General features: G+C 69.0%; 51 protein-coding genes and 1 pseudogene (2 of these 52 only partly in view). 23 read left to right on the top strand and 29 right to left on the bottom strand.

The genetic code is table 11. The features are described from left to right. Positions 1-1,280, top strand: the 3' portion of a protein-coding gene (locus tag WG898_RS21545; RefSeq protein WP_339604838.1) for a cation-translocating P-type ATPase. It extends 1,183 nt beyond the left edge of the window; 1,280 of the gene's 2,463 nt are visible here — the last part of the coding sequence; its start codon lies off the left edge, out of view; its stop codon occupies positions 1,278-1,280. A 43-nt stretch (positions 1,281-1,323) separates the two neighbouring features. Here WG898_RS21545 and WG898_RS21540 read toward each other — a convergent pair whose 3' ends face one another. Continuing rightward, on the bottom strand, positions 1,324-2,304 hold the full coding sequence (locus WG898_RS21540; RefSeq protein ID WP_339604837.1) for a DMT family transporter: 981 nt from the start codon (positions 2,302-2,304) through the stop codon (positions 1,324-1,326). A 27-nt stretch (positions 2,305-2,331) separates the two neighbouring features. Here WG898_RS21540 and WG898_RS21535 point away from each other — a divergent pair, with 27 nt between their 5' ends. Together WG898_RS21535 and WG898_RS21530 are read left to right on the top strand one after the other, a co-directional pair. Then, positions 2,332-2,937: a nucleotidyltransferase family protein gene (locus tag WG898_RS21535; protein WP_339604836.1), complete on the top strand. Its 606-nt coding sequence runs from the start codon at positions 2,332-2,334 to the stop codon at positions 2,935-2,937. Between the two features lie 5 nt (positions 2,938-2,942). Beyond that, positions 2,943-3,446 carry a 2-thiouracil desulfurase family protein gene (locus WG898_RS21530; RefSeq protein ID WP_339604835.1) on the top strand — a complete coding sequence of 168 codons (504 nt, stop codon included), beginning with the start codon at positions 2,943-2,945 and terminating at the stop codon, positions 3,444-3,446. On the opposite strand, the gene pstS is transcribed toward WG898_RS21530, so the two are convergent. After that, entirely contained in the window at positions 3,431-4,450 is a 1,020-nt protein-coding gene (gene pstS, locus WG898_RS21525; RefSeq protein ID WP_339604834.1) for a phosphate ABC transporter substrate-binding protein PstS, read from the bottom strand. The genes WG898_RS21530 and pstS overlap by 16 nt on opposite strands. A 104-nt stretch (positions 4,451-4,554) precedes the next feature. Further along, positions 4,555-5,844 carry a DUF4397 domain-containing protein gene (locus WG898_RS21520; RefSeq protein WP_339604833.1) on the bottom strand — a complete coding sequence of 430 codons (1,290 nt, stop codon included), beginning with the start codon at positions 5,842-5,844 and terminating at the stop codon, positions 4,555-4,557. A 203-nt stretch (positions 5,845-6,047) separates the two neighbouring features. On the opposite strand from WG898_RS21520, the gene WG898_RS21515 reads away from it, so the two are divergent. The 3 genes from WG898_RS21515 (at position 6,048) to WG898_RS21505 (ending at position 11,215) form a co-directional block, all read left to right on the top strand. Beyond that, positions 6,048-8,111: an oxidoreductase gene (locus WG898_RS21515; protein ID WP_339604898.1), complete on the top strand. Its 2,064-nt coding sequence runs from the start codon at positions 6,048-6,050 to the stop codon at positions 8,109-8,111. A 128-nt stretch (positions 8,112-8,239) separates the two neighbouring features. Continuing rightward, complete coding sequence (locus tag WG898_RS21510) at positions 8,240-10,522, top strand: sensor domain-containing protein (protein ID WP_339604832.1); 2,283 nt, start codon at positions 8,240-8,242, stop codon at positions 10,520-10,522. 54 nt (positions 10,523-10,576) lie between these two features. After that, positions 10,577-11,215 (top strand): phosphatase PAP2 family protein, encoded by a 639-nt coding sequence (locus WG898_RS21505; protein WP_339604831.1) that lies wholly within the window; start codon positions 10,577-10,579, stop codon positions 11,213-11,215. On the opposite strand, the gene WG898_RS21500 is transcribed toward WG898_RS21505, so the two are convergent. Beyond that, the gene (locus WG898_RS21500; RefSeq protein ID WP_339604830.1) at positions 11,187-11,357 is read right to left on the bottom strand and encodes a hypothetical protein; all 171 of its coding nucleotides are present in this window, start codon (positions 11,355-11,357) and stop codon (positions 11,187-11,189) included. The genes WG898_RS21505 and WG898_RS21500 overlap by 29 nt on opposite strands. Positions 11,358-11,482: 125 nt before the next feature. Next, a complete protein-coding gene (locus tag WG898_RS21495; protein WP_339604829.1) occupies positions 11,483-11,959 on the bottom strand; it encodes an Lrp/AsnC ligand binding domain-containing protein in 477 nt (158 codons plus the stop codon). 104 nt (positions 11,960-12,063) lie between these two features. Here WG898_RS21495 and WG898_RS21490 point away from each other — a divergent pair, with 104 nt between their 5' ends. The 3 genes from WG898_RS21490 to WG898_RS21480 all read left to right on the top strand — a co-directional run bounded on the left by WG898_RS21490 (position 12,064) and on the right by WG898_RS21480 (position 17,132). After that, the gene (locus WG898_RS21490; protein WP_444718983.1) at positions 12,064-15,666 is read left to right on the top strand and encodes an L-glutamate gamma-semialdehyde dehydrogenase; all 3,603 of its coding nucleotides are present in this window, start codon (positions 12,064-12,066) and stop codon (positions 15,664-15,666) included. Positions 15,667-15,740: 74 nt separating this feature from the next. Next, positions 15,741-16,565, top strand: a complete 825-nt coding sequence (gene proC / locus WG898_RS21485; protein WP_339604828.1) for a pyrroline-5-carboxylate reductase — start codon at positions 15,741-15,743, stop codon at positions 16,563-16,565. 6 nt (positions 16,566-16,571) lie between these two features. Further along, positions 16,572-17,132, top strand: a complete 561-nt coding sequence (locus tag WG898_RS21480; protein WP_339604827.1) for a chorismate--pyruvate lyase family protein — start codon at positions 16,572-16,574, stop codon at positions 17,130-17,132. A 3-nt stretch (positions 17,133-17,135) separates the two neighbouring features. Here WG898_RS21480 and WG898_RS21475 read toward each other — a convergent pair whose 3' ends face one another. Beyond that, positions 17,136-18,140 carry an NAD-dependent epimerase/dehydratase family protein gene (locus WG898_RS21475; protein WP_339604826.1) on the bottom strand — a complete coding sequence of 335 codons (1,005 nt, stop codon included), beginning with the start codon at positions 18,138-18,140 and terminating at the stop codon, positions 17,136-17,138. A gap of 52 nt (positions 18,141-18,192) precedes the next feature. Next, the gene (locus tag WG898_RS21470) at positions 18,193-18,960 is read right to left on the bottom strand and encodes a lysyl oxidase family protein (protein ID WP_339604825.1); all 768 of its coding nucleotides are present in this window, start codon (positions 18,958-18,960) and stop codon (positions 18,193-18,195) included. A gap of 289 nt (positions 18,961-19,249) precedes the next feature. Between WG898_RS21470 and WG898_RS21465 the strand changes: the two genes are divergently transcribed. Then, on the top strand, positions 19,250-20,674 hold the full coding sequence (locus tag WG898_RS21465; protein ID WP_339604824.1) for an FAD-binding oxidoreductase: 1,425 nt from the start codon (positions 19,250-19,252) through the stop codon (positions 20,672-20,674). Between the two features lie 102 nt (positions 20,675-20,776). Here the strand turns inward: WG898_RS21465 and WG898_RS25330 are convergent. Continuing rightward, positions 20,777-21,139 (bottom strand): annotated as a pseudogene (locus tag WG898_RS25330) (P-loop nucleotide/nucleoside kinase family protein); the annotation flags it as partial. Between WG898_RS25330 and WG898_RS21455 the strand changes: the two are divergent. Then, positions 21,130-22,089, top strand: coding sequence for a M14 family metallopeptidase (locus WG898_RS21455; RefSeq protein WP_339604822.1), 960 nt, complete (start codon positions 21,130-21,132; stop codon positions 22,087-22,089). The pseudogene WG898_RS25330 and the gene WG898_RS21455 sit on opposite strands and share 10 nt — an antisense overlap. 181 nt (positions 22,090-22,270) lie before the next feature. Further along, complete coding sequence (locus WG898_RS21450; RefSeq protein WP_339604821.1) at positions 22,271-22,477, top strand: hypothetical protein; 207 nt, start codon at positions 22,271-22,273, stop codon at positions 22,475-22,477. A 19-nt stretch (positions 22,478-22,496) separates the two neighbouring features. Here WG898_RS21450 and katG read toward each other — a convergent pair whose 3' ends face one another. After that, a complete protein-coding gene (katG, locus tag WG898_RS21445) occupies positions 22,497-24,701 on the bottom strand; it encodes a catalase/peroxidase HPI (protein WP_339604820.1) in 2,205 nt (734 codons plus the stop codon). 127 nt (positions 24,702-24,828) lie between these two features. On the opposite strand from katG, the gene WG898_RS21440 reads away from it, so the two are divergent. Beyond that, positions 24,829-25,335 (top strand): nuclear transport factor 2 family protein, encoded by a 507-nt coding sequence (locus WG898_RS21440; protein WP_339604819.1) that lies wholly within the window; start codon positions 24,829-24,831, stop codon positions 25,333-25,335. A 19-nt stretch (positions 25,336-25,354) separates the two neighbouring features. Here the strand turns inward: WG898_RS21440 and WG898_RS21435 are convergent, their stop codons facing one another. Together WG898_RS21435 and WG898_RS21430 are read right to left on the bottom strand one after the other, a co-directional pair. Further along, complete coding sequence (locus WG898_RS21435; RefSeq protein WP_339604818.1) at positions 25,355-28,012, bottom strand: serine/threonine-protein kinase; 2,658 nt, start codon at positions 28,010-28,012, stop codon at positions 25,355-25,357. 94 nt (positions 28,013-28,106) lie between these two features. Then, on the bottom strand, positions 28,107-28,826 hold the full coding sequence (locus WG898_RS21430; RefSeq protein WP_339604817.1) for a hypothetical protein: 720 nt from the start codon (positions 28,824-28,826) through the stop codon (positions 28,107-28,109). A gap of 68 nt (positions 28,827-28,894) precedes the next feature. Here WG898_RS21430 and WG898_RS21425 point away from each other — a divergent pair, with 68 nt between their 5' ends. Together WG898_RS21425 and WG898_RS21420 are read left to right on the top strand one after the other, a co-directional pair. After that, a complete protein-coding gene (locus tag WG898_RS21425; protein WP_339604816.1) occupies positions 28,895-29,239 on the top strand; it encodes a hypothetical protein in 345 nt (114 codons plus the stop codon). 17 nt (positions 29,240-29,256) lie between these two features. Then, the gene (locus WG898_RS21420; RefSeq protein WP_339604815.1) at positions 29,257-29,853 is read left to right on the top strand and encodes an ECF-type sigma factor; all 597 of its coding nucleotides are present in this window, start codon (positions 29,257-29,259) and stop codon (positions 29,851-29,853) included. Here WG898_RS21420 and ubiA read toward each other — a convergent pair. Further along, positions 29,840-30,754 (bottom strand): 4-hydroxybenzoate octaprenyltransferase, encoded by a 915-nt coding sequence (gene ubiA / locus WG898_RS21415; RefSeq protein WP_339604814.1) that lies wholly within the window; start codon positions 30,752-30,754, stop codon positions 29,840-29,842. The two genes, WG898_RS21420 and ubiA, sit on opposite strands and share 14 nt — an antisense overlap. Positions 30,755-30,903: 149 nt before the next feature. Between ubiA and WG898_RS21410 the strand changes: the two genes are divergently transcribed. From WG898_RS21410 to WG898_RS21400, 3 genes are read left to right on the top strand one after another with little or no spacing between them, the layout of a single operon-like run. Next, entirely contained in the window at positions 30,904-31,521 is a 618-nt protein-coding gene (locus tag WG898_RS21410) for a LysE family translocator (RefSeq protein ID WP_339604813.1), read from the top strand. Between the two features lie 57 nt (positions 31,522-31,578). Continuing rightward, a complete protein-coding gene (locus tag WG898_RS21405; RefSeq protein WP_339604812.1) occupies positions 31,579-32,301 on the top strand; it encodes a YebC/PmpR family DNA-binding transcriptional regulator in 723 nt (240 codons plus the stop codon). 37 nt (positions 32,302-32,338) lie between these two features. Further along, a complete protein-coding gene (locus WG898_RS21400; protein WP_339604811.1) occupies positions 32,339-33,142 on the top strand; it encodes a type IV pili methyl-accepting chemotaxis transducer N-terminal domain-containing protein in 804 nt (267 codons plus the stop codon). A gap of 28 nt (positions 33,143-33,170) precedes the next feature. Here the strand turns inward: WG898_RS21400 and WG898_RS21395 are convergent, their stop codons facing one another. From WG898_RS21395 to WG898_RS21375, 5 genes are all read right to left on the bottom strand, one after another. Further along, a complete protein-coding gene (locus WG898_RS21395) occupies positions 33,171-33,476 on the bottom strand; it encodes an NIPSNAP family protein (RefSeq protein ID WP_339604810.1) in 306 nt (101 codons plus the stop codon). Positions 33,477-33,598: 122 nt separating this feature from the next. Then, the gene (locus WG898_RS21390) at positions 33,599-33,982 is read right to left on the bottom strand and encodes a RidA family protein (protein ID WP_339604809.1); all 384 of its coding nucleotides are present in this window, start codon (positions 33,980-33,982) and stop codon (positions 33,599-33,601) included. A 156-nt stretch (positions 33,983-34,138) separates the two neighbouring features. Further along, entirely contained in the window at positions 34,139-34,447 is a 309-nt protein-coding gene (locus WG898_RS21385; protein ID WP_339604808.1) for a hypothetical protein, read from the bottom strand. A 579-nt stretch (positions 34,448-35,026) separates the two neighbouring features. Then, positions 35,027-36,022: a catalase family protein gene (locus tag WG898_RS21380; protein WP_339604807.1), complete on the bottom strand. Its 996-nt coding sequence runs from the start codon at positions 36,020-36,022 to the stop codon at positions 35,027-35,029. A gap of 44 nt (positions 36,023-36,066) precedes the next feature. Then, positions 36,067-36,960, bottom strand: a complete 894-nt coding sequence (locus WG898_RS21375) for a helix-turn-helix domain-containing protein (RefSeq protein WP_339604806.1) — start codon at positions 36,958-36,960, stop codon at positions 36,067-36,069. A gap of 65 nt (positions 36,961-37,025) precedes the next feature. Here WG898_RS21375 and WG898_RS21370 point away from each other — a divergent pair, with 65 nt between their 5' ends. Then, positions 37,026-37,988, top strand: a complete 963-nt coding sequence (locus tag WG898_RS21370) for a DMT family transporter (RefSeq protein WP_339604805.1) — start codon at positions 37,026-37,028, stop codon at positions 37,986-37,988. On the opposite strand, the gene mnmH is transcribed toward WG898_RS21370, so the two are convergent. From mnmH to WG898_RS21330, 8 genes are all read right to left on the bottom strand, one after another. Beyond that, positions 37,922-38,968: a tRNA 2-selenouridine(34) synthase MnmH gene (gene mnmH / locus WG898_RS21365; RefSeq protein WP_339604804.1), complete on the bottom strand. Its 1,047-nt coding sequence runs from the start codon at positions 38,966-38,968 to the stop codon at positions 37,922-37,924. The two genes, WG898_RS21370 and mnmH, sit on opposite strands and share 67 nt — an antisense overlap. 55 nt (positions 38,969-39,023) lie before the next feature. After that, the gene (locus tag WG898_RS21360; protein WP_339604803.1) at positions 39,024-40,019 is read right to left on the bottom strand and encodes a branched-chain amino acid ABC transporter permease; all 996 of its coding nucleotides are present in this window, start codon (positions 40,017-40,019) and stop codon (positions 39,024-39,026) included. A 6-nt stretch (positions 40,020-40,025) separates the two neighbouring features. Further along, the gene (locus WG898_RS21355; protein ID WP_339604802.1) at positions 40,026-40,913 is read right to left on the bottom strand and encodes a branched-chain amino acid ABC transporter permease; all 888 of its coding nucleotides are present in this window, start codon (positions 40,911-40,913) and stop codon (positions 40,026-40,028) included. A gap of 35 nt (positions 40,914-40,948) precedes the next feature. Then, positions 40,949-42,160 carry an ABC transporter substrate-binding protein gene (locus WG898_RS21350; RefSeq protein ID WP_339604801.1) on the bottom strand — a complete coding sequence of 404 codons (1,212 nt, stop codon included), beginning with the start codon at positions 42,158-42,160 and terminating at the stop codon, positions 40,949-40,951. Between the two features lie 28 nt (positions 42,161-42,188). After that, complete coding sequence (locus WG898_RS21345) at positions 42,189-42,899, bottom strand: ABC transporter ATP-binding protein (protein WP_339604800.1); 711 nt, start codon at positions 42,897-42,899, stop codon at positions 42,189-42,191. Continuing rightward, positions 42,899-43,669 (bottom strand): ABC transporter ATP-binding protein, encoded by a 771-nt coding sequence (locus WG898_RS21340; protein WP_339604799.1) that lies wholly within the window; start codon positions 43,667-43,669, stop codon positions 42,899-42,901. The genes WG898_RS21345 and WG898_RS21340 overlap by 1 nt, the downstream gene beginning before the upstream one ends. Positions 43,670-43,880: 211 nt before the next feature. Continuing rightward, on the bottom strand, positions 43,881-45,941 hold the full coding sequence (locus WG898_RS21335) for a 3-hydroxybutyrate oligomer hydrolase family protein (protein WP_339604798.1): 2,061 nt from the start codon (positions 45,939-45,941) through the stop codon (positions 43,881-43,883). A gap of 60 nt (positions 45,942-46,001) precedes the next feature. Next, a complete protein-coding gene (locus tag WG898_RS21330) occupies positions 46,002-46,985 on the bottom strand; it encodes a helix-turn-helix transcriptional regulator (RefSeq protein ID WP_339604797.1) in 984 nt (327 codons plus the stop codon). Positions 46,986-47,079: 94 nt separating this feature from the next. Between WG898_RS21330 and WG898_RS21325 the strand changes: the two genes are divergently transcribed. Next, on the top strand, positions 47,080-48,723 hold the full coding sequence (locus tag WG898_RS21325; RefSeq protein WP_339604796.1) for a response regulator: 1,644 nt from the start codon (positions 47,080-47,082) through the stop codon (positions 48,721-48,723). Here WG898_RS21325 and WG898_RS21320 read toward each other — a convergent pair. Together WG898_RS21320 and WG898_RS21315 are read right to left on the bottom strand one after the other, a co-directional pair. Then, positions 48,720-49,250 carry a GNAT family N-acetyltransferase gene (locus tag WG898_RS21320; protein ID WP_339604795.1) on the bottom strand — a complete coding sequence of 177 codons (531 nt, stop codon included), beginning with the start codon at positions 49,248-49,250 and terminating at the stop codon, positions 48,720-48,722. The genes WG898_RS21325 and WG898_RS21320 overlap by 4 nt on opposite strands. 59 nt (positions 49,251-49,309) lie before the next feature. After that, on the bottom strand, positions 49,310-50,950 hold the full coding sequence (locus tag WG898_RS21315) for a peptide chain release factor 3 (protein WP_339604794.1): 1,641 nt from the start codon (positions 50,948-50,950) through the stop codon (positions 49,310-49,312). Positions 50,951-51,180: 230 nt separating this feature from the next. On the opposite strand from WG898_RS21315, the gene WG898_RS21310 reads away from it, so the two are divergent. Both WG898_RS21310 and WG898_RS21305 read left to right on the top strand, forming a co-directional pair. Beyond that, a complete protein-coding gene (locus WG898_RS21310; RefSeq protein WP_339604793.1) occupies positions 51,181-51,657 on the top strand; it encodes an alpha/beta fold hydrolase in 477 nt (158 codons plus the stop codon). 246 nt (positions 51,658-51,903) lie between these two features. Further along, on the top strand, positions 51,904-52,398 hold the full coding sequence (locus WG898_RS21305; RefSeq protein WP_339604792.1) for a DUF1203 domain-containing protein: 495 nt from the start codon (positions 51,904-51,906) through the stop codon (positions 52,396-52,398). Here WG898_RS21305 and WG898_RS21300 read toward each other — a convergent pair. Next, the gene (locus WG898_RS21300) at positions 52,386-53,015 is read right to left on the bottom strand and encodes a DJ-1/PfpI family protein (RefSeq protein WP_339604791.1); all 630 of its coding nucleotides are present in this window, start codon (positions 53,013-53,015) and stop codon (positions 52,386-52,388) included. The two genes, WG898_RS21305 and WG898_RS21300, sit on opposite strands and share 13 nt — an antisense overlap. A gap of 58 nt (positions 53,016-53,073) precedes the next feature. Here WG898_RS21300 and WG898_RS21295 point away from each other — a divergent pair, with 58 nt between their 5' ends. Continuing rightward, the gene (locus WG898_RS21295) at positions 53,074-54,879 is read left to right on the top strand and encodes an OPT/YSL family transporter (RefSeq protein WP_339604790.1); all 1,806 of its coding nucleotides are present in this window, start codon (positions 53,074-53,076) and stop codon (positions 54,877-54,879) included. A gap of 16 nt (positions 54,880-54,895) precedes the next feature. Here the strand turns inward: WG898_RS21295 and WG898_RS21290 are convergent, their stop codons facing one another. Then, positions 54,896-55,937, bottom strand: partial view of a tyrosine phenol-lyase gene (locus WG898_RS21290; RefSeq protein WP_339604789.1) — the 3' portion only. The gene runs 365 nt beyond the window's last position; the window shows 1,042 of its 1,407 coding nt (coding positions 366-1,407); its start codon lies off the right edge, out of view; its stop codon occupies positions 54,896-54,898.

Here is a 55,937-nt window from a genome sequence, read left to right as displayed (position 1 = left end):
CGGTGAAGGGCGCGCCCGAGGCGGTGCTGGGCCTGGCCCGCCTGGGCGCCGCGCAGGCCGAGGCGCTGGGGGCCGAGGCGCGGGCGCTGGCGGCGCGCGGCCTGCGCGTGCTGGCGGTGGCGCGCGCGGGCTGGCAGGGGCAGCAGGACTGGCCGGCCGCGCCCGACGGCTTTGCCTGGCAGCTGCTGGGCCTGGTGGCCTTTGCCGACCCGCTGCGCCCCGAGGTGCCGGCCGCGATCGAGCAATGCCGCGCCGCCGGCCTGCGCGTGCTGATGATCACCGGCGATCATGCCGAGACCGCGCGCGCGATTGCCGCGCAGGCCGGCCTGGCGGCGACGGCCGGCGTGCTGAGCGGCCCCGAGCTGGCCGGAATGGGCGAGGCCCAGCTGCGCGCGGCGGTGCGCCGCCACCAGGTGTTTGCGCGCATCCGGCCCGAGCAGAAGTTACGCATCGTGGCGGCGCTGAAGGCGCAGGGCGAGGTGGTGGCGATGACCGGCGATGGCGTCAACGACGCACCCTCGCTGAAGGCCGCGCATATCGGCATCGCCATGGGCGGGCGCGGCACCGATGTGGCGCGCGAGGCCGCGGCCCTGGTGCTGCTGGACGACAACTTCGCCTCCATCGTGCAGGCGGTGCGCCTGGGGCGGCGCATCTTCGACAACCTGCGCAAGGCCATGGCCTTTGTGCTGGCCGTGCATGTGCCGATCGCCGGGCTCTCGCTGCTGCCCCTGCTACTGGGCTGGCCGGTGCTGCTGGGGCCGGTGCACATCGCCTTTCTGGAACTGCTGATCGACCCGGTGTGCTCGGTGGTGTTCGAGGCCGAACGCGAGGAGGGCGATGTGATGCGCCGGCCGCCGCGCGACCCGCAGGCGCCGCTGTTCTCGGCCGGGCTGATGGCCTGGAGCGCCGCCCAGGGCCTGCTGGTGCTGCTGGCCGTGGCCGGCCTGTTCGGCTGGCTGCTGGCGCAGCAGTTCAGCGCCGAGCAGGCGCGCAGCCTCGCCTTCGTGGCCCTGGTGGCCTGCAATATCGGCCTGATCCTGGCGAACCGGAACCTGCGCGCCAGCCTTTTGCAGGCCTGGCTGCGGCCCAATGCGATGCTGTGGGCGATGTTGCTGGCCACCGCCGCGCTGCTGGCCGCGTGCCTGGGCCTGGCGCCGCTGCGCGAGGTGTTCCGCTTCGCGCCCGTGGCGCCGCCGCAGCTGCTGGCGGCGCTGGGCCTGGGCCTGCTGGTCTGGCTGCTGCTTGAGGCCGTGAAGGCCCTGGCGCGCCGGCGGCTGTGAGGTCGGGCGGCGAGCTGTGCGCGCGCGCTGTGCGCCGTTGTTGTCAATCCGGCTCGGGCGCCGCCACCAGCACCGCCGCATGCGGCGCGAACTGCGCCAGCGCCACGCCCGAGAGGGTCAGCGCCGCGCCCGCCAGCTTGATGGCGGTGAAGCTCTCGCCGGTCGTGAGCCAGGCCGCCAGGCCGGCGATGGGCGGCATCAGGTAGATCAGCGGCGCGGTGCGCGCCACGCCGCGCTGCGCATTCACCCAGCCCCAGCCCAGCCAGCTCACAAAACCAATCATCACGATGGCCCAGGCCGCGCCCAGCCACAGCCAGGCCGAGACGCCGGCCCAGTCGACCCGCAGCGCCACCGGTGCGGCGTAGAGCAGCACCGGCAGGGTGGTGGCCAGGCTGGCATAACACATCACCAGCACGGCGCCATGGCGCTCGATCAGCGGCTTGGCCGCCACCGTGTAATAGGAGAACAGCGCGGCCGCCAGCAGCAGCACCAGGTCGCCGCCGCTGGCGCGCCAATTGCCATTGGCCAGCTTGTCGGACATGAAGACCAGGGCGCCCAGCGCCGCCAGCGCGATGCCGATCAGCTGGGCGCGCCGCAGCCGCTCGAGGCCGTAGGCGCGCAGTATCAACAGGGTGAACACCGGCCCGCAGGCCAGCAGCACCGAGCTGGAAAAAGGCGTGGAGAAATGGATGCCGTAGCTGGACAGCGCCAGATGCAGGCCCTGGCCCAGGCAGCCCAGCCGCGTGAGCGCCCAGGCGTCGGCGCGCGAGACGCGCGGCCAAGCCAGGCCATAACGGTAGAACAGCAGGCCCAGCACCATCAGGGGCATGAGGGCAAAGCGCAGGAACAGAAAGCCCTCGGGCTGCATGGCCGTCAGCAAGGCCTTCTGGATCGGGAAGTTCAGGCCCCAGATGAGGACGATGAGCAGGCCGGCGACGAGCGCAATATGGTTGCGGGGAGCTGAGGGCGTGGGCATCGGCGCATCATGCCGCAGCTCGGACAGGCCCACCTGTTGGTAGGGCACATGACCTTGGCTACAGTCGGCGCAGTTATGCAAACAACAAGAACCCCCGACCCGCAAGCCCGCCTGCTGGCATTGGTGCGCGACAGCGCCTGGATGATGGACGCGCTGCGCGCGGTGCGCAGCCTGGACCTGCCCAACTGGTGCATCGGTGCGGGTGCCTTGCGCAACCTGGTCTGGGATGCCTTGCATGGCAAGTCCATGCCCTCGGCGCTTGCCGATATCGACGTGGCCTACTTCGACGCGGGCTGCCTGGCGTCCGAGCGCGACGCCGAGTTGCAGTCACGGCTGTGCGCCATGCGGCCGGGCCTGCCCTGGGAGGTGACCAATCAGGCTGGTGTGCATCTGTGGTTCGAGGCCTGCTTCGGCCATGCGGTGGCGCCGCTGCGCTCGCTGGAAGAGGCGGTGGCTTCCTGGCCCGAGTACGCCACCGCGGTGGGGGTGAGGCTGGATTGGGATGACAGCCTCACGGTGATTGCCCCGCATGGCTTGCACGATCTGTTTGCCTGCGTGGTGCGCCGCAATCCGCTGCGGGTGAGCCTGGAGACCTACCGCCAGCGCCTGGCCCAGAAGCGCTATGCCGAGCGCTGGCCCAGCGTGCGGGTGCTGGATGAACCGGCCCGGGCGGGCGCATGAGCGGCATGGCCGGCAGCAAAAAAGTGCTCGTCAGCGCCTGCCTGTTGGGCCAGCCGGTGCGCTATGACGGGCTTGGCCAGCGCAGCGACAGCGCGGTGCTGCAGCGCTGGCTGGACGAAGGCTGGGTACTGCCGCTGTGCCCGGAGCTGGCCGGCGGTCTGCCGGTGCCGCGCGCGCCGGCCGAGATCGGCGCCGGTGCGGGCGGCGGCGCGGTGCTGGCAGGCCATGCACGCGTGATCGACGCCGCCGGCCAGGATCTCACCGCGGCCTTCGTGGCCGGGGCCGAGCAGGCCTTGCAGGCGGCACGCCAGCATGGCATTCGCGTGGCCGTGCTCAAGGAGGGCAGCCCCTCCTGCGGCTCTGCGCGCATCTACGACGGCAGCTTCGCTGCGCGGCGGGTGCCGGGGCAGGGCGTCAGCGTCGCCTTGCTGCGGGCGGCCGGTATCGCGGTCTTCAGCGAGCTGCAGTGGCTGGAGGCCGATGCCTGGCTGGCTCAGAACAGCGCATAGTCCAGCGCGCCGCCGTCCTGCGCCTTGACCGAGGCAAAGCGTGCCGACAGGCGCGACTGCACATTCAGCGTCAGCGGCGCGAAGCCGCTGCCGCGGGTGAGCTCGTCGCCATGCACAAAGCACCAGTAGAGAAAGCGCATCGTCATGGCGGCGCTGTCGGCGCGCGGCGGGCGCGCATCAAAGAGCACGAAGCTGGTGAGGGTGATGGGCCAGCTGTCGGCGCCGGGGCGGTTCAAGAGGCTGGCTGTGTCCTTGCCCTGCGCAGCCAGATCGCTGTGGCGCATGGCCGAACGAAAGCCCTGGTCCGAGGCCGCGACCCAATGGCCATCGGCATTGCGCAGGCTCACGCCGGTGAGCCTGTCGCGCACCACGCGGTCGTAGCTGACATAGCCGATCGCGCCCTCGTTGGCCCTGAGCGCGGCGCCGACGCCGTCGTTGCCCTCGGCCGCCAGCACCTCGCCGGGCCATTTGGGCAGCTGGCTCGCACCCACGCTTTCGGCAAAGGCCGCCGAGCTCAGCGCCAGGTAGCGCGTGAAGCCCTCGGTGCTGCCCGACTTGTCGGCGCGCACCACGCGTCTGATGCGCAGCGCCGGCAGGGCCAGGCCGGGGTTGTGCGCGGCGATGCGTGCGTCGTTCCAGCGCGTGATGTCGCCGGCCAAGATGGCGGCCAGCAGTTCGCCGCTGAGCTGCAGCCGGTTCGCCGCCACGCCGGGCAGGTTCACCACCGGCACGATGCCGCCCACCAGCATGGGGATCTGCACCAGGGCGCGCTTGTCGAGCTCGGCGGCGGGCAGGGGCGTGTCCGAGCCGCCGAAATGCACGGCGCGTGCGCTGATCTTCTTGAGCCCTTCGCCCGAGCCGGTGGCGCGGTAGTCGACCCGCACGCCGGTGGCCTTCTCATAGGCCTGGGCCCAGCGCTCATAGACCTTGGAGGGGAAGCTGGCGCCGCTGCCCTGCACCTGGGCGAGGGCGGGCGGCGTGCAGAGGGTGCTGAGCAGCAACACGAAAAACGCGCATCGGAACATGGGCAATGACAGGGCATACCGGCAACCGGCGGCGCGATGCTAGTGGGCGTCTGTGAAAGCCTGATGTCGGGCCGACGAGCCGGTCAGCGCTCGCGCCGCAGCGTGCCCAGCATATTGCTGGCGCCGCCCATCACGAAGACGCTGTAGACGCCACTGGAGAGCACCGGCAGGCTGGCGATGCTGAACACCGGCGTGCCCGAGGTGGGCGAGCTGACGCTCAAGAGCGAGGCCGTGCTGGATGGGATGCTGCTATTGGCCGAGCTGCTGCCGGGCACCACATTGGTGGCGATGGCGCTGTAGTCCACGCTCATGGTGAGGCCGGTGTTGAGGCTGGCCACGCCGTTGATGAGGCGGATCTTGGCGCTGCTGAGGGTGGTGGGCAGGCGGTTGTCGTCGGCCAGCAGGCTCAGCTGCGGCGCGGCCGCATCGCCCCACACCAGCAGGGTGTAGTCGCCGCCGGGCTTGAGGCTGGGGTTGGCCACGCTCAGGGCCTGGCCGTTCACCGTCAGATCCAGCTTGGCGCTATTGCCGGCCGCCACCGTCTTGTACTCGCCGATGGTGGGCGCCACCGAGCTGGGCAGCAGGCTCACCTCGCCCAGCAGCCCGCTCACGCTGGCATTGCCAGCGACGGCGGCCACCACGCGGGCGCGTGCCACCGCGCCGGGGTAGTTCGTCACCGCGCCCTGCTGCTTCACATGCAGGCCGTTCACCAGCACGCCGCCCTCGGTGGCGGTAACGATGAGGGTGGAGACGCCGGTGGAGTCCAGCGTGATGCTGGGGATGTCCAGGCGCATATCGCTCTTGTTGCCATAGCCGGTCAGGCGCACGCGGTAGCTGCCGGCGTTGATGCTGTTGTAGCCGCTGCCGCTGCCGCCGGCCAGGTTGGTGGCGATGGGCGTGGCGTTGTCGAGGCTGTCGGTGGCGGGGGTGAGGTAGACGTCGAGCGCACCGGCGTCGCTGGCCAGGTTCAGCACCAGCAGCTTGCTCTTGCCGCTGTCGGCGGCGGCTTCCGCTTCCTGCAGCAGGGTGGTGCGCAGCGCGCCGGCCCAGCCGTAGGCGATCAGGCTGTAGTGGCTGCCGCTGGCCAGCGAGGGCGTGGTGCTGGCCGCCGTGGTGCCCACGCCGCTGGCCAGCACTTGCGAGCTGGTGGCGCCGGTGCTGACGCTGGCATAGCTGCCGGCGTTGGCATAGGCGATATTGCTGTTGACGCTGACGCTGTTGACCGTCAGGTCCAGCGAACCATAGCCGCTGCTGGCATTGAGCAGGCGCAAGCTGGTATCGCCGCTACTGCTGCTGTTGCCGCCGCCGCAGGCGCCGAGCAGAAGGCTGGCGCCCGCCATGAGCAGGCCATGGGCCCAGGGTTTGAATCGCATCTGATCACTCCGGAAAAAGGGTCCGGGCGATTCCAACCGGGCCACGTTGCTGAGCGGTGTGCCAGCGTGTCGCGGCGGTGAAGAACTGTGTCTGGGCGGGGCGGGCGTGCGAGTAGTGCAAGCTCTCCAAAGCGGGGTTTGCCTGCATGAGCGCCGTGGAGGCCACTGCTAGCATGGCCCGCCACTTTCTCCTGAGCGCCGCCATGAGCTATCCGCACCTGCTTGCCCCCCTGGACCTCGGCTTCACCACGCTGAAGAACCGCGTGCTGATGGGCAGCATGCACACCGGCCTGGAGGACGGGCGCAAGCATTTCGAGCGCATGGCGGTGTACTTCGCCGAGCGCGCGCGCGGCGAGGTGGGGCTGATCGTCACCGGCGGCTATGCGCCCAATATCGAGGGCTGGGCCAAGCCCTTTGCCGGCACCCTGGCCACCGCTGGCGCGGCCCGGCGCCACAGCATCATCACCAAGGCCGTGCATGCCGAGGGCGGCAAGATCGCGCTGCAGATACTGCACACCGGCCGCTATGGCTACCAGCCCTTTTGCGTGGCGCCCTCGCGCATCCAGTCGCCGATCTCGCCTTTCACGCCGCGCGAGCTGAGCGCGCGCGGCATCGAGCGCCAGATCCGCGCCTTCGTGCGCTGCGCCAAGCTGGCGCGGGAGGCCGGCTACGACGGCGTCGAGGTGATGGGCTCCGAGGGCTATTTCATCAACCAGTTCCTGGTGGCTCACACCAACCAGCGCCAGGACGAATGGGGCGGCAGCTACGCGAACCGCATGCGCCTACCGCTCGAGATCCTCACGCGCATGCGCGAGGCGGTGGGGCCTGACTTCATCATCATCTACCGGCTCTCGATGCTGGACCTGATCCCCGACGGCAGCAGCTGGGACGAGGTGCTGCAGCTGGCGCGCGGCGTGGCCCAGGCCGGCGCCACCATCATCAACACCGGCATAGGCTGGCACGAGGCGCGCATCCCCACCATCGCCACCTCGGTGCCGCGGGCCGGTTTTGCCTGGGTCACGCACAAGCTGCGCGATCAGTTGCGCGCCGAGGGCATCACCACGCCGCTGATCACCAGCAACCGCATCAACACCCCCGAGGTGGCCGAGAACGTGCTGGCCGAGGGCGCGGCCGATATGGTGAGCATGGCGCGGCCCTTCCTGGCCGACCCCGAGTTCGTCAAGAAGGCCAGGGAGAACCGCGCGGACGAGATCAACACCTGCATCGCCTGCAACCAGGCCTGCCTGGACCATACCTTTGCGCAAAAGATCTCCACCTGCCTGGTGAACCCGCGCGCCGCCTTCGAGACCGAGCTCAAGATCGTTCCCATCGCCGCCGACGGCCAGCGCCGCATGAAAAAGATCGCCGTGGTGGGCGCCGGCCCGGCCGGCCTGGCGGCCTCCACCACCCTGGCCGAGCGCGGCCACGAGGTGCATCTGTTCGATGCGGCCGGCGAGATCGGCGGCCAGTTCAATATGGCCAAGCGCATCCCCGGCAAGGAGGAGTTCCAGGAGACGCTGCGCTACTTCGGCCGCCGCATCGAGGTGACGGGGGTGCGGCTGCACCTGAACACCCGCGTGGGCGTGGACGTGCTCAAGGGTTATGACGAGGTGCTGCTGGCCACCGGCGTGACGCCGCGCAACCCGCGCATCAAGGGCCAGGAGGAGGGCGCGGCGCGGGGTCAGGTCTTGAGCTATATCGAGCTGCTGGCCGGGCGCGCGCCGGTGGGCCAGCGCGTGGCCATCGTGGGCGCCGGCGGCATCGGTTTCGACGTGGCCGAGTACCTGCTGGAGGCCGGCCAGTCGCTCACCCTGGAGCCCGCCGCCTGGCGCCGCCACTGGGGCGTGGGCGACCCCAGCGAGACGCGCGGCGGCCTCTTGCGGCCGGCGCCCGAGGCGCCCACGCGTGCCATCACGCTCCTGCAGCGCAAGGCCGGCAAGCTCGGCGCGGGCCTGGGCAAGACCACCGGCTGGATCCACCGCGCCGCACTCAAGATGAAGAACGTCGAGATGCTGGGCGGGGTCAACTACGAGGCGATCACGCCCGAGGGCCTGTGGGTCAGCTATGGCGAGAAGCGCGCCGACGGCCAGCTGATCGCGGCCGACACCATCGTGCTGTGCGCCGGCCAGGAGCCCTTGCGCGAGTTGCAGGCCCCGCTGCAGGCCGCCGGGGTTTCGGTGCATCTGGTGGGCGGCGCGCTGGAAGCCGGCGAACTGGACGCAAAGCGTGCAATTTTGCAGGGAACGCGCTTGGCATCGTCCCTGTAAACCCTAGTCAGTATCAAGCCAGCTCACGACACTCCGAAACGCCGAGAACGAGGGAACACCCGCTGTGCCGGGGTGCTCTGAAGATGACCTGCGCCGACGCCGGCGCCATAAAAGGTTTGTTGGGAACTATGAGCTTGACCTTGTTGCACCGACGCATCGTGCCCATGGCGCTGGCCTGGCCCATGTGGGCGGGCGCTCAGACCACTGCCGAGACGATTGCCAACCCGCTGGGGCTCAGCGGCGGCAACGCCATCCTCTGGCTCAGCACCCTGTGCGTGGCCGGTGGCGTGGCCCTGGGGCTGGTGCTCAGCCTGGTGCTGAGCCAGCGGGTGCGCCTGCGCCGCCGCCGCGAGGAGCTTGTGCGCCTGCGTCGCGACCGCGCCAAGCTGCGCGCCCTGCTCAACGCCATCCCCGACCCGATGTATTTCAAGGACGCCCAGGGCGCTTACGAGGGCTGCAATCCGGCCTTCGCGAGCGTGGTGGGTGCCGACGAGGCCCAGCTGATGGGCCGGCGCGACGCCGATCTGGCCAGGCCCCCCACATGGACCAAGCAGACCAGCGCCAAGCGTGTGCTCAACTGGGTCGAGAAGCCCGATGGATCGCGCCTGTGCCTGGATGTGATGAAGGCCGAGGTGTTCGACGACGATCATTACCTGGGCCAGGTGGCGGTGGCGCGCGACGTGACCCAGCTGCAGCAGGCGATGGAACAGGCGCGCCGTGCCGCTACCGTGTTCGAGCATTGCGGCGAGGGCATCATGGTCACCGACGCGCGGCTGCAGATCTGCGACCTGAATCCGGCCCTCAGCGAGATCACCGGCTTCGGCCGCAGCGAGTTGCTGGGCAAGGTGCCGGGGCTGTTTCGCGAGGATGAGCAGGACCCCGACAAGCTGCAGGCCCTGTGGGCCGAGGTCGAGCGCTGCGGCAAGTGGAGCGGCGAGCTGGTGGACCGCCACAAGAACGGCGACACCGTGCCGGTGTGGCTGACGGTGGTGCGCGTGCCGGCGGATGAATCGCAGGGCCAGGAGGTGCAGTACCTGAGCGTGCTGACCGACATCTCGCGCATCAAGCAGACCGAGGCCGAGCTGCTGCACCAGAGCCTGCACGACCGCCTCACCGGCCTGCCCAATCTGGCCCTCTTGCGCGACCGCATCGCGCGCCAGATCGGCATCGCACAGCGCGACCATACCTGCGTGGCGGTGCTCTATATCGACCTGGACGGTTTCCGCGACGTCAACGACATCGCCGGCCACCAGGCCGGCGACCAGGTGCTGCGCACCACCACCGAGCGCTTTGTGAACGTGGTGCGCGCCAGCGATTCGGTGGCGCGCGTGGGCTCGGACGAATTCGTGGTGGTGCTCAGCGGCCTGGTGGACGAAGAGACCGCGATGCGCCTGGGCGACCGCCTGATCCAGGCCATGGACGAGCCGATTCTGGTGGGCAGCCAGCGCTTCAACCTGGGCGCCAGCATAGGCCTGGCGCTGTTCCCCGCCGATGGCGTGGCGGTGGACGATCTGCTGCGCAATGCCGAGGCCGCGATGTGCCGCGCCAAGGTGCATGCGCGCAATACCGTGCAAGCCTACCGCCCCGAGCTGACCCAGGTGGTGCAGCAGCGCTTCGAGCTCACCCACGCGCTGCGCCATGCCAACGAGGCGGCGCAATTCCGGCTGGAGTACCAGCCCCAGGTGCGCCTGGCCGATGGTGCGCTGGTGGGCGCCGAGGCCTTGCTGCGCTGGCGCCACCCGACGCGCGGCCCGATCTCGCCGGCCGAATTCATCCCGCTGGCCGAGGATACCGGCCTCATCATCCCGATCGGCCGCTGGGTGCTGGAGCAGGCCTGCGCCCAGGCGGCGCGCTGGCAGGGTCAGCCCGGCAAGCCCCAGCAGGTGGCGGTGAATGTGTCGGCGCGCCAGCTGCGCCAGTCGGACTTCATCGACACCGTCGACGTCATCCTGAAGGAAACCGGTTGCCCGCCGCAGGCCCTGGAGCTGGAGGTGACCGAGAGCCTGCTGCTGGAGGATGCCGAGCAGGCCATCGCGCTGCTGGGCCAGCTGGCCAGCCGCGGCGTGCGCGTGGCGATCGACGATTTCGGCACCGGCTATTCCTCGCTCTCCTACCTGAAGCGCATGCCGGTGCAGACGCTCAAGATCGACCGCAGCTTTGTGCACGAGCTGGGCAGCGACAGCAACGTCGCCGCGATCGCGCGCACCGTCATCGTGCTGGCGCGCAGCCTCAACCTGGACGTGCTGGCCGAGGGCGTGGAAACCGCCGAGCAGGCCGAATGGCTCAGGCGCGAGGGCTGCGACTGGGCCCAGGGCTGGCATTACGGCCGCCCCATGCCGGCCGAGGACTTCGTGCTACCCAGGCAGGAGCCGGTGCGCAAGGCGCCGCTCATGCAGCTGCATCTGGCCTGAGCGTTTAAGCTCGGCCCCATGCTTCTTGCAGCAAACCCTGGCTCCCCACCGTACTTGTTTTGGCCCCTGTTCACGCGCCTGGGCGAGGCCCAGCTGCTGCTGCCGCTGGCCTTGACCGGCGCCGCCTGGCTGGCCTGGCATGGCAGGCAGGCCGCCCTGGCGCGACGCTGGCTGCTCGCGCTGGCGGCGGCGGTGGCGCTCACCACCGCCAGCAAGCTGGCCTTCCTGGGCTGGGGCCTGGGCCTCGCCGCCTGGGACTTCACCGGCTTCTCGGGCCATGCCATGTGTGCCGCGGCGGTGCTGCCGGTGACGGGGTGGCTGGCTCTGCGCGGCCGACCCTGGGGCTTTGGACTGGGCCTAGCTCTGGCCGCTCTGGTTGCCTTTTCACGCGTGCAGGTGAGCGCACACTCGGCGTCCGAGGCCTTGTCTGGCTTGCTGCTTGGTGTGGCCGTCAGCCTGTGGGCGCTGCACGGCCAGTTCCGGCTCAGACTGGTGCTGCCGATCTGGTTGCCGGCCAGCGCGCTGGCCTTGCTGCTGCTGGCGCCGGTGGCCGCACCGCGCGCGCGCACGCACGATTGGGTCGTCCAGCTGAGCTTGCAGCTCTCCGGTCGCGAGCAGCCCTATACCCGGTTGGAGTTGTTGCGGCGGCGGCAGCAGCATTCCGTCAATTCAAGGCCGCTTGCGCCGGCTTGATCTCGCTCCACAAGGCCAGCAGTTCCAGGTCCGACAGCTCATGCACGTCCAGGCCTTGGCGCAGCTCCAGGCTGGAGTCGAACCAACCGCAGTTCGCGCTTGGCTGCTGCGGCTGGCGGGGCTGGCTGGTGGCAAACTGCATGGCGAGGGTTCCTGGATAGCGGCCTGATGTGAGATCCAGTTTGGGCGCCGCAGCCCCGGCTTCCCATCACACGCGGGTGGGAGCGAAGGGGGTGGCCCCCCCGATGGGGGAGGGGCTTGAACTTCCTAGATCGGCAGCGCCGTGCTGTTCTTCACCTCCTCCATCACCGCATAGGTGCGGGTCTCGCGCACGCCCGGCAGGGTCCAGATCACGCTGCCGATGAACTCGCGGTAGGCGCTCATGTCGGAGACGCGGGTCTTGAGCAGGTAGTCGAAGCCGCCCGCCACCAGATGGCATTCCAGGATCTCGGGGCGCGCCTGCACCGCGGCCTTGAAGTTGTCCATCACATCCTGCACCGTGCGGTCCAAGAGGATTTCGATGAAGACCAGCATGGCCGCGCCCAGCTTGGCCGGGTTGAGGCGCGCCTCGTAGCCCAGGATGTAACCCTCGCGGGTGAGGCGTTTGACGCGCTCCAGCACCGCGGTGGGGGAGAGGTGCACCGCCTCGGCCAGCTTGAGATTGGAAATCCGCCCATCCTGCTGCAGCACGCGCAGAATGCGGGCATCGATCTTGTCGAGGGTGTTGTCGGCTTCGCTGCTCATATGGATTTCTCACTACCGATCCGCAGATGATCGGAATTTAATCCAAGAGGTGCGCGAATAAAGTTCAGGTCTTCGCTAAATTTCTTCCCGAACTGGGGGATGCCATGACTGCTTTCGCCTTGCCGCCCGAGACCGCCCGACTGCCCAACCCCTACCGCGATGAAATGACGGTGCTGAACGGCCTGGTGGCCGCCTTTGGTGCCGGCCCCGACTGGGCGGCGGTGATCAATCAGGCCACGCCCTGGGTCCAGCATGTGCGCGACAACCCCGCCCCCTTCTGGGCGATGGAATCGCTGCTGCGCGAATACCCCATCACCAGCGCCGAGGGCCTGGCGCTGATGCGCCTGGCCGAGGCGCTCTTGCGCGTGCCCGACGCGCCCACCGCGATCGCGCTGACGGCCGACCAACTGGGCCGTGCCCAGTTCGAGGGCGGCTCCGACGGCCCGCACAAGATGCTGGCCAGCCTCTCGGCCAGCGCCATCTCGCTGTCCAAGAAATTCCTGCCCGACGCCGATGGCGAGGGTGGCCTCCTGACCCGCCTGGGCGCGCAGACCGTGGTGGCCGCGACGGTGCGCGCGATCCAGCTGCTGGGCCGCCAGTTCGTGCTGGGCCGCAACATCAAGGAGGCCATGGGCGAGGCTGACAGCGAGCGCAAGTCCGAGCCCAAGCTCAGCTTCAGCTACGACATGCTGGGCGAGGGCGCCCGCACCGAGGCCGATGCGCGCCGCTACCACGCCGCCTATGTGACGGCCATCGAAGCCATCGCCAGCGGCCGCAAGGCCGAGGCGCCCGAGACCGCCGACGGCATCTCGATCAAGCTCAGCGCCCTGTTCTCGCGCTACGAGGTGCTGCAGCGCGAGCGCGTCTATGCCGAGCTGCTGCCGCGCGTCTGGCAGCTGATCGAGAAGGCCGCGCAGGCCAATATCAACCTCACCATCGACGCCGAGGAGGTGGATCGCCTGGAGCTCTCGCTGGAGCTGCTGGACGCGCTGGCCGCGCGCATCGCCAGCCATTTCCCGCAGTGGCGCGGCTTCGGCCTGGCGGTGCAGGCCTACCAGACGCGCGCGCTGGAAGTGGTGGACGAGGTGGCCCGCATCGCGCGCCAGCATGGCCTGCATTTCATGGTGCGGCTGGTGAAGGGCGCCTATTGGGACGGCGAGATCAAGCGCGCCCAGGAGCAGGGCCTGGAGGCCTACCCGGTGTTCACGCACAAGCAGCACACCGACGTCTCCTACCTGGTCTGCGCGCAGCGCCTGATCCAGCATGCCGATGTGATCTATCCGCAGTTCGCCAGCCACAACGCCGGCACCATCGCGGCGATCCTGCAGATGGCCAAGGCGGCCGGGGCTAACTTCGAGCTGCAGCGCCTGCATGGCATGGGCGAGGGCATCCACCGCGAAGCCATCAAGGACGGCAGCATCGCCTGTCGCGTCTACGCTCCGGTGGGCGAGCACCGCGACCTCCTGGCCTATCTGGTGCGCCGCCTGCTTGAGAACGGTGCCAATTCCTCCTTTGTGCACCAGCTTGCCGACCCCAGCGTCAAGCCGGCCGAGCTCTTGGCCTCGCCGCTCACCCAGCTGCAAAAGCACAGCGCCCTGCCGTTGCCGGCGCGTCTCTACCAGGACCACCAGGGCCTGGGCCGGCGCAATTCCACCGGCGTGGACCTGACCGTGCTGGCGCAGCGCGCGCCGCTGGCGCAGGCGCTGGCCGAGTGCCAGGTCTTGCCGGTGGCCGAGGCCACGCCCGAGCAGGTGGATGCGGCGATGGTGCGCCTGCAGGCCGGCTTCGCCGGCTGGAACGCCACGCCCGCGGACCAGCGCGCCGCCGTGCTGCGCCGCGCCGCCGACGCGCTGGATGCACGCCTGCCCGAGTTCTGCGCCCTGCTGGTGAAGGAGGCCTTCAAGACCCAGGGCGATTGCGTCGCCGAGGTGCGCGAGGCGGTGGACTTCCTGCGCTACTACGCCGACGAGGCCGAGCAGCATGGCGGCGCCATGCAGGGCCGCGGCGTGTTCGTCTGCATCAGCCCCTGGAACTTCCCGCTCGCGATCTTCGCCGGCCAGGTGGTGGCCGCGCTGGTGGTGGGCAATACCGTGGCCGCCAAGCCCGCCGAGCAGACGCCGTTTGTGGCGCTGAAGATGGTCGAGCTGCTGCACCAGGCCGGCGTGCCCGAGGATGCTCTGGTGCTGCTGCACGGCCCCGGCGAGACCGTGGGCGCCCGCCTCACCGCCGCGCCGCAAACCGCCGGTGTCTGCTTCACCGGCTCGACCCAGGTGGCGCAGATCATCAACCGCACCCTGGCCGCCAAGCAAGGCCCGGTGGTTCCTCTCATTGCCGAGACCGGCGGCCTGAATGCCATGCTGGTGGACTCCACCGCGCTGCCCGAGCAGGTCTCGGACGCGGTGGTGCAGAGCGCCTTCCGCAGTGCCGGCCAGCGCTGCTCGGCGCTGCGTCTGCTGTGCGTGCACGAGAGCATCGCCGACGGCGTGATCGAGATGATTGCCGGCGCGCTCAAGGAACTCTGGGTCGGCCAGCCCGCCGAGCTGGCCACCGACGTGGGCCCGGTGATCGACGACGAGGCTTTTGCCAACATCGCCCACCATGTCGAGCGTCTCAAGCGCGAGGCGAAACTGATTGCCGAGGCACCGGTGCATGACGCCGTGCCCCGCCTCATCAAGCCGGTGGCCTTCGAGATCCGCAAGGCCAGCGAGCTGGGCCAGGAGATCTTCGGCCCGGTGCTGCATGTGCTGCGCTGGAGCGGCGAACCCGACGCGGTGATCGCGCAGATCAACGCGCTGGGCTATGGCCTGACCCTGGGCATCCAGACCCGCATCGACAGCCGCGCGCTGCGCCTGGCCGACAAGGCCCGCATCGGCAATGTCTATGTGAACCGCAACATCATCGGTGCGGTGGTGGGCGTGCAGCCCTTTGGCGGCGAAGGCATGTCGGGCACCGGACCCAAGGCCGGCGGCCCCAACTACCTCTGGCGTTTTGCGGCCCAACCCGATGCGGGCGTTGCACCTGCCGCTACAGCTGAGCCGGCGCCGGCCAGCGCTCAGGTGGATCTGAGCGCGATCAACACCCTGCGCGTGGGCCATGCGCATTGGAGCGAGGTGGCGCTGGAAACCCGCGTGGCCGCGGTGCAGCGTGCCACCGCGGGCCTGGACGAGGCGATGGCGCGTGCCCTGCGAGCGCACGCCCAGCAGGCCCAGCGCGGCCTGGCCACCAAGGTGCTGCCCGGCCCCACCGGCGAAAGCAACGAGCTGCGCCTGCATGGCCGCGGCGTGATCGCGGTGCTGGCGCAGGGCGCGAGCCCGGCCGAGCTGGCCGGCGCGGTGGGCGCGGCCCTGCTGGCCGGCAATGCCGTGGCCCTCTTGGGCGCCGCTTCTGGCGACGCGCTGCGCCTGGCGCTGCTGCGTGGCGGCGTGGCCGCCGAGGCGCTGGCCCTGCTGCCGGGCGACGCCGGCACCCAGCGCGCGCTGCTGCAGCATCCGGAGCTGGCCGGCGTGTGCATCGCCGCCGCCGGCAATGGCTCGGCGCGTGCCCTGGTGCAGGCCCTGGCCGAACGCAAGGGCGCCATCCTGCCCCTGATCAGCGCCGCCGAGGCCGCCAATCCGCAGCACCAGTACCGCTTCGCCGCCGAGCAGACCCTGACCATCAACACCGCGGCGGCGGGTGGCAACGCGGCGCTGCTGGCGGGAGTCCACTGACGCCCGGCGCAGGCAAGGCGCATGCTTGCGCCGCCGCTGAGGCCCTGGCTGGGGTCCCACTTACACTGAGCCCCATGGACAGCAAGACCCTGGCATTCATCGGCGGCGGCAATATGGCCAGCGCCATCATCGGCGGCCTTCTCATCAAGGCCGGCCGCCCGGCCAACACCATCCTGGTGGTGGAGCCGATGGAGGCGCAACGCGCCAGGCTGCAGGCCGAATTTGCTGGCCTGCGCGTACAGGCGGCGGCCGATGCCGGCCTGGCCGAAGCGGCGCTGGTGGTGTGGGCCGTCAAGCCCCAGCTGTTCGCCGAGGCGGCTGCACCCTGTGCCGCTCATGTGAGCCAGGCCCTGCAGCTCTCGGTGATGGCAGGCATCCGCAGCGCGACGATTGCCAAGGCCAGCGGCGCGGCGCGCGTGGTGCGCGCCATGCCCAATACCCCGGCCCTGATCGGGCAGGGCATGGCCGGCCTGTTTGCCAACGCGGCCGTCTCGGCCGCCGACCGCGACCTGGTGGAGGCCGTGCTGGCGCCCACCGGCCGTACCCTGTGGGTGGACGCCGAGGCCGATCTGGACGCGGTGACCGCGCTCTCGGGCTCGGGCCCGGCCTATTTCTTCTATGTCGTCGAGGCCATGACAGCCGCGGGGAAGCAGATGGGCCTCAGCGAGGCCCAGGGCCGCGAACTGGCCCTGGCCACCTGCGCCGGCGCCGCCGCGCTGGGCCTGCAGTCCAGCGAGCCGCCTAGCGTCTTGCGTGAGCGCGTCACTTCCAAGGGCGGCACCACTTACGCCGCCATCAGCAGCCTGCAGGCGGATGGCGTGGGCGAGGCGATCCAGCGTGCCGTGCTGGCCGCGCAGCAGCGCGCGCAAGAACTCGGCAATGAGTTTGCAGCAGGCTGAGCCGCTGTGGGCATTGCGAGCCGCACCAGCCTGCGCGCCTGGCTGCGCGCCCCCGGTTCGCTGAGCCGGCGTCTGGCGCGCCTGGGTGAGCGTTTCGAGGTCCAGGTCTTGCGCCAGGCCGTCACGCCGCTGCGCGCGCAGGAGCGCCTGGCCTTGGGCCTGCCGCGGCGCGGCTGCACGGTGGTGCGCGAGGTGATCCTGCGCGTGGACGGCGTGCCGCTGGTGTGGGCGCGCTCGGCCCTGCATCAATCGGCGCTGGCGGGGCCCTGGAAGGCGCTCAAGGGCCTGGGCTCGCGGCCGCTCGCGCATCTGCTCTACGACGATCCGCGCATCACGCGCAGCGAGCTGCAACCGCGCCGCCTGAACCGACATGGCCACACGCGCCGCCAGATGACCAAGCAATGGCGCCAGGCCACTGGCGCCGAGGCCTCGGCGCAGATGCTGTGGTCGCGCAACTCGGTGTTCACGCGCGGCGGCGCGCAGCTGAGGGTGCTTGAGCTGTTTGCGCCTGAGTTGGCGGGGCGACAGGTGGGGCGGGCGCTAGGGCGAGGGCAGGCGCCGCCTTGAACGCTAGTGCAGCGTCCGCAACGCCGCCACGGTGTCGGCCAGGCTTGTTGGCAGGGGAACCTCGGTGCGCCAGCCCAGCACCGTCTTGGCGCGCTGGCAGGAGAAGTTGACGACCTTGCCGCTGACCAAGGTGGCGATGATGTCCGGCGTTCCGATGCGGGGTGTGCCAAGCAGCCGGTGGCACATCGCGTCGTAGAGCGGCAGAAAAGGGGCGACAAAGGTCGGCAGCGTCAGCAGCGGCGCGCCCAGCTTGGGATCGATGGCCGCGAGCGCGAGTACCAGCTCGGTGTACGAGGGGATGTGGTCGTAGCCGACGATGAAGCGGCCGGTCGCGCCCTTCTCGAAGGCCAGCAGATGCGCCGCCGCCACGTCGCGCACATCGACCAGGCTGAAGGTGCCGCGCGGCGCTCCAAGGCGGAACTCGCCCATCAGACAGGCCTGGATCAGGTCGATGGTGGGCGTGCGCCGCGAAAACCCGGGCCCGATGATGCCGGCCGGGAGAATGGTCGTCAGCTCGATCGACAGCTGCTCGGCCAGCGCCCAGGCCAGTCGCTCGGACTCCACCTTGGCACGGAAGTATGGAATGCGCAGATCGGTGGCCCAGTCGTCCTCGGTCACGGGCGCTGCGCCCACGGCCGTGAGCGGCAGCGTGACCACCGACGATGTCAGGATAACGCGCCGTATGCCCGCCCGGGCCGCCGCTTTCAGCGCGACCTCGGTGCCGCGAATGGCCGAATCGAGGATCTCGCCCTCCCTGCCGCGTTCGGTGGTCGAGTAGACGGCGGCGACGTGGAACAGCGTGTCGACGCCGGCCAGCGCCGCCTGCATCTGGGCCTCGTCCCGCACATCCGCGGCCGCCAGTTCGACGCCTGGAATGCTCCGAAGCATCGCCGTCTTGTCTGGCGCGAGCGTGCGCACCGAGGCCCTCACCGCGTGGCCCCTGGCGCGCAGCAGGCTCACCAGATTCAGGCCCAGATGTCCGTTTGCGCCGGTGACCAAAGCTTGCATCTTGCACCCCCTGTTGCTGCACGCCGCCGCCCCATGCCGTGTCGCCTGGCGCCTAGCGTTCCCGGCGCTTGGGCACGCTGGCCGGCACGCGCACGACGTCCGGATAACGGTTCAGGCCCTGGTCGAACTTGTAGGGGTCGGGCTGCAGATTGATCTCCACCTCCAGCTCGTAATCGCCCTCGGCCACGCCGGTGACGTCGATCCACTGGCCGGGCAGTTGCTTGTAGTACCAGTCGCCCCAGCCGCTGGTGATGCCCTGATAACCGCAGTGGAAACCGGCGCTCTTGTTGCCACTGTACTTGAACGAATCCTCGAAGCAGAAGCCCTGCTTGCGGCCGATGGTGGAGACATTGCCGTCGGACTTGTAGCGCAGCCGGTACTCAGAGAACCCGGCCATGTGATAGTGGCCATGGCAGGCGTCGAAGTAGAACGCGCCGGCATAGGGGTTGGCGGGGTCGCTGCGGTCGCCCACCACCAGATCGCCGTCGCCGGCGTTGACGATCACTACGTCGAACACCATCAGGCGGCGCCAGCCATAGCCGCCGACGGCACCTTCGAGCACCGCGCAACGGTCGCCCGCGTCGTTCGGGTCGAAGAAGCGGTCGACGACGTTGAGCTGGGATTTGAGCCTGATCGGATCGACCGTCAGGTCAGGCCTGCCGCCGTTGGGGTAGACGGCGATGTCGTAGCGGTTTTCCAGCGAATCGCGCGCCGCGTGCGCGGGCAACTGGGCCATGAGCAGGGCGCCCAGCGAGGCCAGGCAGAGCGCCAGGCGGCTGCAGGCGCGGCGGGCGCGTCTGGCGGTGGTCTCGACGATCATGGCAGGTCCTCCGACATTGGTGGCGCGCGCGGCGCGCCGTGCTCGCAGCCAATTGCCCATCGATCTGACCGGTTGGCTGCCCCACCGGCGCCCCAGTCTAGAGGCGCGGACAGCGCGCTCCTATCCCTTGGCCGTGGGCACCGCCGATGCCAGGGCCTGTTGACGCTACGCCGATGGGCCGCGAAGGCTCCCGCGGCGGGCCCAGCCAGGCGCAGCTTCGGAATCTGGACTGGCCTTGGCGGCCTATCGCGCGCATGCTGTCGATGCCTTTGTTCCAAGGAGGTCAACGATGGCAATCAAGCTCACAGGCATCGATGGCGGCAGCGTGGATCTCGCGCCGGAGACCCTGCAGTCCTTCAGGGCGGCGTTCAAGGGCCGGGTGCTGACTGCGGAAGACGCGGACTACGAAGACACGCGCAAGGTCTGGAACGCGATGATTGACCGGCGACCCGGCCTGCTGGCGCGCTGCACCGGCACGGTCGACGTGGTGCAGGCCGTGCGCTTCGCGCGTCAGCACGGGCTGCTCTGCTCGGTGCGCGGCGGTGGCCACAACATCGCCGGGCTGGCGGTGTGCGAGGGCGGCCTGATGATAGACATGTCGCTGCTGCGCGGCGTCTGGGTCGATCCGCTGCGCCGCACCGCGCTGGCCCAGGCCGGCTGCACCTTGGCGGACGTCGACCGCGAGACCCAGCTGCACGGGCTTGCGGCGGTGCTGGGCTTCGTCTCGGCGACCGGCATCGCCGGCCTGACCCTGGGCGGCGGCTTCGGCTACCTCACGCGCCGCCATGGCTGGACCTGCGACAACCTGGTCTCGATGGAGGTGGTGAGCGCCGATGGCCGCGTGCTGCGCGCCTCCGCCGACGAGCATGCCGACTTGTTCTGGGCCCTGCGCGGCGGCGGTGGCAACTTCGGCATCGTCACCTCCTTCGAATACCGGCTTCATCCGGTGGGTCCCGAGATCCTGGGCGGCGCGATCGCCTGGCATGGCGAGGACGCCGCGCAGGTGCTGGAGGCCTACCGCGGCTTCAGCGCCGCGGCGCCGCGCGAGCTGACCAGCGTGGCCGTGCTGCGCATCGCGCCGCCGGCGCCCTGGCTACCCAAGGAAGTGCACGGCAAGCCGATCGCCGCGATCTTCGTCTGCCATACGGGCAGGGTCGAAGACGGCGAAGCCCTGCTGGCGCCGCTGCGCGCGATCGGCCGGCCGATCGCCGACATCGTGACGCGCCGGCCCTATGTGCAGATGCAGAGCCTGCTCGATGCCACGCAACCCAAGGGCAGGCGCTACTACTGGAAGTCGCACTACCTGCCCGGTATCGATCGCCCGCTCATAGCCCTTGCCGTGGCGCACGCGGCCCGCATCGCGTCGCCGCATTCGGCCATCCTGCTGTTCCAGATCGAGGGCGCTTTGGGCGAACTGCCCGCCGGGCATTCGCCGGCCGGCAATCGCGACGCGGCCTATGTGCTGAACATCGCCGGCTCCTGGGATAAGCCCGAGCACGACAGCGTCAACATGCAGTGGGCGCGCGACTGCTTCGACGCCACGCGCGCCTTCTCGACCGGCGGCACCTACATCAACTTCCTGACCGAGGAGGAAGGCCACGACCGCGTGGAGGCGGCCTATGGCCGGGCTAACCTGGAGCGGCTCGCGGCGCTGAAGCAGGTCTACGACCCGGACAACTTCTTCCGCCATACCAAGAGTGTGATGACTGGGTGATCGGGCCGCCCACGCGCCCGATGGTGCGTTGCAGTCACCATGGGTCTGGACATGGTGCAGCACCTGCGCAGAGGCCGCCTGCTCGAACATCGAGCGAAACCAGCGCCGGCCGGGCCTGGTATTGGCCTGGAAGTCCAGCACCACCGATTGCCCGCGGCAGCGCAGCAGGTCCACGACCAGCGGGCCGACCACCGTCTTCAACTTTGCCGCGCAGCGGATGTAGTCGTCGAAGACCTTCATCTGATCGCGATACAAGCACATCAGCCAGACGTCCTCGGAGATCAGCATCGCCCCCTGTTGCTGGGCCAGGGCGCTGGCGACCGTGCTCTTGCCGGCGCCGGCCTTGCTGCAGAAGAAGTGGAGGGTGGGTGTCGGCAACACAGGGATGACTCCTTGCAGTCGCGCATTGCTTCGCAGTGTATCGTCCGCAACATCGCCAACAAGGACGAGCACTTGTGAGCCCATCGACCCCACCATCGACCCCGCCCTACCCAATCGGCACGCCCGGCACGCCCTGGGGCGCGGCCGAAAGGGCCGCCTGGCTGGCGCGTCAGAAGCCGCAGCGCAGCTATGCCGAGGAGGTGCTTGCGCCGCTAATGTCAAACCTGCCTGCACAGGCCGAGCTGTTCCAGTACGGCAGGCTCGACTATGGCCGCCTGGGCCTGGGCAGCTATGCGCTCCACGCGGTGCGCAGCCGCGCGTGGCAGCCCGAGCGCCCGGTGGTGCTGGTGACCGGCGGCGTGCATGGCTACGAGAGCAGCGGCGTGCATGGCGCGCTGCAATGGCTTGCGCAAGAGTTCGATCGTCATGCGGCGCGCAGCGTCAACCTGCTGCTGCTGCCCTGCATCAGCCCCTGGGCCTACGAAACCGTCAACCGCTGGAACCCCGACGCGATCGATCCGAACCGGCAGTTCAGGCCGGACAGCCCGGCCGCCGAGTCGGCGCTGGCGATGGCCTGCGTGGCGGCCGTCTGCACACAGGTCGGCGGCCGCGTCGATCTGCATGTCGACCTGCACGAGACCACCAACACCGACAACAGCGAGTTCGGACCCGCCAAGGCGGCACGCGATGGCGTGGCGTTCGACTGGCACGCCATCCCCGATGGCTTCTACCTGGTGGGAGACACCGAGCGGCCGGCGCCCGAGTTCCAGCGCGCGCTGATAGACGCGGTGCGCCGCGTGACCCATATCGCCGCGCCCGATGGATATGGCTGCATCATCGGCGAGCCGCTGCAGCAGCCCGGCGTGATCAACTACGCCCAGCGCGCGCTCGGCCTGTGCGGCGGCATGACCGACGCGCGCTTCGTCACTACCACCGAGGTCTACCCGGACAGCCCGACGGCCAGCCCCGCCGAATGCAACCAGGCCCAGATGGCAACGATCAGCGCGGCGATCGACTATCTGATCGCCGCCTGACCTGCCGCTCCGCGTCAGGCCATTGGTGAGACGCCGCTGGCCTTCGAGCCGCGGCTCCCAGCCCCCATGGGGATGAGGCGCTAGCGCGACATCCCCCTTGTGGGGGTATGTGCCTCACCCCAAGGCGGGATGGCATCGGGCCCAGGCTTCGCCGACAGTCTGGCCTGACACAGGAGCCCCCATGCAGTCCCACAGCAGCCAGCCCTCCGCACGCCTTGCGCCCAGCGTTCTTATTGATCGCTTTATCCAGACCTCGACGTTGCTGTTCAAGCGCCGCATGCCGGACGACGAACTCGACGCGCTGGGCGTCGAGTCGGCCATGCCCGGCCTGGAGGTCAGCGATGCCGACTGGGAGACCTGGGTGGGCGCGGCGGGCTCGCTCAGGTGAGCTCGAGAGTTAACAGGCCCTAGAAGCGATCCAGGTTCATGACCTTGGTCCAGGCCGCCGCGAAGTCGCGCACGAAGGCCGGCTGGGCGTCGCTGCTGGCGTAGACCTCGGCCAGCGCGCGCAGCTGCGAGTTCGAGCCGAACACCAGGTCCACCAGCGTGCCGGTCCACTTCGGCGCGCCGCTGGCGCGGTCGCGCCCCTCCAGTACGCCTATTTCTTCGCTGCCGGCCAGCTTCTGCCAGCGCGTGCCCATGTCGAGCAGGTTGACGAAGAAGTCGTTGCTCAAGACCCCCGGGCGCGCGGTGAACACGCCATGCGGGCTGCCGCCAACATTGGCACCGAGGACGCGCAGGCCGCCGATCAGCACCGTCATCTCGGGCGCGCTGAGGCCCAGCTGCTGCGCCTTGTCCAGCAGCAACTCGGCCGCCGCGCCCTCCAGCCCGGGATGTACATAGTTGCGGAAGCCATCGGCGCGCGGCTCCAGCACGGCGAAGGAGGCCACATCGGTCTGCGCCTGCGTGGCATCCATGCGGCCGGGGCTGAAGGGCAGTTCCAGCACCTGCCCGGCCCGCAGCGCCGCGGCCTCCACGGCCGCGCAGCCGCCCAGCACGATCAGGTCGGCCAGCGAGACTCGGACCTCGCTGCCGGCCCGGGCCTGGGCCTGGTTGAAGTCCTGCTGGATCGCCTCCAGCACCGGCAGCACCTTGGCCAGCTCGGCCGGTTGGTTGACGGCCCAATCCTTTTGCGGCGCGAGGCGGATGCGCGCGCCGTTGGCGCCGCCGCGCTTGTCGGAGCCGCGAAAGCTCGATGCCGAGGCCCAGGCGGTGCCAACCAGCTGCGCCGTGCTCAGGCCCGCGCCCAGCAGGCGCGCCTTTAGCGCCGCGATGTCCGGCGCGCCGATCAGTTCGTGGTCCAGCGCCGGTATCGGGTCCTGCCAGATCAGCTCCTCTTGCGGCACCAGCGGGCCGAGGTAGCGCGCACGCGGGCCCATGTCGCGGTGCGTCAGCTTGAACCAGGCGCGCGCGAAGGCGTCGGCAAAGGCCTGCGGGTCGGCATGGTAGCGGCGCGAGATTAGCTCGTAGGCGGGGTCGAAGCGCAGCGCGAGATCGGCCGTGGTCATCATCGGCGCATGCTTCTTGCTCGGGTCATGCGCGTCCGGGATCAGGTGCTCGGGCCGCACGTTCTGCGCCACCCATTGATGCGCACCGGCCGGGCTCTTGGTGAGCGCCCATTCGTAGCCGAACAGCATGTCGAAATAGCCCATGTCCCAGCGCGTCGGGTTGGGCTTCCAGGCGCCCTCGATGCCGCTGGTGGTGGTGTGTGCGCCCTTGCCTGAGCCGAAGCCGTTGTGCCAGCCCAGGCCCTGTTGCTCGATCGGCGCGCCCTCGGGTTCGGGGCCCACCAGCTTGGCGTCACCCGCACCATGGGCCTTGCCGAAGGTGTGGCCGCCGGCCACCAGGGCCACGGTCTCTGCGTCGTCCATGCCCATGCGCGCAAAGGTCTCGCGCACATCGCGGGCCGAGGCCAGCGGGTCGGGATGGCCCATGGGGCCCTCCGGGTTCACATAGATCAGGCCCATCTGCACGGCGGCCAGCGGGTTCTCGAGCTGGCGCTCGCCGCTGTAGCGCTGCTGCTCGCCCAGCCAGCTGCGCTCGGCGCCCCAGTGGATGTCTTCCTCGGGCGCCCAGATGTCGGCGCGGCCGCCGCCGAAGCCCAGGGTCTTGAAGCCCATGGACTCCAGCGCGACATTGCCGGCCAGAATCATCAGGTCGGCCCAGGAGAGCTTGCGGCCGTACTTCTGCTTGACCGGCCAGAGCAGGCGCCGCGCCTTGTCGAGGTTGCCGTTGTCGGGCCAGCTGTTGAGCGGCGCGAAGCGTTGGTTGCCGGTGCCGGCGCCGCCGCGCCCGTCACTGACGCGGTAGGTGCCCGCCGCATGCCAGGCCATGCGAATCATGAGGCCGCCGTAATGGCCCCAGTCGGCCGGCCACCAGTCCTGCGAGGCCGTCATCAGGGCGCGCAGGTCCGTGACCACGGCGTCGAGGTCCAGGCTCTGGAATTCCCTGGCGTAGTCGAAGTCCTCGCCCATCGGGCCGGCGCTGGGCGCATGCTGGTGCAGGATGCTCAGCTTGAGCTGCTGCGGCCACCAATCGGCGTTGGACGGGGCGCTGGCGACGGTGTGACGGCGCGCTGCGGATGCGAACGGGCATTGGGCTTGCTCTGACATGGGGGGCTCCTGTTTCGGTGCCGGCCAGTCTAGAAATGCGTCAGCACAGGGGCAAGGCAATTGCGGCTATGGCGGCCATAGCCATGACGAGTCGCCTTGCCCGCGGGCTTGCGGCAAGATGCTTCGCATGAAACTCATCAACATCGCCACCCGCATCGCACCGCTCTGCCTCGCCCTGGCGCTGGCAGCCCCCAGCCTGCCGGCATGGGCCCAGCTGCCCGTGCTGGCCAACCCCGATCACGCGGCCATGCTGGCCAGCGCCGATGCGCGCCTGGCCGCCAACAAGAAGCTGGTCTACGACTTCTGGCGCGAGGTGCTGGAGGCCGGCCATCTGGAGTTGGCGCTCAACTACCTGGCCGAGGGCTATGCGCAGCACAACCCCAATGTGCCCACGGGGCGCGAAGGCTTTGTGAAGTTCTTCGGGAAGTTTGCTGAGGCCAAGCCGATCCAGGGCAGCGTGGCGGCACCGCTGGTGGCCATCATGGCCGAGGGCGAGCTGGTGATGCTGAGCTTTGTGAGCGAGCGCCCCGACCCCAAGGACAAGACGCTCAAATACACCACCACCTGGTTCGATATGTTCCGCGTGCATGACGGGCGCATCACCGAGCATTGGGACTCGGCGCCCAAGCAATAAGCCGATTAGGTGGGCCGCTTCAGTGGCCAGTGGCAGCCGCCCGTAGCTGGCGCGCCAGCGCCAGGCTGTAGGCCCGCCAGCTCTGCAGCAGCGGCGGCACCGGCAGTGCCTTGGCATCGCCGTCCTCACCCCAGTTGCGCAGGGCCGCCTGCGCGGCCGCGAGTGCCTGGTCGACCTGGCCCAGGGCGTTCAGGGCCTGGGCCTGCTCGGTGAGGGCCATGGCTTGCAGCCAGCGGCGCGAGGCATTGTCATCGCCGCCGGCCGGGGCCTGCATCAGCGCGGCGGCTTCCTGGGCCATGGCGCCCGCGCGGGCCGCGTCGCTCGGCTGCCAGGCGCGCGCCGCCCACAGCAGGGCCTCGGCGCGCGGACGGCGCTGCGCGAAATCTGCCTCGGGCGCCGGGGCCGCGAGCCTTGGCAGCAGGGCCGCGGCGCCCTTGCGCGCGGCCGCCAGATCGTCGGCCATGACGCGCATCGCCAGCGCACTCGCGTCCAGCGCATCCAGCCGCCGCTGCCCGCCCTCGTTGCCCTTGTCCATGGCCACCGCTTCGCGCATCAGCCGCTGCGCGGCGCCAAGCAGGGCCTGGGCCTCGGCATGCTTGCCTTGCAGCGAGAGTGCGCGCGCCAGATGGCCGCGCGCCACCGCACGCTGGTAGCGGAAGTCCATGTCCTCGGGCATCTTGGCGGCCATCTGGTCGCGCAGCTCGATCTGGCGCTTGAACAGCGACTCGGCCCCGGCCCAGTCGGCCAGCATCAGCTTGCATTGGGCCTGCTCGCCGATGGTGAAGGCGATGGTGTCGGGCAGGTAGACGTTCAGTGGGTCGGCCTGCAGGGTAGCCTCGGCGGCGGCGCGTGCCTGGTCGGCGCTGGTACAGGCCTCCTGCCAGCGGCCCAGGCTGGCATGGCCGAGCTGGTTGCCCAGGATGCGCGCATGGATGCCGTGCACATTGACGGCGCTGGTGAGCGTGGAGGTGTCCTTGGGGTCGCGCTGCATGGCTGTTGCCAGCAGGGGCAGGCTCTCGCGCAACGCCTGGTCGGCCCGGGCCATCTGGCCCCGGCGCTGCCACACCTCGCCCTTGCTGGCATGCATGCTGATGACGCTGCCGAGGTCCACCAGGCTGGTGTCGGGCCGCTGCGCGTAGCGGCGCGCGAGGGCGATGGCCTTGTCGAGATTGGCCTCGGCGAGCGCATGCTGGCCGGTGTTGATGGACTGGTCCACGCCCTGCAGGCGGCTGATGCGGTAATAGGTGTCGGCGAGCTCGCGCGTCAGCGCCAGGTCGTCCTGTGCAGAGCGGCTGAGCTGGTCCAGGAACGTGGCGGCATCGGTGAGCAGGGCCTCGCGCACCTTGGTGGCGCCGGGCAGGGTCTCGATCTGGTCGTGGTACTTGAACACCAGTTGATTGGCGAGCTGGCGCACCTGGGTGAAGCGCTCCTGCGCGGCGCGCGCCTGCTGCCAGGCCAGGCCGGCAAAACCCAGCACCGCCGCCAGCGCCGCGCCGCCCAGCGCGCTGCCGATGCGGTGGCGCTGCACGAACTTCAGCGCCAGATAGGCGGGCGAGGGCGGGTGCGCGCTGACCGGGCGCCCGGCCAGAAAGCCGCGCACATCGTCGGCCAGGGCCTCGACGCTGGAGTAGCGCTGCGCGGGTTCCTTCTGCAGGGTCTTGAGCAGGATGTTGTCGAGGTCGCCGCGCAGGCGCCGGCGGCGCGCCAGCCAGTCGGGGTCGGGCACCAGGGCCGGCGAGAGCGCGCTGGGCCGCGTGGGCGCTTCGGCCAGCACGCTATGGGCCGCCTCGCGCGGCGTGCTGGCCTCGCGGCCATAGGGGCGCACGCCGGTCAGCATCACATACAGCAGCACCCCCAGCGAGTAGAGGTCGGTGGCGGTGCTGACGGGCTCGCCGCGCACCTGCTCGGGGCTGGCGTAATGCGGGGTGTAGGGGCGTTGCTCGCCGGCGAGGGTCTGGCCGGCGCCATCGCCATCGCCTTCCAGCGGATCGAGCGCCTTGGCGATGCCGAAGTCCAGCAGCTTCACCTGGCCCTCGGCATTCACCAGCACATTGCCGGGCTTGAGGTCGCGGTGCACCAGCAGATGGCGGTGCGCATAGGCCACCGCATCGGCGAGCTGCAGGAACAGCGCCAGCTGCGCCTCCAGCGCGAGGCCGGCGCAGGCGCGGTCGATGGGCTGGCCATGCACCAGCTCCATCACGAAATAGGGCAGGCCCTCGGGGCTGAGGCCGGCGTCCAGCAGGCGCGCGATATGCGGATGGTCTAGCCGCGCCAGCGCCTGCTGCTCCTGCGCAAAGCGGCGCAGCACGGCCGCCGAGTCCATGCCGCGCTTGAGCAGCTTGACGGCCGCCTCGCCCTGGTAGGCGCCATCGGCGCGGCTGGCGCGCCAGACCTCGCCCATGCCGCCGCTGCCCAGCTGCTCGCACAGTGCCCAGGCGCCCAGGCGCAGGCCCGGCTGGGCCGCTGCTGCGAGGGAAGGGGCGGGCGGCTGGACGGGCGTGGCCAGGAAGCCGGTGTCGGGCGTCATCGCGGTGCTGTGCGCCAGCAGCGAGAGCACCTCGGCCAGCACCTCGGGCTCGGCCTGTTGGCTGCGCAGCCAGGCCTCGCGCTGCGTGCTGGGCTGGGCCATGGCGGCCTCGAACAGGGCCTTGATATGGGGCCAGAGTTGGGCATTCATGGGCGCTATCTTGGGCAGCGGGGCGGGGCCTGGCTATGCGCATTTGCCCCCGCGCCGGCCGGCACGGGGGCATGACCTGACCCCTGTTTCTGGGTCAGCGCGGTGCTTTCGTGATCGCGATCAATTCCTGCGTGCTGATGACCGTGCCCACCGGCGCCGCCAGCGTCATGCTGGTCACGCTCTTGGGCAGCATGAAGGGCACGGCATTGCTGGTCCACAGCGTGGTGTTGGTGGGCACCGCGAAGCTGGATTGCAGCAGCGGCAGCATGGTGGCCAGCAGCGGGCTGGTCGAGGCCGGGCCCTGCACCTGGAAGTCCTTGAGCGCGAACTCGACGCGGAACTTGCAGGCGTTGGCAAAGCTGCCGGCCGCGGTGCTGACCGTCTCGTTGGCGTCGCGGTTCACCACGAACTCGTACTTCATGACGATGGCGGTGGCGCCGCCCAGCGGTGCGAAGGCATCGCTGACGCTCTTGCCGGTGATGGTGGCGGTGACATTGATCTTGCCGCTGCTGCCGCCCTGGATGCCGGCGTTGGTGAGGCGCTGCTGCCAGTCCGGCGGGTCGTAGCGGGTGATGGTGTCGTTGGCGCCAGCCGCGGGCGCATCCTGGCCCAGCGCCGCGCCGGTCACGGGGTCCAGATAGAAGTTGCCAACGCCCGCCTGCGCGGCCGTCACGCCCACCACGCTGACCGTGCCGACGGTGGCCGCCTGGCCCTTGTAGCTGCCGGCGCTGAAGTCGTACTTCACCGTGTAGGGCGTGGAGCCGGCCTGGTTGGAGCTCTGGCGGTAGCTCACCGAGTCGCCGGCCTTGGCCACCAGCGGGGTGCATTCGTTGCTGCCGGCGCCCGGGGCGGGCGCGGGTGCCGGTGCCGGTGCCGGTGCCGGTGCTGGTGCTGGTGCTGGTGCTGGTGCTGGTGCTGGTGCTGGTGCTGGTGCAGGCGCAGGCGCAGGTGCAGGTGCAGGTGCAGGTGCAGGTGCTGGCGCTGGCGCTGGCGCTGGCGCAGATGTCGGCGCCGACGTGGCTGGCGCTTCGGGGTCGCCGCCGCCGCAGGCGCTCAGGGCTGCGGCCCCGAGTAGCATGGCGATGCGCGCGGCGAGTTGATGTTGGGCGTAAGGACGTTGAGTCTTGGACATGGCGGGCTCCTGAAGCGAAGGGAACAAACGAGAACGTCGGACCTGTACGCTTACGCCGCGCCGCGCACGCAAAAAGCTCATCACCCTTGAAATAAACCCGAGCAAGCCACCAGTGAACCAGGGCAGCATCAGCACACCGGACCTGAACGAGTTGACGCTTTGGCTCAGCCAGCAGCAGGCGTTGACGCCCGAGCCTGGCCCCGAGCTGGGCAACCAGCTGTTCGCGGCGCTTTACGGCGAGCTGCGCCGCCTGGCGCGCGGCCATCTGCGGCGCGAGGACGCCGGCCATACGCTCAGCGCCACCGCGCTCTCGCACGAGGCCTGGTTCCGCATGGCCGAACAGGTGCGCACCCAGTGGCGCAACCGCAGCCACTTCCTCGCCGTGGCCTCGATGATGATGCGACGCATCTTGGTCAACCACGAGCTGGCGCGGCGCGCCGAGAAGCGCGATGCGCAGCTGGTGGCGGTCACGCTCTCGGGCATGGAGCAGCTGGCGCTGCCGCCCGACCGCGACGTGGTGGCGGTGCACGAGGCGCTGCTGGCGCTGGAGGCCTTCGACCCGCGCGCCGCCAAGGTGGTGGAGCTGCGCTTCTTCGGCGGGCTGGAGAACGAGGAGATCGCCGAGGTGCTGGCGCTCTCGCTGGCCACCGTCAAGCGCGACTGGTCACTGGCGCGCGCCTGGCTGCATCGCGAGCTCAGCGCAGGCTGAGGTCCAGGGCGGTGCCCGCAAACACCGCAAAGCCCAGCCAGTGGTTCTCGCGGAAGGCCTTGAAGCAGCCCTCGCGGCTGCGGCCCTTGATGAGCTGGTAATGCCAGAGCACCTGGGCCGCCGCGACGGCGATGCCCAGCAGGAATACCCGGCCCAGGCCCAGGCGCAGGCCCAACCAGGCCCAGCTCAGCAGGTAGACGGCATAAAAACCCATCACCGCGGCCACGTCCCAACGGCCCAGCGTCAGCGCCGAGGTCTTGATGCCGATCTTGATGTCGTCGTCGCGATCCACCATCGCGTACTCGGTGTCGTAGGCCAGCACCCAGAACAGATTGCCCAGCAGCAGGGCCCAGGCGCTCTTGGGCACGGCCGCGGCGATCGCGGCCAGGCTCCATTCGGTGCCGCCCAGCGCGGCCGAGAAGGCCATCGGGATGCCAAAGCTGAAGGCCACGCCCAGCACCGCCTGCGGCATGTTCACGACGCGCTTGGCATAGGGGTAGAGGCAGGCCACCGCCAGCGCCGCGCAGGATAGCAGGATGGTGGGCGCATTGGTGGTCAGCACCAGGCCGAAGGCCGCCAGGGCAAGACCTGCCCCCAGCAGCAGCGCCTCCTTCACCGACACCGCGCCGCTGGTGACGGGGCGCTGGGCGGTGCGCTTGACATGGCGGTCGATGTCGCGGTCGGCCACGTCGTTGATGCAGCAGCCGGCCGAGCGCATCAGCAGGGTGCCCAGCGAGAACACCAACAGCAGATGCCAGCCGGGCCAGCCGTCCGCGGCAATCCACAGCGCCGCCAGCGTGGGCCAGAGCAGCAGCCAGGTGCCGGCCGGGCGATCCCAGCGGATCAGGTTGAGGTAGAGCTGTAGGCGAGTGGGTGGCGAAACAGGCGCGGCGGAACTCATGCCGCCATTGTCACCGCGGTGCACGCCATGCCGGCTGTGTTGCCGGCGCCACCGTCACAGTTCGGCTTGGTGTGCGCTCAACTGTATTGGTGCTGTATTGCTTGAGGCATCAAACTGCAGGCATCCCCTAGCCTCTGTTTGCCACCATCATGGATCTGCCCACCCTGCTTGCCGTGGCCGCGTTTGCCACCGTCACCTCCATCACGCCCGGCCCCAACAACCTGATGCTGCTGGCCTCGGGCGTGAACCATGGCTTCAAGGCCAGCACGCCGCATATGCTGGGCATCAGCATCGGTTTCATGGTGCTGATGCTGGCCACCGGCCTGGGCCTGGGGGCCTTGCTGCAGCAGTGGCCGCGGCTCGCGCTGCTGCTCAAGACGCTGGGCATTGCCTATCTGCTGTGGCTGTCCTGGCGCTTGTGGTGTGCCGATGCGCCACGCGTCGCCGCCGCCGATGCGACGGCGCGCGCTACTGGTAGTTCACGCATGGGCTTCTGGGGCGCGGCGGCGTTTCAATGGGTCAACCCCAAGGCCTGGATGATGGCCATCGGTGCGGTGGCGGGTTTTGCCGCGCCGGGCGACGGCGCCGGCGCGGCGCTGCTGCTGGCGCTGGTCTGCGCCCTGGTCAACCTGCCCTGCATCGCGGTCTGGGCCTATGCCGGCGCCCGGCTGAGCCGCCAACTGGCCGAGCCGGCCAAGCGCCGCGCCTTCAACACCACCATGGCCCTGCTGCTGTTGGCGAGCATTTGGCCCATGGTCAAGGCTTGAGGCTGCGCCAGGGTGTATAACCCTGCGCCATCAAGAATCCGGAATCGAGCAAGAAACATGGGCGCACAGTGGAAGGCCAAACATAAAGACATCGCGGCCAATGCCAAGGGCCGCATGTTCACCAAGCTGTCCAAGGAAATCATGCTGGCGGCGCGCAATGGCGCCGACCCCGACATGAATGCGCGGCTGCGCATGGTGGTGGAACAGGCCAAGAAGGCCTCGATGCCGCGCGAGACGCTGGAGCGCGCCATCAAGAAGGGCGCCGGCCTGCTTGGCGACGCGGTGCATTACGAGCGCGTCACCTACGAGGGCTTTGCGCCGCACCGCGTGGCGGTGATCGTCGAATGCCTGACCGACAACGTGAATCGCACCGCGCCCGAGATGCGCGTGCTGTTCCGCAAGGGTCAGCTGGGCGTGAGCGGCTCGGTGAGCTGGGATTTCGACCATGTGGGCATCATCGAGGCCAGCCCCGCCCAGCCCGATGCCGACGCCGAGCTGGCCGCCATCGAGGCCGGCGCGCAGGACTTCGAGCTGCTGGAGGCCGATGAGGAGAGCGGGCAGGCCGGCGGCGCGCAGTTCTATACCGACGCGGCCGACCTCGACCTGGTCTGCCGCGCGCTGCCGGCCCAGGGCTTCAGCGTCAACGTCGCCAAGCTGGGCTACCGGCCCAAGAACCCGGTGACGCTGGGCGCCGCCGAGCTCGAAGAAGTGGAAGCCTTTCTCGCCGCCATCGACGCGAACGACGATGTGCAGGAGGTCTACGTGGCGCTGGCGGGCTGAAGCGATGCTTGCCGTTTGCGAACACCAGGGAGATCCCATGCCCATTGCTGCCCGCCGTTCCCTCGTCATCGCGCTGCCCGCGCTGCTGGGCATGCGGCCGGCGCTGGCCCAGGTCAAGGATCTGCACGACGCCATCAACAAGGCCGGCCGCCAGCGCATGCTGAGCCAGCGCTGTGCCAGCGCCTGGCTGGCGCTGGGGCAGGGGGTGCGCAGCGAGCAGGCCGAGAAGGTGCTGGCCGAATCGATGGCCCAGTTCGACCGTGCGCTGGTCGAGCTGCGCGCCTTCGCCGCCAGCGCCAGCGGCGCGCGCGCCGTCTATGCCGAGCTGGACGCGGGCTGGAGCGCCTACAAGCTCGCACTGGTCGGCCAGGCCCCTCGCAAGGCCGCCGCGGACGCGCTGCTGGCCTCCGGCGACAAGGTGCTGGCCCTGGCCCATCAGGGCACCGAACAGCTGGAGCAGCTCTCGGGCAGGCAGACGGTCGGCCGCCTGGTGAACCTGGCGGGTCGCCAGCGCATGCTCAGCCAGCGCATGGCGGCCAGCTACCTCGCCGCCAGCTGGGGCGTTGCCCATGCCGAGGCACAGGTGCGGGTGCTGGCCCAGGCCCAGCAGGAATTCCAGGCCGCACATGCCCAGCTCAAGGAGGCCACCGACAGCAACAACAACCCCGCCATCCGGCAGGGCCTGGAACTGGTGGAGCAGCAGTACGCCTTCTTCAGCGCCGCGCTGCGCGGCCTGCGCCCGGCTCAGGCCGATGCGCGCGCGCAGGCGGACGTGTTCACGGCCAGCGAGCGCATCCTGCAGGTGATGGACGGCGTGACGGGGCAGTACGCCAGGCTCTGAGCCGGCGCTGCCGCACCTACCTACTTACTTACTCGAACACCGGCCGGAAGAAGCTGCGCTCGTAGCTGATGATGCAACGCGTTTGCTCCGCATAGCGGAAGGCGGCCTGGCATGCCGGGTCGTCGAAGGATTTGTGGCGGTAGTCCTCGTAGGCCGCAAGCGAGGCGAAAGAGAACGAGGCCAGCGCGATATTGCTGGCACCCTCCGAGGGCAGCAGGTAACCGTGGTGTATGCCGCCAAACTTGCGCACGAGCGGAATCCAGAGCTTGCCGTAATGCTCAAACTCCTTGACCTTGCTTGGATCGATGACGTAGCGGAGATGGCAGGTGATCATGGGATGGGTACTAACGCGTTATTTCACGATGGCATCGAATGCCAGGCCGAGGCGCTCCGTGTCGGCGCCGCCTCGCCCGGCCTCGATGAGGTCGCAGCCACCGACCAGTCCTCTTGACGAGCTTAGGCCTCAGCGATTGCGGCAATGGAAACCTTCAGACCTGGGATGCGGGCAGGGAGCTTTGCCGCTTGGCGAGCCGGAGGATTGGACGGAAACCACTTGATGTATTCCTCGTTCATTCCGGCAAAGTCATCCTCGTCTGCCAGCACGATAGTGACACTGACGATGCTCTCGATAGAGCTGCCTGCGGCCTCAAGAATGGCGGCGATATTGGTGAGGCATTGCCTGGTTTGCTCCTGAACCGTTGAGCCGACGATGGCGCCGGTGACGGGATCGTGTGGAGCAGTGCCGGAGACGAAGACCAGACCAGCGGCCCTTACCGCCTGGCTGTACAGAGGCGGCGGCTTGGCGGCCTTGCTGGTGAACACGATGTTACGAGGCATCATGGCTCCCTTCATGCTGTCAGGCATACCTTACCAGACGGCCGCCGGCTGGCGAACCGCGTCTGGGCCCGCATGCCATGACCCATGCCACAAGGCCGCCTATAGAGTGGCGGTCTGCTCTGTGTTCAGGTCATCGTCCGTTGCCATGCGCAATGGCAATTAGCCGGCGCCCGCGCGACGTATGTCTGCTGCCGGCGAGTCCCTCATGACGTTTGCCGCCAGCGCCAGGTTTGTCATCCACGCGAGAAGCGCTGCCTGTAGTGTCCATGCAGTCAGCCGGTACCAGTTGAACGCAATCTTGGCGTGGATTGCATCGGCGCTGAAGCCGTGTTCCAGAAGTTGTTGGTTGTACGGGGCCTCCAGTGCCTGTGACGCAATGAACCCGATGAGCGCAAGTGCTGCCGCGGACCACGGTGCCCACGCGGGAATGGCCCGGGGGTGGTGCACGATTAGCAGGGCGGCAAACACCCAGCTCAAGGAGAGGGCAACAATCACTGGGAAAGCGATCGCGATAGTGACCGAGGTACGAAGGAGCGGAACACGATGCGCGCCAAGAACGCCGCCACGGGAACACCCACCATCAGCACGGCAAGCGGCCATCCGGGCTTACCTCGGGATCTTGCATCCGCCATCGACCAGCGAAGAACAGCGTAGAGGAAAGTAAGCAGGAAACTGCTGAATGCCGCAGTGACGATCATCGAGTACACGTTCACGCTGGACCTCGCTCTCGGCAACGCACGCAAGTGGGAATGCTCGGCTGGGCAGTCGGCCTGACGGTCGGGTTTGTCCGCCGCCGCGCGGTGTTTGGCAAGCGGCCCAAAGCAGCCGGCAGCTGATGAGCCCGTTGAACTGTACCGGCATGTGCGCCGCGCCACACCGACTATCGTCAGCGCCCATGCGGCGTCAGGTCGGGCAGCGGGGCGCGGTCGCGTACATAGCGGTCCAGCCAGTCGCGCGCGGCGAGCTTGTAGCCGTCGGGGCGTTCGCGGGAGGGCGAAGCGTCAGCGCAGATGGTCGGTCGCCGCAGTAGTTTTCAACAGACTGCTGCTACGCCGCCCCGCGCCCCTGCTGGCTGGCGAAATACACCACCTTGCGCGCGCGCTGCACCTCGCCCAGGGGCCGGTGCGCGGCCAAGGCCTGCCAGGGGTCGAAGGCGCCGGCCTCGACCTGCTGTGCCAGCGCCTGGCCGGCCGCGGAGCCGCTGTCCTGCTGCGGCAGCAGCAGGCGCGCCACGGTGGTGTAGGGCGTGTCCCAGTTCACCGAGGCGTCCTCGATCGGCGTGTGGTGTTCGTTCACAAAGGGCTGCAGCTGCAGCTCCCAGGCCAGGGCCTGCCGGGCCAGGCGGGCAGAAAAGTCGGCACCCCAGTTGGTTTTCGCGCCCGGCGTGGCACTGCCGTTGGACGCGGCCGGCACCAGGCGCACGCGCACTGCATAGGGGCCGCAGGCGATCGGCAGCACGCTGTGCAGGGGCTCGGTGGCAAAGCCGCCGAAGGGCCGGCCCACGGTCTTGAGCATGCCGGCCAACCGCGCCATGCCGCCCAGCGGGCCGTAGCGCTTGAAGAGGTGCTTGAGCAGCGCGCCGCCGCCATCGGCGGCCGCCTGCACAAAGGCCACGAACTCGTCGCTCCTGGGGAAGGCGAACTTCTCCTGGTTGATGAGCAAGAAATCCTGGCTCTTGGCTGGGCCCTTGCCCAGCGCGGCCTCGCCCTGCACGCCCAGCACCTTGATGGCGAGGCCGCGGATGTCGGGAGTCTTGTCGGGCGCGTGGTCGAGGCCGCCGTTGGACAGGCGCAGCCAGACCTCATAACTCCCAGGTGTAGCGAACAGACCCTGGCGTGCGAACTCGGGCAGGTCGCCCAGCACCTCCAGCGTGCCGCGGGCGGCCGTCAGCTGCTTGCGGTGCAGGGTGCGGCCCACGCCATATTTGCGCGACTTGCGCGCCTGGATGGCGCGGAAGATCTCCACATAGGCGTCGAAGCGCTGGGCCTCGTCGGCGGTGATCTGTTCCTTCCAGGCGGTGCTGGGGGCTAGCGTATGAGGCATGGCGGCGGCGGTAGCTGGCGAACGCAAACGCGCCGATGCTACGCCTATAGCGCCTGTTTACGGTACTGGCTGGGCGTGATGCCGAGCGCGCGCTTCAGGCTGTGGCTCAGGTGGCTGGGGCTGGCATAGCCGCAATGCAGTGCCAGCTCGGCCATGGTGAGCCGGCCGGCGCGCAGCAGGGCCTGGGCGCGCTGCAGGCGCTGCTGGGCGATCCATTGCTGCACCGAACAGCCCATGGAGACGCGGAACATGCGCGCGAAATGGAACTCCGAGAGATGCACCAGGGCCGCCAGCCGGCCCAGGCTCAGCGCCTCGGCCGGGCCGGCGAGATGTGCCTCCACATGGGCCAGCACCAGGCGCCGCGCCGCGCCCGAGAGCCCACCCCTGGGGCGCAGCGCCGCGCCTCGTTGCGCCGGCGTGGCGGCCTGCAGCAGCAAGCGGTCCAGCGCGGCATGGCTGAGCGCCTGGGCCTGCAGGCGCTGCTGCGGCTCGGACCAGTCCAAGGCGGCCACCTGTTGGGCCCAGCCGGTCAGGGCCGGGTCCTGATCAAAGATGCGCGTCTGCAGGCTGAGCGCGCGCGGCTCGGCGTCCAGCAGCCGCACCACGCGCTCGGCCCAGGCGGTGCCGCTCCAGTACAGATGCACAAAGCGCTGCGGGCTGCCGATCAGCCATTGCGACTCATGCTCGGCCGGCAGCAGGCAATGGCAACCGGGCGATCCATGCGCGCCCGGCCGGCCCAGCAGCTCGGTCTGCCAGCCACCTTCCAGATAGACCGAGAGCGTGTGATGGCCGGGCTGCAGATAGGCGGTGCGGTCGTGTGCATTGCTCCATTGCACCAGTTCCAGGCCGTCGCCCAGCGCGCCGCGGCGCTCGGCGCGGGCGCGCGAGCGGCTCAGCACCTGGTCGACGCGTTCGGGCAAAAAATGCGGCTGCGGCATGGTGTGCCGATGCTAACCAGGGTCGGCGGGCCCTGCCGGCCTGGGGCCAAGCAAAGCGCAGGATCATGCAAATTCCCGACGCCTGGCCTGCCATGCTCGCCGCCATGCATGCAATCCTTCTCTACACCTTGGTGGTGCTGATCTGGGGCACCACCTGGATCGCGCTGAAATGGCAGCTGGGCGTGGTGGCGATCCCGCTCTCGATCGCCTACCGCTTCGGCCTGGCCGCGCTGATCCTGTTTGCCTGGCTGGCCTGGCAGCGCCGCCTGCAGCCGCCGCGCGGCAAGGCGGCGCTGTGGGTGCTGGGCCAGGGCCTGTGCCTGTTCTGCTGCAACTTCGTGTGCTTTCTGCAGGCCAGCCAGACCCTGGCCAGCGGCCTGGTGGCGGTGGTGTTCTCCAGCGCCACGCTCTGGAATGCCTTGCTGGCACGCCTGATACACGGCCGCGTGCTGGCACCGCGGGTGCTGGCCGGCGGGCTGCTGGGCCTGAGCGGACTGATCGCGCTGTTCTGGCCCGAGATCGGCCGCGCCAGCCAGGCCAGCCTGCAGGGCCTGGCCTGGGCGCTGGCCGGCACGCTGTGCTTCTCTACCGGCAATCTGCTATCGGCCGCGCTGCAGGGCCGCGGCCTGGCGCCGGCACAGACGAATGCCTGGGGCATGCTGGTGGGCACCCTGGTACTCCTGAGCTACTGCCTGCTGGCGGGCGTGCCCTTCAGCTACGAGCCGGGCTGGCGCTACAGCGCGGCGCTGCTCTACCTGGCGATCCCGGGCTCGGTGATCGGCTTTACCGCCTACCTGACCCTGGTGGGCCGCCTGGGCCCCGAGCGCGCCGCCTACGCCACCGTGCTGTTCCCGGTGGTGGCGCTGAATGTCTCGGCCTGGGCCGAGGGCTATCGGTGGACGGCGCCGGCGCTGCTGGGGCTGGGGCTGGTGATGGCGGGCAATATCTTGGTCTTTGCGCGTCAAGCGAGCAAGCCGGCCGCCAAGGCCTCAATGGCGGCCTCGTCCAGCGCCTCGGCCGCGAGCTGACGCCGTTCGCCCCAATGCTTGAAGTTGTTGGCCTGCGAGCGCGCGTAATGCGGGTCGTAGTGCAGCCGGGTGAGCTCGGCAAACAGGGGGGCCAGCTCGCCGGCGCGCGCCCAGGCCTGCCAGCGGTTCACCACCTCATGGCCATGGTGCTCGCGCAGGCGATCCAGGATGGCGGCCAGGGCCTCGCGGTCCTCGCCCAGGTAGGCGTAGTCGCGCAGCAGAAAGGCCTGGCGCGCCGCCTCGCTGGCGGCAATCTCGATGCAGGGGCTTTCGCGCAGGCGCTCCAGCAGGGTGGTGGGCAGGCTGAGCTTGCCGATCCTGCGGCTCTCGGCCTCCACGTACACCGGGCGGCCGAGGTCGAAACCCTCGATGGCATCGGCCAGCGCGGTTTCAAACGCCTTCTGCGACGGCTGCGGCTGGCCGGGCAGATTCCCCAGCATCGAGCCCTTGTGGCAGGCCAGGCCCTCCAGGTCCAGCACCTGGGCGCCCTGGCGCTGCAGCGCCTGCAGCACGCGCGTCTTGGCGCAGCCGGTGGCGCCGCACAACACCCGCAGCGGCAGCTGCGGCGCCAGGCGATCGAGCGCCTCGATCACATGGGCGCGATAGCGCTTGTAGCCGCCCGCCAGCTGCTGCGCGTCCCAGCCCACCAGGCGCAGCCACTGCACCATGGAGCCGCTGCGCATGCCGCCGCGCCAGCAGTAGACGAGTGGCTTCCAGTCGTGCGGCTTATCCTTGAACTCGGTTTGCAGATGGCGCGCCAGATTGGCCGCCACCATCGCGCCGCCCACGCGCCGCGCCTCGAAGGCGCCCCGCTGCTTGTAGAGCGTGCCGACGATGATGCGCTCGGCGTCGTCGAGCACGGGGCAGTTGATGGCGCCAGGAATGTGGTCGAGCGCGTACTCGGCGGGCGAGCGGGCGTCGATCAGGGTATGGAATTTGGGCAGGTCGGCGATCTGCGCCGGGCCGCGGGGAGGACTCATGGGCGGGATTCTGGCATGCGGGCCTGCGCGGCCCGGCACCGCCGTCGCCCTTGCCCTAGGACGCGCGCGGTGCGCGCAGCTTCTCCCACAGCGCCCAGGCCTCGCCCACCACGCCGCGGCGGAAGGCCAGCACGCAGACGATGAAGATCAGGCCGGTCACCAGGCTCACCGACTCGCCCAGGCCGTTGAACCAGGCGATGCCGGTGAGCCTGGCCAGGGCCTGGCCCAGATCGCCGATCTTGTTCTCCAGCGCGATGATGATCAGCGCGCCCACCATCGGGCCCACCATGGTGCCCATGCCGCCCACCAGAGTCATCAGTATCACCAGGCCCGAGGTGGTCCAGATCGCATCGGTGAGGGTGGCAAAGCCCAGCACCAGGGTCTTGGTGGCGCCTGCCAGGCCTGCCAGGGTGGCCGAGAGCACAAAGGCCACCAGCTTGAAGCGCTCGACGTCGTAGCCCAGAGAAACGGCACGCGGCTCGTTCTCGCGTATCGAGGTCAGCACCTGGCCGAAGGGCGAGTGCACGGTGCGGTAGATCAGCCAGAAGGCGGTGATGAAGATCGCCAGCACCACATAGAACAGGGTCAGGTCTTGCGTCAGGTCCAGACCCAGGAGGCTGCCACGCGGCACCGATTGCAGGCCGTCCTCGCCGCCGGTGAAGGACGCCTGCAGGAACACGAAGAACAGCATCTGGCTCAGCGCCAGCGTGATCATCGAGAAGTAGATGCCGGCGCGCTTGATCGCCAGCAGGCCGAACAGCAGGCCCATCGCCCCGGCCGCCGCCGCGCCCAGCAGCAGGCCCAGCGGCGTGGGCAGGCCCCAGACCTTGAGCGCATGGCCCGCCACATAGGCGGCCGTGCCCAGGAAGGCGGCGTGTCCAAAGCTCAAGAGGCCCGTGTAGCCGACCAGCAGATTGAAGGCGCAGGCAAACAGCGCGTAACACAGCACCTTCATCACGAAGATCGGGTACACGCCCAGCAGCGGCAGCGCCGCAATGGCGATGAAGAGGGCGGCGTAGCCGGGCAGGGGGTTGCGGGCCGTCGTCGTCATGTCGATTTACTTTTCCTTGCCGAACAGGCCGGCCGGGCGGACCAGCAGCACGATGGCCATCACCACGAACACCACCGTGTTGGCGGCCTCGGGGTAGAACACCTTGGTCAGGCCCTCGATCACGCCCAGGCCCAGACCGGTGAGTATGGAGCCGAGGATGGAGCCCATGCCGCCAATCACCACCACCGCGAACACCACGATGATGAGGTTGCTGCCCATCAGTGCCGAGACCTGCAGGATGGGCGCGGCCAGCACGCCGGCAAAGGCGGCCAGCGCCACGCCGCCGGCATAGGTGAGGGTGATCATGCGCGGCACATTGATGCCGAAGGCCTGCACCAGTTTCGCGTTCTCGGTGCCGGCGCGCAGCGTGGCGCCCAGCGAGGTCTTCTCGATCAGCGCCCACACTGCGATGCAGACGGTGATCGAGGCCAACACCACCCAGGCGCGGTAATTGGGCAGCATCATGAAGCCCAGGTTGGTGGCGCCCTGCAGCGCTTCGGGCACCGCGTACTGCTGGCCCGAGACGCCGTAGAAGCTGCGGAAGATGCCCTCGGTGACGAGGGTGATGCCAAAGGTCAGCAAGAGGCCATAGATATGGTCCAGCTTGTAGAGCCATTGCAGCAGCGCACGCTCGATCACGATGCCCAGCGCGCCCACCACCAGCGGTGCCAGCAAGAGCATGGCCCAGTAGTTGATGCCCAGATACTCCAGCCCCATCCAGGCCAGGAAGGCGCCCATCATATAGAGCGCGCCATGGGCGAAGTTGATGATGTTGAGCATGCCGAAGATGACCGCCAGGCCCAGCGACAGCATCGCGTAGAACGAGCCATTCACCAGGCCCAGCAGCAGCTGGCCCAGCAGGGCCGGCAAGGGGATTCCGAAGAAGTCAGTCATCTCGGTTCAGCCTGCTCAAGCCATCAACATCATCATCACTTCTTCACCGCGGGGCACTTGCTGTCTGCCAGCTTGGTGAAGGCGTCATTGCCGGGGATGCGGGTCACGACCTTGAAATAGTCCCAGGGCTCCTCGGATTCCTTCTGCGACTTCACCTGCAGCAGGAACATGTCGTGGATGCCGCGGCCGTCTTCCTTGCGTATCGTGCCCTTGGTGTAGAAGTCGTTGATCGGCGTGTCCTTCATCTTGGCCAGCACCTTGTCGGCATCGTCGGTCTTGGCGGCTTCCACGGCCTTCAGGTAATGCATGGCGGCCGAGTAGTCGGCGGCCTGCAGCGAGGAGGGCATGCGCTTCATCTTTTCAAAGAAGCGGCGGCTCCAGGCGCGCGCCTCGGGGCTCTGGTTCCAGTACCAGCTGTCGGTCAGGTACATGCCCTCGGTGGTTTTGAGCCCGAGCGAATGGATGTCGTTGATGAACATCAGCAGGCCGGCCAGCTTCATGGTCTTGGTGATGCCGAACTCGTTGGCCGCCTTGATGGTGTTGATGGTGTCGCCGCCGGCATTGGCCAGGCCCAGGATCTGCGCGCCGCTGCCCTGTGCCTGCAGCAGGTAGGAGCTGAAATCGCTGGCGTTGAGCGGGTGCTTGACGCTGCCCACCACCTTGCCGCCGCTCTTGGCGACCACAGCGGCGGTGTCGCTCTGCAGCGAGGCGCCGAAGGCGTAGTCGGCGGTGAGGAAGTACCAGCTCTTGCCGCCGCCCTTGGTGACGGCCGCGCCCGTGCCATTGGCCAGCGCCACGGTGTCGTAGGCGTAGTGGATGGTGTAGGGCGAGCAATCTTCGTTGGTGAGGCGGGCCGAGCCGGCGCCGATGACGACGAAGGGGCGCTTCTTCTCGGCCGCGATCTTGGACATGGCCAGGTTTGCGCCCGAGTTGGTGCCGCCTATCAGCAGGTCCAGGCCTTGCGTGTCTATCCACTCGCGCGCCTTGGAGGCGGCCACGTCGGCCTTGTTCTGGTGGTCGGCGAACAGCAGCTCGATCTTCTTGCCGGCCACCTGGCCCTTCATATCGGCGATCGCCAGCTTGATGGCCTCCACGCCGCCGGCGCCGTCGATGTCGGCATAGACGCTGGACATGTCGGTGATGATGCCGATCTTGACCACATCCCCCGAGATCTGGGCCTGGGCCGCGCCGCCGCAGGCAAGCAGGCTGGCGAGCGTGATGCGCGAGAGGATATTGACGGATTTCATGGACGGTCTCCTTCTAGGTGATCAATCATCAGACACTCAACAATTCGTCCAGCTTGGACTGCTTGGCGGCCAGCTCGGAAGCGGGGAAGGACTCCACCACCTCGCCATGCTCGATGACGACGAAGTGATCGGCCAGCGGCGCGGCAAAGCGGAAGTTCTGCTCCACCATCACGATGGTGAAGCCCTCGGCCTTGAGCGCCCGGATCATGCGCGCCAGCGCCTGCACGATCACCGGCGCCAGGCCCTCGGAGATCTCGTCCAGCAGCAGGATGTCGGCGCCCACGCGCAGGATGCGCGCCACCGCCAGCATCTGCTGCTCGCCGCCCGAGAGCCGCGTGCCGGGGCTCATCCGGCGCTCGGCCAGATTGGGGAACATGGCGTAGATCTGCTGCTCGCTCATGGGCTTGCCACGCCCGCCCTTGAGCATGGGCGGCAGGCGCAGGTTCTCCTCGGTGCTGAGCGAGGCAAAGATGCCGCGCTCCTCCGGGCAATAGCCCAGGCCCAGATGGGCGATCTGGTGGGTGGGCAGGTGGATGCTTTCCACCCCATGCACCTTGATAGAGCCCTTGCGCGCCCCCGTCAGGCCCATGATGGCGCGCAGCGTGGTGGTGCGGCCGGCGCCGTTGCGCCCCAGCAGGGTCATGACCTGACCCTTGGGCACGGCCAGGTTGATGCCATGCAGGATATGACTCTCGCCGTACCAGGCGTGCAGATCCTTGATTTCCAAAGCGGCGGTCATCAGTGGGCCCCCTGGAGTTCGGCCGCTTCACTGCCCATATAGGCTTCCAGCACCGCGGGATGCCGGGAGACGCTGTCGTAATCGCCCTCGGCCAGCACCGCGCCGCGCGCCAGCACGGTGATGCGGTCGGCGATGCGCGAGACCACGCGCATATTGTGTTCAACCATCAGCACGGTGCGCCCCTGGGCCACGCGCTTGATCAGATCGGTGACGCGTTCCACATCCTCATGGCCCATGCCCTGGGTGGGCTCGTCCAGCAGCATCAGCTCGGGCTCCATCGCCATGGTGGTGGCGATCTCGAGCGCGCGCTTGCGGCCATAGGGCAGGTCGCCGGCCTTGAGCTGCGCCATCTCGCGCAGGTCCACCAGCTCCAGCAGGGCCAGCACGCGCGCGTCCAGCTGCTGCAGGCCGGTCAGGCCCTTCCAGAAGTGGTAACTGGTGCCGGTGAAGCGCTGCAGGCCGATGCGCACGTTCTCCAGCACGGTCAGATGCGGGAACACCGCCGAGATCTGGAACGAGCGGATCACGCCACGGCGAGCGATCTCGGCGGGCTTCTCGCCGGTGATGTCGATGCCGTTGAAGAGAATCTTGCCGCGCGTCGGCTCAAGAAACTTGGTGAGCAGGTTGAAGCAGGTGGTCTTGCCGGCGCCGTTGGGGCCGATCAGGGCGTGGATATGGCCACGCCGGACCTGCAGGTTCACCTTGTCGACCGCGGTGAAGCCCTTGAAGTCCTTGCTGAGCCCGGTGGTCTCGAGTATCAGTTCGCTCATGAGGAAACGCTTTTCCTTTGCTCGCTGTTCTACCTGCTGCTGCAGCTGTGCAGACTGCCGAATGTAGGTGGCCTCAGCCTAACGCAGGGATCGGACCTACCTTTACGTAGCATTGCGCAAGGGTTTGCCCTCGTCGGGCTGACACCTTGGCGACATAAAGCCCTGGGTCCGTGCAAGCATGCGCCCCGGTGGCCGGGGCGATGCCCAAGCCCTAATTCGGCACGTCGATGGCGCCGGAGCTGACGCTGATCAGCTCGCCGGCCCCCGGTGCGGCGGCGATGGCCGGCAGGTTGGCATCCGTCAGCGGGCTCGCGGCCGACGCGCGCGCCTTGGCGCGCACCAGCTGCGACTCCGGCAACGGCGTGCCCTTGTCCAGCCGTGCCCACATCAGCTCGAGCGCGCGCAGCGTGTAGACATGCAGCGGCACCAGGGTGCGCGGGTAGAAACCGACCAGCGCATCGAAGTGGTTGGCGTCCACCACCTCGTAGTAGCGCAGCGCGCTGGCCGTCTCGACCTTGCGGTTCAGCGCCAGATAGGGGCGCGAGGTGTGGTTCACCGGAATCAGCGCGTCGGCGCGGCCATGCACGATCACCGCGGGCTTGCCGCGCAGATCGCCGCTCACCCGCACCTCGGCAATGCCGGCCTTGATGCGTGCGGCAAGCGCCGCTTCGGCCGCGCTGGGCGCGCGCTGGCCGACGGTGGTGCCGGTGGCGAGGCGGCGCAGGCAGGTGGCGCCGTCGAGATAGAAATCGGGCTGGCCGCTGCTGGCCGAGCTGGCGAGCAGATACAGCGCCGGACCACCGAGTGCGCCGTCGGCCACCAGGTTGTAGGCACCGCCCAGGAAGCCGAGGCCGCCGCCGCTGGCCCAGCCGGCCCGGAAGGCCGCGGCGTCGGGCGCCACCCCCACCTGGTAGCCGGCGTTGATGCCCGCCACGCTGTAGCCGCACAGCGATTCGCTCACCGCGGCGCGCGCGTAGGCATTCGCATAGGTATGCGCCACCAGCTCGGTGAACTCGAAGCCGGCATGGCTGTCGTGCAGCGGGTCGCTATCGGCCTCCCAGCCATAGGCGTGCAGCCGCGCCAGCGCGTCGGCCGCTTGCTCGGCCAGGTTGCTGCCGTTCACCAGCCCTTGGGCCGCCAGCGCCGCGCAGCGATTGGCGGCATAGGGAGCGATCACAAAGGCGCTGCTGCCGACCAGCGCGGCCGATTGGGTGGCGCAGGCCTGGTAGAGCGCGGCCATGGTGGTGTAGTCGTACAGCGGCTTGCCGGCCTGCGGCACCGCGACGCCGGCGCGCCGCACCGTCAGGCCGGCGTTCTCGGGCAGATTCAGCTGCGGCTCGCCCGCCACCACGCCGTGGATCAGGCCTTCGCCGTCCTGCTCGGCGGCGCGCAGCACGGCGGCGCCGCCGTTGGAGATGCTGGAGGCGATCACCCGGGTGTTGGCGGGCGAGAAGTCCTGGCCGGGGAAATGCTTGTTCAGCACATACAGCGCCAGCTGGATCGACTGCAAGGTGTAGCGGCCCCAGTCCTTCTCGGGGTTCTGCTTGCCATGCGCATGCTTGAGCGCGATGCGGTTCGGGTAGCGGGCGCGGAAGCTGGCGAGATCGTCGCCCAGCAGATTGGCGTTGAAGCCCAGGTCCTTGCGGCTGCCGGCGCTGGCGAGGCGGCCGTCCGGCGCAAAGCTCTGGTCGCGGTCGAGGTCGTGCGCGCCCATGCCGCCGCCCTTGTCGTTCATGGCCACGGCGCAGCCCTTGTTGAGGGCCCATTCGCCGATGGTGCCGAGCTCGCCATAGACCGGACGCGAGCCGCTGGACGGCACGGCGACGATGCAGGGGCGGGCGCTGTCGAAGTGGCTGGGGATGGCCACCACCATGCTGACATTGCGCAGGCCGCTGCCGTCGTCGGCCAGCGCGGTGTATTCGCTGCCCCTGTTGGCGGCGGCCGAGACCTTGCCGTAATAGCTGCCGAAGCCACCGGCCGCGCTGACGTCGAGCAGACCGGTGTAGCTGGTCTGTATCGCCAGCGTGCGCAGATCGGCCGCGGTTGGCTGGGCCGGCAGCTTGAAGCTCAGCAAGGCGTCCAGCGTGCCGGCGGTGCCGGTCAGCAGGCCCTGGCTGACGCCGTCATAGTCGCTGCGCTGTGGCTCGGCGAGCAAAAAGCTGGGGCGCAGCTTGTAGGGGGCGGCCGGCTTGTCGTCGCTGCCGCCGCAGGCGGCCAGCAGCAGGGTGCAAAGGCTCAGGGCGGCGGTGCCGCCGCGCTTGTACGTCGTCATGGTGCTTGTCTCCGTCGATGGCTCGGAGGCAACCATAGGCAGGGCCCGGCGGGCGCGCCATCATGCAATTGAGTGACGCGCCTGCTCCATCAGGCGTTGCGCGAGCGCGGCCTTGTCGTGCACCTGCAGCTTGGCGTAGGCGCGGCTGAGCTGGCTGCGCACTGTGTTCGGCGCCACGCCGAGTTCGCGCGCGATCTGCTTGTGGCTGAGCCCGGCGGCAAAGCGCCGTGCCACCGCCTGCTCGGCCGGCGTGAGCTGCGAGGCCGCGCTCAGCGCATGCGCCTCGCAGCGCCACAGCCCCTCCTGCGGACGCGCACTCAGCTCGATATGCAGACCGCGGTAACTCTGGCCCAGGCGCAGCTGCGCCAGCGCTGCGTCCGGCAGCTGGTGCCCGCAGAAGGTCTGCCATTCGCGCTGCAGCAGCGCGAGAAAGGGCGGGTCGGCCGATTCGATGCCGCCCTGCAGATTCACCAGCGCAGCGGCGCGGCCGGCCAGCACGGCGTCCTGGCGGTTCAGCAAGGCCTTGCGGTGCAGCGCGATGGCGCGCGACAGATGGCACCAGGCCGCATGCAGGTGTTCGGCGTCCTCGGCCCGGAAGCCGCGCGCCTCGCCGCGGTACAGCACCAGCCAGCGCCCCGGGCTGCGCTGGTCCGGGCGGTCGCCGTACAGCAGCAGATGCCGCAAGCCATAGCGGCGCGAGAAAGCGTCCATCTCCGGCAAGACCTGACCCCGGCGCCGGTACAGAGCCTGGCAGTCCACCGCCAGCGGCCGATCCAGGCCGCGCAGAAAGGCCTGGGTCACCGGATCGTGCCCCGACACCGCGCCATAGGCCTGCAGGATATGTTCCTCGCGCTGGTGCACATGGGCCTGCGTGATCAGCAGACCGGTGCGCGGATCGCGGCCGGCCTCGCCCAGGCCCAGCACCGCGCCATCGAAACCTATCCAGCGCTTCAGCAAGGCCAGCGCCGCGCCCGGGAAGGCCTGGTAGCCGGCCTGCTCGGCCAGCTCGTACAGATCCACCATGGTGCGGGAGAACGCCTGCATGGCCGCATGATGGCATGCTGGTCGCGGCGCCGCGCCAGGACTTTCCACAAGCGGGCGGAGTCGAGCTAATCTCGCCCCAGCAAGGACCTCAACCGTGGCATCCAACCCTTTTCTTGCGCCCGCGGCGCAGCCCAGCGGCCTGGAGCTTGGCCGGCTCAGCGCGCTCATCATCGACGAGAGCGAGCTGCAGCGTTCGGTGCTGGGCCGCATGCTGCGCGATATGGGCGTGCCGCAGGTGGCGGCGGCGCGGCGCCCCGAGGAGGCGCACCGCATGATCAAGTCGGCGGCGCAGCCCTACGACATCATCCTCAGCGAGTTCCACTTCTCGCGCCAGGCCGCGCACGATATGAGCGGGCAGGACCTGCTGGACGAACTGCGCCAGTCCAGGGGCCTGCCGATGCAGACCGCCTTCATCATGGTGACCGACGAGGCGCGCCACCCCCAGGTGGCCTCGGCGCTGGAAGGCGCGCTGGACGACTATCTGCTCAAGCCCATCACGCGTGCGCAGTTCGAGGAGCGCCTGCAGGTGGTGCTGGAGCGCAAGGCCGCCTTCAAGGAGGTGTTCCAGGCCATCGACGCGGGCGACTATGCCGGCGCGGCCCAGCGCTGCGAGCGCATGTTCCAGGACAGCGCGCTCTACAAGGTGTACGCGGCGCGCATAGGCTCCGAGCTGTACCTGCGGCTCAAGCAGCTGGACGCGGCGCGCCGCATGCTGGAATCGTTGCTGGCGCACAAGGCCGTGCCCTGGGCGCGCCTGGGCCTGGCCAAGATCGACCTGGAGGGCGCCGACCCCGAGCAGGCCTGCCGCTCGCTGGAGACGCTGCTGGCCGAGAACCCGGCCTATGTCGATGCCTACGATGTCTATGGCCGGGCGCTGCTCGAGAAGATGGAGTTCGAGTCCGCCGCCGAGGTGTTTGCCAAGGCGGTGCAGATCTCGCCCGGCAATGTTTCGCGCCTGCAGAAGCTCGGCATGCTGCAGCTCTATCTGGGCGAGAGCGCGGCGGCGGCCCAGCATCTGGGCGCGGCGCTGGAGATCGGCGCGTTCTCGCGCGCGCTGGACTACCAGGGCGTGGTGGCGCTGGGCGTGGCCTGCCTGGACCTCGGTGGCAAGAACGCGCTGGAGGCGGGCGAGCGCGCCCACAAGTTTCTGCAGGAGGCGCTGATGCGCTGGCCGGAGAGCTTTCGGCTGCGCATGCTGATGCTGCTGCTGGACGTGGTGCAGGCGCTGCAGCTGCGCCAGTCCGAGGCCGTGGCGAGCGGCCTGGTCCGGCTGGCGGCTCAGCTGGAGCAGCCCGAGTTCAGCTTCGAGATGGCAGGCAGCCTGATCCAGCTGATCGCACGCAGCGCCGGCACGCAGGCCCTGCCCGAGGCCCGGACCTGGGTGGCGCGCGCGACGCAGCGCTTTTGCGTCTCGCACCAGCGCACGCGCCTGCTGGAGCTGGCCGCGGCGCGCCTGCCAGTGCTGCAGGAGCTGGTGCGCGAGAGCGCCGCCACCATCAACGAGCAGGCGCGCGAGGCGATGGGCCATCTGGTGAACCGCCAGCCCGAGCTGACCCTGCGCGCGCTGGTGGACCTGGCCTCGCGCAGCCTGAACGGGCGCATCATCAAACTGGCGCAGGCGACGCTGGAGCACCACGGCCAGCATCTCAACCCGGCGCTGGCGAAGCGGCTGGCGGTGGAGATCGAGATGCTGCAGCCCGAGGTGGCGCCACGCGCCATCGTGAAGCGCAGGGTCTAGTTCGCTGCGTGCAGCGACCAGTCGTCACGCGTGATCTCGTAGACGCTGCAATCCATCTCGTACCAGCGCTGCTCGCCCTTGTAAGCCATGCCCAGGCGCTTCATGACGGTGGCCGAGGCCTGGTTCTCGGGATGGCAGACCGCGCACAGCAGTGGCGCCTGCAGCGCGTCGAAGGCGAAGGCGGCCATGCGTTTGGCGGCCTCAGAGGCATAGCCCTGGTGCCAGTAGCGGGGATGCAGGCGCCAGCCCAGCTCCAGCGGATTGGCCGGGTCGCGACCCAGGTGCTGCACGCAACCCATGCCGATCACCGCGCCGCTGGCTTCCTCGACGAAGGCCCACCAGGAGAAACCGAACTCGATCCAGCGCTGCTGGATGCGGGCTATCATCGCTGCCGTCTCTTCGCGGGTCTCGGGCTTGCCGGTGATGTAGCGCATCACCTCGGGCAGGCTGTTGAGCGCGAACAGGCCCTCCAGATGGGTTTCGTTGACGGGCTCGAGGCGCAGGCGGGCGGTGGTGAGTACGGTCATCGTCGGGCTTTCAGCAAGGAAGCCCCGACTCTGCCACGGCCCGTCCGGGCCGCCATCGGTCACCCATCCAGCCTTTGCTGGAACACCAGGCCGGCGTGCTCGCGCAGCGCATGGAACTTGATCTTGGGCCAGTTGCTCTCGATCGCGCGCAGCTCCGGCGCGTACTCGACCAGCACGGTGGGCGCGTCCACCGCGTCGTAGGCCATGCGGTGGTCATTCGCGGCGATGAAGCGCTTGAGCTCGGCTTCGTCGTCGCAGGTGACCCAGCGCGCCACCTGGAAGCGGCTCGGTGCGATGCGCGCCTTCACGCCGTACTCATGCTCCAGGCGGTGCGCCACCACCTCGAACTGCAGCTGGCCCACCGCGCCCAAGAGCAGCACGCTGCCGGCGATGGGGCGGAACACCTGGATCGCGCCCTCTTCGCCCAGCTGGGTGAGGCCGGCGCGCAGCTGCTTGGTCTTGAGCGGGTCGGCCACTTCCACCGAGCGGAACATTTCCGGCGCGAAGAAAGGCAGGCCGGTGAACTGCAGGGCCTCGCCCTCGGTGATGGTGTCGCCTAACTGCAGGACGCCGTGGTTGGGGATGCCGATGATGTCGCCGGCAAAGGCCTCGTCGAGCAGCTCGCGGCGCTGCGAGAGAAAGCTCACCACCGTGTTGGGCCGCAGCTCCTTGCCCGAGCGCACCACCTTCAGGCGCATGCCGCGCTCGAAATGGCCCGAGGCCACGCGCAGGAAGGCGATGCGGTCGCGATGCGCCGGGTCCATATTGGCCTGGATCTTGAACACCACGCCGCTGAACTTGGGCTCCTCGGGCTTGACCACGCGCTGCATCGCGGGGCGGTCAGAGGGGGCGGGGGCCAACTCCACCAGCGCGTCGAGGATTTCCTGCACGCCGAAGTTGTTGACCGCCGAGCCGAAGAACATCGGCGTCTGGCGGCCGGTGAGGAACTCGTCCAGATTGAACTCGGGCGCGGCCTCGCGCACCAGCTCGATCTCTCCTTCAGCGTTCTCGTACTGCAGGCCGAAGCGCTCGGCATAGGCGGGGTTGTTGAGCCCGTCCAGCACCTCCTCGGTGCCGGCCACGCGGTCCTCGCCGGGGGCGAACACGCGCATGCGCTGCTGGCGCAGGTCCATCACGCCATGGAACTGCTTGCCCATGCCTACCGGCCAGGTGAAGGGCACCACGGTCATGCCCAGCTCACGCTCGATCTCGTCCATCAGCGCCAGCGGCTCCTGCACCTCGCGGTCCATCTTGTTGACGAAGGTGAGGATGGGGGTGTTGCGGGCGCGGCAGACCTGCAAGAGGCGGCGCGTCTGCGGCTCCACGCCATTGGCCGCGTCGATCACCATCAGCGCCGCGTCCACGGCGGTGAGCACGCGGTAGGTGTCTTCCGAGAAGTCCTGGTGGCCCGGGGTGTCGAGCAGGTTGATGACGCAGTCGCGGTACTCCATCTGCATCACCGATGAAGCCACCGAGATGCCGCGCTGCTTTTCGATCTCCATCCAGTCCGAGGTGGCATGCCGCGAGGCCTTGCGCGCCTTCACCGAGCCGGCGATCTGGATCGCGCCCGAGAACAGCAAGAGCTTCTCGGTGAGCGTGGTCTTGCCCGCGTCGGGGTGGGAAATGATGGCAAAAGTGCGGCGGCGGCGCACTTCGCTTTCGATACGGGGAACGACGGGGGACGGCTGGTCGGCGGACATGGTGGCTGGCGGCAGGCGCGGCCAGGCCCATGGGCGGCGCGCGGTCTTTTGGCGGGGAAGGGGCGGATTATCGCAGGGGGTGGGGGAGGGCGTCTGGCGGCGTGGGATGGCCGGCTTGCAGCGGTTGGTCAGCTGGGCCGCGGTGTACATTGATGACCACCTCCACTGCGTCTATGGCGGGATCCTTCCCGCATTCGTCCAGTCAGGCGAGGCGGCGCAAGCCCCGGAGCTTGGTGCTCGTTGAGGCAAACCCTCTGGGTCTCCTGCGCGCGGCCGGCGAGATGGCGCATTACGCGATGTTCGAGTCGATGACGCGCCCATACTTTGCCGACTTCGCGCAGGGCGATGTCGAGGCGGCGCGCCACGTCATCGACTTCTATGGTGGCCTGGGCACCTTCGACTCGATGCCGCCGAAGGTTCGCAGCAACATCGTCGCGACCACAGCGGTGAACATACGCGACTGGTCGTCAGGAACGCCCTTTGAACCCAGCAAAGAAGCGCTGCGGTCGATCGCCATTCCGACGACGTTGGTTCGCGGAGGGGATGGCCACCCGGCCATGCGCAGGATCGCCGAGCTTCTACGTGACTCGATCCCTGCGGCGCAGCTCGTCACGATCGAGGGCGGGAGTCACTTTCTTCCCAGCAGCCATGCGGCAGAGATCGCCGCACTGGTTCGGCAGCATGTCGATGGAATGCCGACGGGGTAAGGCTTGAGGCCCGCTTGCGTGGCTCGGCGGCCATGTCCCGAGTCCGAGCGCTTCGGTCGAGTGTCGATCCATGTGCGGCCGTGGTCGTCGAAAAGCGCTGTATTCACCGACTGCACCCGCTGTAGCCATCATTCCATTCACCACCCCAAGGCCAGCAGCCGCCCCGCAGGCCATCGCAAGAACCGGGTGGCTCCTCGTCAGTCCCGCTCCTAGCATGGCCGTCATCAACAAATTTGAGTGCCAGCCATGCCCGCCCATCCCACCCCCTACCGCATCACCCCCTTGCGCCCCAGCTTCGTGCAGCGCGCCCGCGCCGCGGGCCTGGACGATCTGAATCAGCCGGTGGAGCGGCATGTGGCCGAAGGCGGCGAGCCCTGCCGCGACGCCCTGCGCCGCGCCCGCCCCGGCGAGGCGCTGCTGCTGGCGAGCTACTGCCCCTTCGAGCAGGCCGGCCCTTACCGCGAATACGGCCCGGTGTTCCTGTTGGCCGATGAGGCGGCCGCGGTGCAGGGCGCCGAGCGCCTGCCCATCAGCGGCGATGAACCCTACCTGGGTGCGAGCTTTGTGCTGCGCGCCTACTCGGCGGGCGAGCGCATCGTCGATGGCGCGGTGCTCGCGGCCCGCGATGCCGAGGCGCATCTGCAGGGACTGCTGGCGCGCGCGGACGTGGCCTTTGTGCTGGCGCGCTTTGCCGGCTATGGCTGCTATGCCTGCCGCATTGATCGAACTCAGCCTGAGTAGCGCAGCACCTGCGCGATCAAGCGCTCCACATAGCTCTCCTTCTCCCCCACCGGCGCCACATAGTGCAGCGCCTCGCGCGCGGCCGCCTCGCCGGCGCGCTTGAGCATCACCCAGGCCGCCAGGTATTGCGAGGCCAGGCAGCCACCCGCGGTGGCGATCGGGCCGCGGGCGTGGAAGGGCTCGTCCAGCACGCGGGCGCCGGCCTCGATGACCCAGGGCTTGGTGATCAGGTCGGTGCAGGCCGGCATGTCGCCCAAGAGGCCCAGGCGTGCCAGCAGCAGAGTGCCCGAGCATTGCGCGCCGATCAGCTGCTTCACCGGGTCGAGCTGCAGGCGATCCAGCAGGCTCGAGTTCTCGGCGATGGCGCGGGTGTAGATGCCCGAGCCGAACAGCACCACCTCGGCCTCGTTGGCCCATTCGAGCGGCCGCTGCAGCTGCACGCTGACGCCGTTCATTGATGTGACGGCGTGACCCGGGCCGCACAGCTCGGCGTTGAAACCCTGGGGTTTCAGGCGGTTCAAGAGGCCCAGCGCGACGAAGCTGTCGAGTTCGTTGAACCCGTCGAAGGTGAGGATGGCGATCCGGGTGGGATGCGGGATGGGGGTGATCTCACTCATGGTGCGATGGTGGCCCGGGGGCTACAGTCCGCGCCATCTTACGTTGGGCCCAATCGCCATGTCCTCGATTTCTTTGCATGCCGCGCCGGATACGCGCCGCTGGGGCTGGCTGCCGCGCGTCGGCAGTTGGCGCTATTACGCCCTGTTGGGCGCCATCGGCATGCTGGTGCTGGGCCCGCTGGGCGGCATCACCGCCGCCTTCATGAACTTCTCGATCGGCTTTTTCGTCGGCGGGCAGGTGCTGGCGGGCATCCTCGGTTCGGTGGTCACCTATGGCTACGGCACCGAGGGCAAGCATGGCGCCAACTACATCCAGACCACCGCCGCCTCGGTGGCCGGCATGATGGCGATGAGCACCCTGATCCAGGCCATGACCTGGATGGGCATGCCGGCGGTGCCGAACTGGCAGCTCGTCACCTATATGCTTTGCATCGGCATGATGGCCGCCGGCATCGGCATGCTCTATACGCCCATCCTGGTGGAGCGCATGCAGCTGACCTTCCCCTCGGGGCTGGCGGTGGCCAACATCCTGCGTGCGCTCACCGACCCGGTGCTGCTGAAACGCTCGGTTTCGCGCCTGTTCGGCGGCATGGGCGCGGGGGCTGCGGCCGGGCTGGCCGCGGCCAAGCTGCCGCTGCTGGAGGCGATCGAGCTCTCGGCCTCGACCTTTGGCGCTGGCCTGATCGTGGGCGCGCGCGTGGGCATACCGGCCATCGTGGGCGGCCTGGTGTTCTGGGCCCTGGGGCCCTTCTTCATCGGCATCGGCTGGCTCAAGGCCGGCGAGCCCTTCCGCAAGATTGCCTTCCTGATCGCGCTGGGCCTGATCCTGGGCGCGGCCATCGTTGACCTGACGTTGATCTTCTGGCGCGCCGCACGACGCCTGCGCGACGTCAACGTGCTGCATACCGAGGTGCCCGAAGAGCAGCGCACCGGCCCGCGCGCCAGCACCCCGCGCCTGCTCGCCTGGGTGGGCCTGTGGACCGCGGCCACGGTGGTCTGCGGCGTGCAGTTCTTCCACGAGCCGCTGGGCTATATGCTCTTGGCGGTGGGCCTGGTCTATGTGTTTGCCATCGTCAACGGCATCTCGCTAGGCCTGACCGACCAGAACCCGATTTCATCGGCCTTTGTGGTGACGGTGCTGATACTGGCCAGCATAGGCCTGAAGGACCCGGTGCTGGGCCTGCTGGCGGCGATGGTGGTGTTCGTCTCGGCCAGCGTGGCGGGCGATATGCAGCAGGACCGTTCGACCGGCTGGCGCCTGGGTTCCAACCGTGCGCTGCAGTTCCGCTTCCAGGTGGCCGGCCTGCTGCTGGGCTCCATCCTGGCGGTGCTGATCGCCAAGCTCTTCATGTCGGCCTACCCGGTGCTGAACCTGGACCAGACCGCCATGAGCGCGAGCGAAGCGCCGGCGCAATGGACCTCGGCGATGACCTACAAATTCGTGGGCGCGCTGCGCAGCCTCACCGACCCCAAGCCCTACCAGACCGATGCGATCCTGATCGGCGTGGCGATCGGCCTGGCGACCGAGCTGCTGCGCAAGCTGATCTGGGGCCATGCCGGCTACCGGCGCTGGGCGGTCTCCGGCAAGGGCGCCTTTGCCGCCGACTTCGTGCTCGACGCGGTGCTGCTGCCCAGCCCCTATGCGTCGTCGTTCGGCGGCTTCGTCAACCTCAGCACCTCGGCCTGGTTCGCCGGCGGCGGGGTGATCTCCAGCTTCATCAACACGGTGAGCCGGCCCAAGGCGGGCGAGGACGAGCTGCCCTCGGACATGAGCTCGACCTCGCTGGTGGGCGGCGGCCTGATCGCCGGCGATGCCCTGGCCGCGCTGGGCCTGGGCATCGCGGGTCTGCTGGCGGTGTTGTGAGCGAGCGTGCAGGGCCTCAGCCCTGCACCGGCTCGAAGCGCCCCAGGAAGAAGCGCAGCTGCTCGGGCTCGTAGCTGAAGCGCAGGCCCTTGATGCTGGCCGCCTGCTCATGCACCGCGATCACGCTCTCGGCCACCACGTCCATATGCGCCTGGGTGTAGACGCGGCGCGGGATGGTCAGGCGCACCAGCTCCAGCTTGGGGAAGTAGTTCTCGCCGGTCTTGGCATTGCGGCCGGCCGAGACCACGCCGCGCTCCATAGCGCGCACCCCTGAATCCACATAGAGCGCCGCGGCCAGCGCCTGCGCCGGCAGCAGCTCCTGGGGCACATGCGGCAGGATGCGCCGCGCATCCAGGAATACCGCATGCCCGCCGATCGGCCGCACGATGGGCACGCCCGCATCGGCCAGCTTGTTGCCCAGGTACTCGACCTGGCCGACGCGGGCGCGGATATGGTTGTCGTCGATGCTTTCGCGGATGCCGATCGCCATCGCCTCCATATCGCGGCCGGCCAGGCCGCCATAGGTGTGCAGGCCCTCGTAGACCACGATCATGTCGCAGGCGCGGCGGTAGAGATCGTCGTCATTGACGGCCAGGAAGCCGCCGATATTCACCAGCGCGTCCTTCTTGGCGCTCATGGTCGCGGCGTCGGTCAGCGCACAGATCTCGTGCACGATGCTGGCCACTGACTTGTCGGCATAGCCCGACTCGCGCTGCTTGATGAACCAGGCGTTCTCGGCCACGCGCGTCATGTCGTGCACCAGCAGCACCTTGTGGCGGGTGCACCAGTCGCGCAGCTCGCGCAGATTGGCCATCGAGATCGGCTGACCGCCGGCCATGTTCACGCTGGTGGCCATGCTCACATAGGGAATGCGACCGGCGCCCACCTTCTCCACCAGGGCGTCGAGCTTGGCGATGTCCACATTGCCCTTGAACGGGTGCTCGCTGGTCGGGTCATGCGCCTCGTCGATGATGACGTCGACAAAAGTGCCGCCGGCCAGCTCCTGGTGCAGCCGCGTGGTGGTGAAGTACATATTCCCGGGCACATAGTCGCCGGGC

It is taken from the genome of Paucibacter soli, assembly GCF_037482845.1.
In the GTDB taxonomy this organism is placed as follows: domain Bacteria; phylum Pseudomonadota; class Gammaproteobacteria; order Burkholderiales; family Burkholderiaceae_C; genus Paucibacter_B; species Paucibacter_B soli.
The sequence above is the reverse complement of the archived record's forward strand: the minus strand, read 5'-3'. Positions and strand labels throughout refer to the sequence as shown.

Excerpts from the sequence above, each read along its gene's own strand:
- WG898_RS21390 (WP_339604809.1), bottom strand. The coding sequence starts at position 33,982 with ATGATGCCTCGTAACATCGTGTTCACCAGCAAGGCCGCCAAGCCGCCG.
- WG898_RS21530 (WP_339604835.1), top strand. The coding sequence starts at position 2,943 with ATGGCCGGCAGCAAAAAAGTGCTCGTCAGCGCCTGCCTGTTGGGCCAG.
- WG898_RS21410 (WP_339604813.1), top strand. The coding sequence starts at position 30,904 with ATGGATCTGCCCACCCTGCTTGCCGTGGCCGCGTTTGCCACCGTCACC.
- WG898_RS21400 (WP_339604811.1), top strand. The coding sequence starts at position 32,339 with ATGCCCATTGCTGCCCGCCGTTCCCTCGTCATCGCGCTGCCCGCGCTG.
- WG898_RS21520 (WP_339604833.1), bottom strand. The coding sequence starts at position 5,844 with ATGCGATTCAAACCCTGGGCCCATGGCCTGCTCATGGCGGGCGCCAGC.
- WG898_RS21375 (WP_339604806.1), bottom strand. The coding sequence starts at position 36,960 with ATGCCGCAGCCGCATTTTTTGCCCGAACGCGTCGACCAGGTGCTGAGC.
- WG898_RS21295 (WP_339604790.1), top strand. The coding sequence starts at position 53,074 with ATGTCCTCGATTTCTTTGCATGCCGCGCCGGATACGCGCCGCTGGGGC.
- WG898_RS21335 (WP_339604798.1), bottom strand. The coding sequence starts at position 45,941 with ATGACGACGTACAAGCGCGGCGGCACCGCCGCCCTGAGCCTTTGCACC.
- WG898_RS21490 (WP_444718983.1), top strand. The coding sequence starts at position 12,064 with ATGACTGCTTTCGCCTTGCCGCCCGAGACCGCCCGACTGCCCAACCCC.
- ubiA (WP_339604814.1), bottom strand. The coding sequence starts at position 30,754 with ATGAGTTCCGCCGCGCCTGTTTCGCCACCCACTCGCCTACAGCTCTAC.
- WG898_RS21500 (WP_339604830.1), bottom strand. The coding sequence starts at position 11,357 with ATGCAGTTTGCCACCAGCCAGCCCCGCCAGCCGCAGCAGCCAAGCGCG.
- WG898_RS21330 (WP_339604797.1), bottom strand. The coding sequence starts at position 46,985 with ATGCAGGCGTTCTCCCGCACCATGGTGGATCTGTACGAGCTGGCCGAG.
- katG (WP_339604820.1), bottom strand. The coding sequence starts at position 24,701 with ATGTCAGAGCAAGCCCAATGCCCGTTCGCATCCGCAGCGCGCCGTCAC.
- WG898_RS21435 (WP_339604818.1), bottom strand. The coding sequence starts at position 28,012 with ATGAATGCCCAACTCTGGCCCCATATCAAGGCCCTGTTCGAGGCCGCC.
- WG898_RS21350 (WP_339604801.1), bottom strand. The coding sequence starts at position 42,160 with ATGAAATCCGTCAATATCCTCTCGCGCATCACGCTCGCCAGCCTGCTT.
- WG898_RS21535 (WP_339604836.1), top strand. The coding sequence starts at position 2,332 with ATGCAAACAACAAGAACCCCCGACCCGCAAGCCCGCCTGCTGGCATTG.
- WG898_RS21395 (WP_339604810.1), bottom strand. The coding sequence starts at position 33,476 with ATGATCACCTGCCATCTCCGCTACGTCATCGATCCAAGCAAGGTCAAG.
- WG898_RS21360 (WP_339604803.1), bottom strand. The coding sequence starts at position 40,019 with ATGACGACGACGGCCCGCAACCCCCTGCCCGGCTACGCCGCCCTCTTC.
- mnmH (WP_339604804.1), bottom strand. The coding sequence starts at position 38,968 with ATGAGTCCTCCCCGCGGCCCGGCGCAGATCGCCGACCTGCCCAAATTC.
- WG898_RS21440 (WP_339604819.1), top strand. The coding sequence starts at position 24,829 with ATGAAACTCATCAACATCGCCACCCGCATCGCACCGCTCTGCCTCGCC.
- proC (WP_339604828.1), top strand. The coding sequence starts at position 15,741 with ATGGACAGCAAGACCCTGGCATTCATCGGCGGCGGCAATATGGCCAGC.
- WG898_RS21315 (WP_339604794.1), bottom strand. The coding sequence starts at position 50,950 with ATGTCCGCCGACCAGCCGTCCCCCGTCGTTCCCCGTATCGAAAGCGAA.
- WG898_RS21510 (WP_339604832.1), top strand. The coding sequence starts at position 8,240 with ATGAGCTTGACCTTGTTGCACCGACGCATCGTGCCCATGGCGCTGGCC.
- WG898_RS21380 (WP_339604807.1), bottom strand. The coding sequence starts at position 36,022 with ATGCCTCATACGCTAGCCCCCAGCACCGCCTGGAAGGAACAGATCACC.
- WG898_RS21475 (WP_339604826.1), bottom strand. The coding sequence starts at position 18,140 with ATGCAAGCTTTGGTCACCGGCGCAAACGGACATCTGGGCCTGAATCTG.
- WG898_RS21495 (WP_339604829.1), bottom strand. The coding sequence starts at position 11,959 with ATGAGCAGCGAAGCCGACAACACCCTCGACAAGATCGATGCCCGCATT.
- WG898_RS21465 (WP_339604824.1), top strand. The coding sequence starts at position 19,250 with ATGGCAATCAAGCTCACAGGCATCGATGGCGGCAGCGTGGATCTCGCG.
- WG898_RS21345 (WP_339604800.1), bottom strand. The coding sequence starts at position 42,899 with ATGACCGCCGCTTTGGAAATCAAGGATCTGCACGCCTGGTACGGCGAG.
- WG898_RS21305 (WP_339604792.1), top strand. The coding sequence starts at position 51,904 with ATGCCCGCCCATCCCACCCCCTACCGCATCACCCCCTTGCGCCCCAGC.
- WG898_RS21515 (WP_339604898.1), top strand. The coding sequence starts at position 6,048 with ATGAGCTATCCGCACCTGCTTGCCCCCCTGGACCTCGGCTTCACCACG.
- WG898_RS21370 (WP_339604805.1), top strand. The coding sequence starts at position 37,026 with ATGCAAATTCCCGACGCCTGGCCTGCCATGCTCGCCGCCATGCATGCA.
- WG898_RS21450 (WP_339604821.1), top strand. The coding sequence starts at position 22,271 with ATGCAGTCCCACAGCAGCCAGCCCTCCGCACGCCTTGCGCCCAGCGTT.
- WG898_RS21470 (WP_339604825.1), bottom strand. The coding sequence starts at position 18,960 with ATGATCGTCGAGACCACCGCCAGACGCGCCCGCCGCGCCTGCAGCCGC.
- WG898_RS21405 (WP_339604812.1), top strand. The coding sequence starts at position 31,579 with ATGGGCGCACAGTGGAAGGCCAAACATAAAGACATCGCGGCCAATGCC.
- WG898_RS21320 (WP_339604795.1), bottom strand. The coding sequence starts at position 49,250 with ATGACCGTACTCACCACCGCCCGCCTGCGCCTCGAGCCCGTCAACGAA.
- WG898_RS21300 (WP_339604791.1), bottom strand. The coding sequence starts at position 53,015 with ATGAGTGAGATCACCCCCATCCCGCATCCCACCCGGATCGCCATCCTC.
- WG898_RS21355 (WP_339604802.1), bottom strand. The coding sequence starts at position 40,913 with ATGACTGACTTCTTCGGAATCCCCTTGCCGGCCCTGCTGGGCCAGCTG.
- WG898_RS21340 (WP_339604799.1), bottom strand. The coding sequence starts at position 43,669 with ATGAGCGAACTGATACTCGAGACCACCGGGCTCAGCAAGGACTTCAAG.